The organism is Geobacillus sp. PLS 41 (assembly GCF_056494105.1).
Genome location: NZ_CM151395.1, coordinates 2,642,432 through 2,700,102 on the forward strand (window position 1 = coordinate 2,642,432; position 57,671 = coordinate 2,700,102).

The window sequence follows — 57,671 nt, forward strand, 5'->3', positions numbered from 1 at the left end:
GCCACCTCTTTGACCCAATATGTTTGTCGTTCGACCAATTCTGGCACTTGACCTGATGCCGATCCCATCCCCCGTTCCGCCATTCCATGCGGACAGCCAAAATTGAGTTCCAACCCATCCACGCCCACATCTTCTACTCGCTTCACAATCTCATGCCATTTTTCGCGCTTGGGCTCGACCATCAAAGAAGCAACGACAGCCCGGTCAGGAAAACGTTTTTTCGTCTCATAAATTTCCTTTAAATTTTCCTCAAGAGGACGATCCGTGATTAATTCAATATTGTTAAAGCCCATGACTCGCTGTCCGTTAAAACTGATTGCCGCAAATCGGGACGATACATTCAAAATAGGTTCCCCTAATGTTTTCCATACCGCTCCTCCCCAACCCGCCTCAAATGCCCTTTGCACTTGATACCCCGAATTGGTGGGAGGGGCGGAAGCGAGCCAAAATGGATTGGGGGACTTGATTCCCGCTAAGTTAATGCTTAAATCAGCCATTGCCGTTCCCTCCTCTCATTTAGGCCGTTTCGCTTACTGCCTTTGTCAAATATCGATGAATCCCGTAAGCTGCTTCCTTCCCTTGCTGCGCTGCCACCACCACCATCGCTTCGCCTTTTCCTCTTTCAAAAATCACATCCCCACAAGCAAACACCTTCGGATTCGACGTTTGATAAGTTTCAGGATTCACCTTGACTACGCCATGATCATGCTCTAATCCAAAAGCTTCAATCAATTCGATATGGCGCTCTTGCCCAATGGCTTTAATGACAACATCAACCGGCATAATAAATTCCGATCCCTCAACCGGAAGAGGGCGGCGGCGGCCATCAGCGTCTGGTTCTCCCAATTCCATCCGAACGCATTCAACATGAGTAACCTTGCCCTTACTGTCGCCAATAATCCTTTTGGGTGCTGTTAGCCAGCGAAATTCGACACCATCCTGTTTGGCAAACTCATACTCAAATTCATAAGCTGTCATTTCTTCTTTCGTCCGGCGATATAAAATTTTTACATTTTCCGCTCCTAGACGCACCGAACAGGTAGCTGCATCAATCGCGGTATTTCCCGCACCTATCACAACTACCCTTTTCCCCACCAGCCGATCAGTCAACGGTTTTGTTTTCGTCTCTTTAATCAACTCAATGGCATCATATACTCCGTCCAAATCTTCTCCCGGGATTCCTAACTTTGGCACTTTCCCCATGCCAACAGCTAAAACAACAGCATCATAATTTTCTAGGAGCTCGTTTACTTCAATATCCTTACCAACCCTTGTATTCGTGCGGATTTGCACGCCTAAGCTTTTGATTTGATTGACTTCCCACAACGAGATATTTTGAGGGAGGCGGAAAGAAACAATGCCATACGTGTTTAGCCCGCCTGCTTGGTTCTCCGCTTCAAAAATGGTCACTTCATACCCAAGACGAGCTAGTTCTCTGGCCGATGATAATCCAGCAGGGCCGCCGCCGACAACCGCCACTGTTTTTCCATTTTTTCGTCCCGCTTGGAATAATACTTCTTTATTTCGGATCGCCCAATCGGTCGCATATCGCTGCAATTTTCCAATCATAATGGGTTTTGTAGAATGATTTAAAACACAAGCCCCTTCACATAATTCCTCTGTCGGACACACTCTTGCACAACTGGCGCCAACCGGGTTTGACAACATAATGGTTTTCGCTGACCCTTTTACATTCCCAGAAGCAATTTTTTTGATAAAAGCGGGGATATCAATCCCTGTCGGACAAGCTCGAATACAAGGAGCGTCATAACAGTACAAACATCGATTCGCTTCTTCCATTGCTTCTCGATCTGTCAAGCCAGGCTCTACTTCTTCAAAGTTCTTTTCCAAACGTGATTGCTCCATCTCCATCCCCCTCCACGCGTCATTTTTAAAGAAAGGGAATAGAGTCATTCCCTCCTCCCCTTTCTCGCTGCTTTCTATGGAAGTAAAGCCGTCATTTCACTATAGGTTTCCGGACGACGATCACGGTAAAATTGCCAAATATCGCGCACTTCCCGAATCATCTTCTTATTCATAACGCCAATCACCACTTCATCTTGATCACGGCTGCCCATGGCCACAAAGTTCCCTCTAGGATCAACCAAGTAAGACTGCCCGTAAAACTCTCCCATGTTCCACGGTGCTTCATATCCAACCCGATTGATGGCAGCCACGTAATAGCCATTGGCAACGGCATGAGCCGGTTGTTCCAGTTTCCATAAATATTCGGAGAGACCTGCTACCGTAGCGGATGGATTGAACACAATTTCAGCGCCTTTTAGTCCTAAAATTCGCGCTCCCTCTGGGAAATGACGGTCATAACAAATATAAACGCCGATCTTGGCAAATGCGGTATCAAATACCGAATAGCCTAAATTTCCAGGCTTAAAATAAAATTTTTCCCAAAATCCACAGCCCTCGTTTCCTACCCCGACATGCGGAATATGCTGTTTGCGATACTTTCCTAAGTAGGTTCCATCGGCATCAATGACAGCTGCCGTATTATAGTAAGTAGCAATTCCTTCCCTTTCATAAATCGGTAGAACGATCACTACCCCCAGCTGTTTTGCTATTTCCTGAAACATTTTGGTCGTCGGACCATTTGGAATTTCTTCCGCCGCCTCATACCATTTTGTATTTTGCTCGGCGCAGAAATACGGGCCATAGAAAATCTCTTGCAAACAGATGATTTGTGCTCCCCGATCTTTTGCCTCCTTGACAAGCTTGACGTGCTTTTCAATCGCCTTTTCCTTATGAACCTCGACCGGCTCGTCCCCATGCACATTATGAGAAGCTTGGATCAAACCAATGGTCACTTGATCAGCCATGCTCCAATCACTCCTTCTTCATTTTATCTAGTTTCACAATTAGGCTGAACTTTAAGAATATTCTACATAGTAAATCACCAGCTTTTCATTATACACTTTGTTAAATAATAGAAAACATTGATTGTTCACTATGTAAATTTCAGCGAAATAAATATACAGCTAGACGAAGTTGCTCCCTAGGATTGAGAACATCAAAATGTGAGGAATAGTTACACATTTTACATAATGAATAGATTTCTCTTTTTCTTATTTGACAAATCGTATAATGAAAAATTTACATAGTATAGATAGAATTTTCTTAAATTTCTCTTTTATACACTGGATTTTTAAAAAAAGGGGGATATGAATGAAAACACAAATTGAACACAATGGGATTGTGGTCTTGACGGAGGAAGCCGCACAAGAAGTCAGTGGAAGTCCTTTATGGAATGATGACTTGCGTCCGACAACAAGGCAAGAACATTCATGGAAAGGAATCAATTTTGCTACATTGTGGATTGGAATGTGTTTATGCATTCCTTCATACACCATGGCCAGCGGCATGATTGCTTTAGGAATGAACTGGTGGCAAGCTGTTGGTACCATTTTTCTGGGGAACGTGATCGTCCTTATTCCGATTTTATTAAACTCTCATGCAGGAACAAAATTCGGGATTCCTTATCCTGTGTTTGCCCGGCTTTGGTTTGGAGATAAAGGCGCCCATATTCCCACTTTAGCCCGGGCCCTTGTAGCAGCCGGATGGTTTGGAATCAATACGTGGATCGGAACAAAAGCCATTGACACATTACTCATGGCATCATTCTCTTCGTGGGGAAATTTACCGGGACATACAGCCATTGTATTTGCATTATTTTGGATCTTAAATATCAGCGTTGCTTATAGAGGCCCAGAAGGCATCAAAAAGCTAAGCGCAGTGGCTGCACCTGTTGTCGGGATTTCTTCCATCATTTTGCTCATTTGGGCATTTACGAACGCCGGAGGATGGGGACCGATTTTAGAGACTCCTTCTAAGTTCGAAACAACCGGTGAATTTTTGAAAGTCTTTTTCCCTTCTTTAACTGGCGTCATCGGCTTTTGGGCCACATTGGCATTAAACATCCCTGATTTTTGCCGATACGCACAGAGTCAGAAATCACAAATGGTCGCCCAAAGTTTATCCTTGCCTATTACAATGACTGTTTTTTCATTTATCGGAATTGCCGTAACCTCAGCAACCATTGTGATTTTTGGTCAAGCCATTTGGGATCCCGTGCAGCTGTTAGCTAAATTTCCCCCATTTGTCATTCTATTAGGGACTATTATTATTGTCATCTCTTCTGTAACTATTAATGTGGGTGCCAACGTGGTTGCCCCTGCCCGAGCGATCGAAAATTTATATCCGAAGCGAATTACATTTGGAATTGGCGCGATTATCACAGGACTATTCGCTATTTTATTGCAGCCATGGTATATTATGTCCAACTTTGGGAATTATATATTCGGCTGGCTTGGCACATACGCCGCTTTGCTTGGACCCATTGACGGCATTGCTATTGCGGACTATTGGCTCGTTCGCCGAAGACAGTTGCACCTAAAGGAACTGTACAAACCGAATGGCCGTTACAATTATGCAAATGGGTTCAACAAAAACGGAGTGTACGCACTGATTGTGGGAGTCGTTATTCCTGTACTTGGTTTATTCATACCGCCACTTCGTTTTCTTTGGGACAACGCGTGGACATTTGGATTGTTCATTGCAATTGGTGTCTACACCTACTTAATGAAAAACGACCAAAGCGTATTAAAGGAAGGCGAGTATGAACAAATCACCCTTTTCGATTCAAAACATAACAGTCCGACAGAAATCGCAAAATAATGAATCATTTACACCTAAACAGCCTATCGATGACAGAAGGCAAGCAGTGTCACTGGTTAAACGTTGACATCGCCCTCCCACGAGGGCGCTTTCTTTTTGCAGGAAGCTGCTATTTTCCCTTATCAATCCTGCACCCAACCTTATCTACGCTTGGCATGCAAACATGACAACTTTTCGAACTTTCCACGGCATCTATTATATCGACAGCGACTACGTTATATACTGACATTGAGAATGATTTCACAAGTTAGGAGGACTTAAATAATGATTGTCCACGAACTGACGGACATCGAACATCTATTCACTGAACAATTGCAGGAAGGCTACTACGTGATTCGCGAAACATACCAAAACGTACTCGTTGAGCCGGAAGACGGCGACACCATCCGGCAAGTGGACGCCGGAACAGAAGAAGTCGTCACCATCGTATTTGATCCCGGCGACGAATACTCCCTCATTTGCCTTGACACCTACACTTTCGCCGACGGCATCCCGTCTTTAGCGGAGCTCAAAGAAACGATTGCCGCGGAGTACGACGTCTTTGTCGACCACCGCTGGGCTGCGCCGTCATTGTAAAAAGCGCCTGAAACAACGGACATCAGGGACTCGGAACATAGACGCAACGCCTGCTTTACCAAAGCGCTTTTCATCAGCCGAATCGAAAAGCAGCCCGTCCGCCTAGCGAGCGGGCTGCTTCGATTTCTTCTCGAGCCGAAATACACGAAAGCCGATATCAAGCTCTGTCTTCCCCGTTTCACGGACGATTTTCTCTCCCGCGCGGCGAATGCGCTCGCGGCCGATGTCGCAAATCGTTCGAAACCCCGCCCGATACGCCGCTGACGTTTCCGCAAGCGGCTCGGGAAGCTGCACCATGAGAAACGACCGCCGGCCGCCGTCTTCGGCGTTTTGCTGCATGACGGCATGGGCTGTTGTCGCCGAGCCGGAAAAAAAGTCGAGGATGAGGTCGTCATCTCTCGTTGTCAGCGCCACCATGCGCTGAATGAGCTTCACCGGCTTCGGGTAATCCATCACCGCCAGCCCGCCGAACAGCTCCTTCAGCTCCTTTTTCGCCTCCTGCGAATGGGACACCTCGTCATGCGTCCAAATCGTAAGCGGCGTCACCGTCGACTTCACTTCGCTTAAAAACCGCTTCAGGCGCGGCACCCCGTTTCCGTCTTTGCCAAACCAAATGCGGTTATCCGCCGCCAGCTCGGCGAAGCGCTCCTTCGTCACCCGCCAGCAATACCCATTCGGCGGGGAAACGACCCGACCGCTTGGCGTCACAATCTCATAAATCTTTTCCGGAATCGGCGGACCCACCGACAAATCGCCTGACGTCCATGGACCGCGTGGGTCATTGTCTGGGTTGGCATACCGCCCATCCGCTTCCGGATGGCGCGGCAAGCCGTACCAAGCCAGGCGATCGATGTTTTTCGCATAGCATAAAATGAAATCATGGTTGCGCGAGGCGAACTTGTTCATATTCACGGGCGAAAACGCCCGCTGCCAAATGAACGTGGCGACAAAATTCCGCTCGCCAAAAATTTCATCGCACATTTTTCTCAAATTCGCCTGCTCCGTATCATCAATGGAGATAAAGATGGCCCCCGTCTCGGCTAACAGCTCCCTCGCCACCCAAAGGCGCGGGTACATCATGTTGAGCCAGCCGGCATGGGCACGCGCTTCTTCCTGGATTCCGCTAGGAACAACGGCTTTCCCCTTGCGCCAATTGTCTTTGTACGTGAGCACTTTTCCTGTATTGTACGGCGGATCGATGTAAATCATTTGAATGGTTCCCGCATGCGACGTTCTCAGCAGCTTTAACGCCTCTAAATTGTCTCCTTCAATATACCAATTGTTCGTCGTCTCCCACTGTTTGCTCGCTGCCTGATCCGGCCGCAATACTCCGGACGCAGGCAGCTCAGCGAGCCGCCTCGCCTCCGCCTTCCCCGGCCACGTGAACTCATATGCTTCTTGCCGTTCGTGACCGCCAAACACTTTCTTCAGCAACTCCCAATCGATGCCCCCATCCACAACCGCTTCCGGAAAGAGCTTTTTGATCGCCTCAAGCCTTGCATCCGCTGCCGGTTTCCTTCTCCCGCCGACGTTTGCCATGGCACGCCCCCTCTCTTGTCGCGTATTCCTAGCACAGTGCTTCTTATCGACAAATCTTATTTCCATTATTTCTCCATGGCTCGGCGGTTTCCTCCCTTAATTTTCTTATCAACTATTCACCGTTCGTACATCAATCCCCATTCCGTCCCCAAAAAAATCGCCATGCCCCCTCTTCCGAACCGTGCGCGGCTGCGCTCAGCATGGAAACAAAACGAGCCAACAAATGGAGAAGGCGGCATGGCGGATGGCGACCGCTCATACGGTTTTCAAAGAGAGGAATGGTCCACCTTTTCAAGCTTAGAACAGCCGACCCGGTACATGTACAGTTTGACGCCGTCGATCATGAATGCCCGGGCTTCCCCACGCCGTGAAGCGTAGTGCTCGAGCCCGAGCATAAAATTCACTCCTTCACGGTATTCCTCGTTGCCGATCACCTGAAGCGACGGCGACATGAGTTGGCGCGAGAGGAAGAGGATCGTCTTTTTCCGCGCCCGTGTAAGCGAAACGTTGAGGCGGTTCAAACTGTAGATGAACTCCCCTTCCATCACAGCCAGTTCAGGGTCGGCGACGCCGTAGCTAATGATCGCCGCATCCGCCTCTTGCCCTTGCATTTTATCAACCGTATCGACGAAAAACGGCGGGCGCAATTCTTGGCGTTCAAGCTCACGGCGAATGGCGCGGATTTGCGCCCGATGTGGCGAGATGATAAACAGCCCGTGGCGCCAAAACGCTTGATCGCCATCCGGCGTGTCATCATACCGTTTTCCATCACCATCAAGGAGCCGTTCCCGAAGCACCCTCGTTATGTTGGCCACCCAGCGCGCTTCGGCCTCATTTTCTTGCGTGCCGTGCGCACCATCATAAACGCAAACAACAAGCGGATAATCGGGGTCGATCGCCGCTTCCACCCATTCATCGGCAGTTGGAGCGTCGACGAGCGCCAATGTTTGCTCGGCAATTTGGCGGTTGAACGCCGTATAGTCACGTCCATAAATCCGATCGGCCGGGTAGCGGCAAAGCGCCTCATTCATACGGAAATTGTCCGTCAATTGGCGGGTATACCGCTTCTCGACATCGGCGTCAAACAACAGGCGGAAAATCGAGTCGAACAAGTGCGGCTCCCCTTCGCCGGCCGCATACGTCCCTTGAATGATCGGCGGCAGCTGGAAATGGTCGCCGACAATGAGCAGCCTGCCTGCTTTTTTGACATGGCGTAACGCCAACAGTGAATCGGCCACGCGGATTTGCGACGCCTCATCAAGGACGACGACGTCAAACCCTTCTATATAGCCTTTTTCGTATGCCCTTTGAATGCCGTACAGCGTGGCGCCAAGCACCCGATGGCCGCCGCTGCCAAGCCATCCGAGAAGGTCACGGTCCGCCACCTCGGCGATTCCTTTGGCGTTTTCCGTCTGAATCTCGCCGAGTTTCGCGATATGGACGCTGCGCCGCGGCGCAAGCTCCTGAATTTTGCGCAGGCAGTTTTCAATCGCCGCGTGAGTGAAGCCGGAGATGAGAATGGCAAGCCTCCGCCCCTGATGTTCGTAAATCGCCATAAGCAACTGAAGAGCGGCGGCGATAAAGTGCGTTTTTCCGGTGCCAGGCGGCCCCCAGACGAGTGTCAACGTATGACGAAGAAATTGAAGAAACGCCTGGCGCTGGCTTTTCGTCAGCCCGCTTTGGCGGAGGAGCGCCTTCACCTCCTCTACATCCCAGTTGGGACGAAACGTTTTCCGATAGCGAATCGGATCGCGAATCAAGTCCAAGATGCGATGATTTTCCTGATCCAACTGTTGCAACGCCTGCAAGACGCGCCGGGTGGTAAAATCGGCATGCCGGATCGACAGCCGATACTCCTCTCCTTCCACAAGCGGGAACCGGTCGATCCATTTGGGCAACTCGAGCTCGAGTTCAGCTGTCTTGCCATCATCTTCGATGGCGCGAATGCGGGTAAAGTACAAATTGGCCCATTGGGGCGGCTTCCATTCGCTGGAATACTTATAATCTGGAAACGCCTGTTGCGCCTTTTCCCCTTCCTCATTGCACTCCGTCAAAATCCAGCTCGCCTTTTGATCGATCGCTTCAAGCGCCTGCCGGTTGTTCAATCGGAACCGATCGCCGCCAAGGTACGTGACATGAAGCGTCACTCCGTTCTCAAGCCGCTCCGAAAGCGGGAGCAGGCGGCTTCGGCGAATTTCCAAGTAGTTTAATAGCGCCTCGTAGCGCGCCATAAACGCCAGCTTGGACACAAGCGGATCACGGTAATCAGCCAGATCGGGAAAAGCAAATTTTTCCGGCCAGACAATAAGCGGCGAAGGATGGACGCTCTCAGCCCAGACGCGGATGCCTTGGATAATGCTGCTTGCGGCCCAAAGACGCCGGCTTAGCTCCTTCTCGACCGCTTTTCGTTTTTCCTCGTCCCCCGTTTGCCAGGCGTCGTGCAGCACATCCAGTTTCATGGCGTTTGTCAAACGAAATGAAAAACGCTCACTCGCCGAGTACAGAAACGGCGAATCATTGTAGGCCGCAATATATCGCGACAAGTCTTCAAGACGGTACGCGACATGCGCCGGCAAGGCGAACAGCTGGCTCACGGCCGTTGTCAGGACAACGACAGGAAGCGGAACCATTTCGCTTGGGTGGTCGCTGGCACTTGCTAATGAGCTGCTATGAAAATAAGACAGCAACCGAACGGCTTTTTCTTGATATTCTGGATCGAACAAAAGCTCTTGAAGCAACTGTTGCACATTGTCCCATTCATAGTTGTCGACGACATACGCCTGCACGGACTTTTGCGCCCGCCACTCTCGCTCTCGGTTGTAATCGTGCACCGTATGAAGCAGGCGGTCCAGCGCATCGGCCAGCTTTCGGCCAACCTCGTCGCATTCCTCAAACGAACCGGCGATAACATGATGCATTTCCGATCCCGTTCCAAACACGTCTGTTCCACCAACACGGTACAGCGATGCCGCCGCGATCTTGCCCGTCAACGGGTCGCGTTGCGCGGTGAGAATAAGACGGATGTCTTCCCATATCGGCATATGCGTCACCGCACGGTCATACGGAACGACTTTTTCTTGCGTGATGGCCTCAAGCTGCGCTTCAAGCCGCCGAAGTTGGCGCGCCAGCCCGGCGTTTTGTTTCAGCACATGCCTGTTTTCTTGACGTTCAAGAAATTGGCGAAACTCACCGATCGTCTCAGGCAGCTGCCGCTCACGGATGAAGCGGGACGTGTAGTTCGATAAGTACGGAACGAGGGAAATGTGCTTCTGTTGCCGTGCTTTGTCGAAACAATAGTCATAAAACGGACACCATTCACACCGGTAATCTAAGTGCCAAAACAGCTCATCGGGTTGCTTCTCGGCCAGCGCCGTCAGTTCGCCAGCCAAAAACTGTTCGAGATACGGGAGCAACTGGCTGATATCCGCTGCTTGCGGCTGCTCGGTTTTGTACGTCCATACCCCCGCTTCGCGCCAATCCACATTGCCCCTAATGCCGTGCTCCTCTAAAACGGAAGACAAAATCAAGGCGTACAACGCCGTTTGCACGCGGTGGGAAAGCTTCAACACGTCTGATGATTTGATGTCGATGATGCGAAACACAAAGCCGTTTTGTCCCGGTATGCACTCAATCAAATCCGGGCGGCACGCCGCAAAATGGATGTCGTCCCGATCCAACCCGTACCGTTCGTAAAAGCGCGGCGGCGCGATCAATGTCGGCTGATACAAATATCGCTTGCTCGGCCGCTTCAACTCGCGGATCGTTTCCTCGCCATCCAAATAGCAGTGGGAAATCGGCACGCCAGGCTCTCGCTCTCCCATCTTCACTTGGCCGGCCAAATGGGTCGTGATCACTTCCTCTTCCCACTCAACTCCTCGGCGCAGCACTCCCTCATGAACCGCGGGCCGCTCAAACAGCTCTTCCGGCACATCGAGCTCGCCGCGCCGCTCTTTCGCCAACGACTGAAAATAAAAATTCCGCTCGCACTCATGATAAAAATAGCTTGCGATTTTGGCAGGAGAAACGTAAAGCATACATCGATCCCTTTCTAAAAACATACTAGCCGACATCCGCACTGGGACTTGTCAGTTTGTTTATTCATTGTATCATATGTTTGTACGCTTTCCTATATACACCATTCGTGCTTGTCCGACAAGAACATATGTGCTATAATGAAAGAAATTAGAATGAAAGAGGGGCCAACCATGAGCGAAGAGATCCTCTTGCAACTGTTCGACCGGCTCGGTCATATCGAAAACACGTTGCATCTCCTCGTCGAAAGCCACAAACGGCTGGAAGCGGAACAACAAGAAATGCGAAAAGAGCAGCAGGAGATCCGAAGAGAACAACAAGAAATACGGAAAGAGCAGCAGGAGATCCGAAGAGAACAACAAGAAATGCGAAAAGAACAGCAGGAGATCCGAAGAGAACAGCAAGAAATGCGGAAAGAGCAGCAGGAGATCCGAAGAGAACAACAAGAAATGCGAAAAGAACAGCAGGAGATCCGAAGAGAACAGCAAGAAATGCGAAAAGAACAGCAGGAGATCCGAAGAGAACAACAAGAAATGCGAAAAGAACAGCAGGAGATCCGAAGAGAACAGCAAGAAATGCGGAAAGAGCAGCAGGAGATCCGAAGAGAACAACAAGAAATGCGAAAAGAACAGGAAGAATTCCGACGGATCCAGCAAGCTCTCCTTGAAGGCCAAAAGCGGTTAGAAGAAGAACAAGCCCATATCAAAGCCGGCCAAAAAGAGCTGTATGATCTGATGTCTGCTCTTCTTCACCGCCAGGATGAAACCGACGCTGCACTCGACGCCCTCGCGATGGACGTGCATAAACTTCACGGCGAAGTCTCTTCCATCCACCAAAGACTCGACGCCTTAGAGAAAAAAGTCGATTCCCATGCCCAATCATTCACCGAACAGCTGAACAACATCAAGCTTGACATCACCTTCCTCTCGAACAAAGTCATCGAACACGAACGGGAAATCTACAAAATTAAGAATGTCATTTTATGACGATAAAGCAGGCGGGCCGCCTAAGCCCGCCTGTCCGTTATCTAAGCTCTTGTTCAACTTATTTAACCATTTCCCCCGTCCGCCAGTTCAAACAGCCCGATTTTTCCTCCTTTTTTCGCATGTGTAAACGATCCCTCCACATAGCCGAACAATTCGCTTTCCAGCAAAGCGTCAGGAATGGCCGCACAGTTTACAGGAACGAATGGGCGGTCAGCCCGCGGGCTTTCCTGATGAATCGCCTAGGCGAACAGCTCCTTGCCGGTTCCGCTTTCCCCCATAATGAACACTGGCAAGTCCGACTCTGCTGCCCGTTTCGCGATACGGATCATTTCTTTGAGTCGGCCGTTATGCTTGTTGTTATTTTGTATGTGCCTGTGCCGCTCTTTACGACGACAAAAACGCAAAAATCTCCTTCACGGAAAAACGCACCTCGGGAAACATGGTCGATGCAGCCGCCCCGTTGGCTGCATCGTACACGTCTTCTAGCTGAAACGTCCCCGATTGCCAAACATATTTTTCCATCACCTGGTGCTGATAATCGACAAGCCAGTACTCGCGGACTCCTGCTTTCTCATAATAATGACGCTTAAGCAGCCGATCGTTGCGGGCCGTGCTTGGCGACAACACTTCCACCACCAGGTCGGGAGCGCCGTAACACCGCCCTTGGCGCAGTTTCGTTCGATCGCAAATAATGGATAGGTCAGGCAACACCGTTACATTTTTCGTTCCTTTTTGTTCATCTTCAAACAAAAGAACGACTTGGAGATTGCTGCCGAACACAAGGCAAGGACTTCCTTTTAACGCCATGCGAAACTCGGCAATCAAATTGGCGACCACCCCTTCATGCTCATAAGGAGCTGGGGACATCAACACAATCGTTCCTTCGTACAGCTCCATCCGCTCGTCTCCAGCTAAAGAAAAGAACTCGCCGAGCGTATACCGGCGTTGCTCGCCTGATTGGCTCATGCCGCTCTCCCTCCCGCACATGCTATTTCCTCTATATGTAAGCAAACCGTTTGCTCGCCGACAATCGCCTTTGCCAATTCCCTCACGCTAAAAAAGCGCCCTGCCCAAACGGCAGCGCACTTTCCTCAACTTCTTATCCTTTTACAAACACCGTTTTAATCGCCGTGAAAAACTCGATGGCCGCCCGTCCTTGTTCCCGCGAGTGGGAGCTGGACTGCTTCATCCCGCCAAACGGCGCTTGCAGTTCGACGCCGGCGCTTTCTTCATTAATCCGGACGAGTCCGGCCTCGATGTCTTGGATGAACGCGAGCATCTTGCCGATATTTTGCGTGAAAATCGAGGCGCTAAGGCCAAACGGTGTGTCATTGGCTAAGGTTAACGCTTCTTCAAACGTGTCCACTTTAATTAAGGCGAGCACCGGCCCGAAAATTTCCTCGCGAGCGATCGTCATGTTCGGGGATACGTTCTCAAACACCGTCGGCTCTATATAAAACCCGTTTCCGAGCTCTCCATCGACCAAGCGGCGGCCGCCGCAAAGCAATGTCGCCCCTTCTTCGATCCCTTTTTCGATATAAGAAAGAATCGTCTCCAACTGCTTCCGGCTGGCGCACGGGCCCATCCAGACGCCTTCTTTCAGTCCGTCGCCAATTTTCAACTGTTTAATCTTCGCTAATAATTGTTCTTTAAACGATTCATAGATGGAACTCTGAACGAAGACACGGCTTGTCGCCGTACATTTTTGCCCCGTCGAACGCAGTCCTCCGCTAATCGTCGCTTCGACGGCGCGATCAAGGTCAGCGTCCTCGAGCACGATCACCGGATTCTTTCCGCCCATTTCCAGCTGGTATTTCGCCCCTCGGGCCACCGCTTTTTGGGCGATCGTTTTGCCGACTTCATTGGAGCCGGTGAAGGTGATGCCGTGAATATGGGGGTGTTCGGCGATCGCATTGCCGATGACCGATCCTTTGCCCGTCACCAAATTCACAACGCCGGCCGGCAGCCCCGCTTGATCAAAGCACTCCACGATTTTCGCGGCGGTGACAGCTGTTTCTTGCGCCGGCTTAAACACAACGGTGTTTCCATAGACGATGGCGGGTGCGATTTTCCAAATCGGAATCGCGACTGGAAAGTTCCACGGCGTGATGACCCCAACCACGCCAAGAGGCACGCGCGTGGTAAACATCAACGCTTCGCCGTCCATGGATGGAATGACCTCGCCGATGGACCGCATCCCCTCCCCAGCATAGTAGCGCAAAATATTGACTCCCCGCTGCACTTCCCCTTTTGCTTCCGGGAGCGTTTTTCCCATTTCTCTTGTCATCGTTTCGGCGATCTCGTCAAGCCGTTTCTCAAGAACGTCAGCCGCGCGGAACAAATACTCTCCGCGTTTCGGGCCGGACAGCTTCCGCCATGCCGCCTGCGCCCTTCGCGCCGCCTCCACCGCGGCGTTCACATCTTCCGCGCCGGACTCTTGAACGTAGCCGACGATATCATCGATGTTGGCTGGGTTAAGGCTGGCTTCGATTTTTCCAGTGGAGGAATGAATCCATTCGCCATTGATGTAATTCAAGTATGTTTGTTTTTCTGTTCCCATCTTCATAATATCTTCTCCCCCTTTCCATTCACGTGATCGCTGCATACGATCTTGGAAAAAATGTTTGCCCCTGGTCATGATCTGAAAAATACAAGTTCATAACACTACTATAATATAGTTGAAATATTTTGTGAATTATATAAGTTGCAACTTTTTTACATAGCATTGTTCGCTCTTTTTGTCACCGTGCCAGCTTTTCAAGTGATAAAGATAGGACATGGAGATCGGAAATCCTTTATTACAACCTAATATAGATTGAATGCGGCTACAATGAACAAAACACCGAAGCCATTGCATGAAAGCAACAAAAAACCAACCTCCCCTAAACAAGGAGAGGCTGGTTTCCATTTCACCCTGACCACTTTAATCATGGAAATTCGTCCCATCCGTCACTTCTTTGACGATGCCGGCGCGGATGACGAAGTCGCCGAAGTGTTCACCGTCAAGCCGCTCTTTCGCATAGCGGGATAGGAGCATGCGCAGTTCGCGCAAAATTTCCTCCTCGCCGATGTTTTCGCGGTACAGTTTGCCTAAGCGCGTGCCGTTGAACGCGGCTCCAAGGTACATGTTGTATTTGCCGACCGCTTTGCCGACGAAGGCGATTTCCGCGAGCACGTGGCGGGCGCAGCCGTTCGGACAGCCCGTCATGCGGATCGTGATTTCTTCGTCGCGCAAACCGTTTTCATCGATAATTTCCTCGATTTTATCGAGCAGTTTCGGCAAGTACCGCTCCGCTTCCGCCATCGCCAAACCGCACGTCGGCAAGGCGACACAGGCGAGCGCGTTGCGGCGCAAGGCGGTGTACCGGCGGCCGTCGGTCAAGCCGTATTTGGCGATGAGCGCCTCGATTTCCGGCTTTTTCTCGCTCGTGACATTGGCGATGATCAAGTTTTGGTTTGGCGTCAACCGGAAATCGCCGGTATGGACTTTCGCGATTTCGCGCAGGCCGGTCATCAGCTTGTAATCGTCGTAGTCTTTGACGCGGCCGCCTTCGACAAAGAGCGTGAAATGCCATGTCCCATTGACGCCTTCGACCCAGCCGTAGCGGTCGCCGCTATGCTCGAAATGGTACGGGCGCGCTTCGCCGAGCCTCCAGCCGAGGCGGCGCTCAATTTCTTCTTTCACCGCTTCCAGCCCAAGCCGATCGATCGTGTATTTGAAGCGGGCGTGTTTGCGCGATGAGCGGTTGCCGTAGTCGCGCTGAACGGTCATAATTTTCTCCGCCACTTCCACGACTTGATCCGGCTTGCAGAAGCCGATCACTTTCGCCAGTTGCGGATACGTCGTTTTGTCCCCATGGGTCATCCCCATGCCGCCGCCGATGGCGACATTAAACCCGGCGAGCTTGCCGTCCTCGACAATGGCGATGAACCCAATGTCTTGCGAGAACACATCCACGTCGTTGGACGGCGGAACGGCGATGCCGATTTTAAACTTCCGCGGCAAATACGTCGGACCGTAAATCGGTTCTTCTTCACCGTCGACCGGCGGCGTGCCGGCGACTTTTTCATCATCAAGCCAAATTTCGTAATACGCCCTCGTCCGCGGCAGCAAATGGTCGCTGATCAGCTTCGCCCATTCATACACTTCCGCATGCACTTCCGACTGGTACGGGTTCGGGTTGCACATGACGTTTCGGTTGACGTCGCCACAGGCGGCGAGTGTCGTCATCAAGGCGCCATTGATGGCTTGCATCGTTTTTTTCACGTTCCATTTCAAGACGCCGTGCAGTTGGAACGCCTGGCGCGTCGTTAATTTTAACGTGCCGTTCGCGTATTTGCGGGCAAGTTCATCCATGACAAGCCACTGTTCGGGCGTCGCCACCCCGCCCGGCGTGCGCACGCGGATCATAAATTGATAGGCCGGTTCAAGCTTTTGTTTTTGCCGTTCGGTGCGCACGTCGCGGTCGTCTTGCAAGTAGCTGCCGTGAAACTTCATCAGCCGGTTGTCATCATCTGGGATGCCCGCGCTGAGCGGGTCTTCCATCGTTTCGGCAAGCGTGCCGCGCAAGTAACGGCTTTCCTGTTTAATGCGCTCGACATCGCTTGGCGGTCCGTCCGGCGCTTTTAACACGACTTTCGCCATTTCCGATTCCACTCCTTCTTTAGAGATTAATAGACGTCGCGTTGGTACCGTTTTTGCTTTTGCATTTCCGTCAAATACGCTTCCGCCTGTTCGCGGCTCATGCCGCCCTCTTTTTCGATAATCTCGATCAACGTCTGATGAACGTCGCGCGCCATGTGTTGCTTGTCGCCGCAAACGTAGACGACAGCACCTTCCTCAAGCCAACCGAACAGCTCTTTGCTTCGTTCAATCATCCGGTGCTGCACATACACTTTCTTCTCCGTATCGCGAGAGAAGGCGACATCCATTTTGGTCAGCACACCGCTTTTCAACCATGCGAGCCATTCGGTTTGATACAGGAAGTCGGTCATAAAGTGTTGGTCCCCGAAAAAGAGCCACGATTTTCCTTTCGCCCCGATGGCCTCGCGCTCTTGCATAAAGGCGCGGAACGGCGCCACTCCGGTGCCTGGACCGATCATAATGATCGGCGTGTCGGGATCCTTCGGCAACTTAAAGTTCGGGTTCGGCTGCACAAAGACCGGCAACGTATCGCCGATTTGGACGCGTTCGGCGCAGAACGTCGAGCACACCCCTTTGCGCAGGCGGCCGTGCGACTCATAACGGACCGCACCGATCGTCAAGTGCACTTCATCTGGATAGGCCGCTAAGCTGCTCGCGATCGAGTACAGGCGCGGCGGCATTTTCCGCAAGATGGAGATGAGTTGCTGCAAAGTGGCGTCCCATGGGCCGAAATCGCGGAGCGCATCCAACAAATCACGGCCTTTGGCGTATTCTTTCAATTTGGCTTCATTGCCGGGCGCCACAAGCGCTTGAAGCTCGCTGTTTTTCGACAGCGGCGCAAGCTTTTGCAACAGCGCTTTCGTCAGCACCGTAATTTCAAAATGTGAGGTGAGCGCTTCACGCAGCGACCGCACTTCCCCATCTTTGTCGATCGTCACCGTTTCTTCCGGGTTCCATTTCATTTCTTGGATGATGAGGTCGACAAGCTCGGGATCATTTTTCGGGAAAATGCCAAGCGCATCGCCCGGTTCGTACTTCAACCCCGATCCCTCGAGCGACAATTCCAAATGGCGCGTTTCCTTGTTCGATCCGCGGCCGTTTAAGTTGATGTTTTCAAGCACCTCGGCCGGGAACGGGTTTTTCCGCGAATAGACGACAGCTGGTTCCATTTTTGGCGCCGTGGCCGCAGCGGACAAAAGCGGCGTGGCCCCAACATGGGCATTCGCTTCTTTGCTTAACTCGCCAAGCACGCCATCAAGCCATTTCGCCGCCGCTTCTTCATAGTCGACATCGCAATCGAAGCGCGGATAAAACCGTGTTCCGCCCAGCTCCTCAAGACGTTTGTCGAAATCTTTCCCCGTCTGGCAAAAATGCTCGTACGACGTATCGCCGAGCGCCAAGACAGAGAAACGAAGATGGTTGAGCTTTGGCGCCCGTTTGCTGTGGAGAAATTCGTAAAACGATACCGCATTGTCCGGCGGATCGCCTTCCCCATGCGTGCTCACGACGATGAGCAGCGTCTCGACTTTCTTCAATTCATTCGGCTTAAAGTCAAGCATGGACGACACTTTCGCCTCGAATCCGCGCTCCTTAAGCGCCTTGCCGGCTTTTTCAGCCAACTTTTGCGCATTGCCGGTTTGCGAGCCGTACAATACCGTCACTTCTTTCGAAACCGGTTTGCTGCTTCCAGCAAACAGCGCCGGCGCTTCGGCATCCAAAACGGCGACCGCCGCCTCGGCAGCAGCCAAATACCCGCTCAGCCAAAGCTTTTGCGACGGCGTCAACGTCGGCAACAAACGATTCAAAAGCTCAATCTGCTCCTGGGTAAACGGACTGTTGGTTACTTGCAGCTGCAACGGTGTCCACCTCACAATATAAAATAAAATGGAACGATTGGCGCCGTTTCGGTCTCAACGACAGGACGAACGCCAAATTCCATTATTCCTATAAGCCAAGTATACTTTAATGAGGGTATCATATTTACACTTTACCGCAAAACAAAACATTAGTAAAATAAATATAAATTATTAAAACTATTAACATCACTAATAATGATCCGCAACAAAACAGTCAGGCTGCATGCGAGGGGTTGGCCAATGTATTACGACGAGTTGAAGACGTTCATTACGTTAGCAGAAGTGAAAAATTTCACAAAGACGGCGGAAATTCTCCATTTATCCCAGCCAAGTGTCAGCTTGCACATTAAAAATTTAGAGAAGGAGTTCCAGACGAAACTGTTCATCCGCTCCCCGAAGCGGCTGCGCATGACGCCGACGGGCGAGCTGTTGTACGACCGCGCCAAACAAATGGTGGCGCTCTATGAACAAACAAAGCAAGACATTTTGGAGCACCATCATTCGGTGAAAGGCAAATTGACCATCGGCGCCAGCTTTACGATTGGGGAGTATATTTTGCCGCCGCTTTTGCCCGATTTCCAAAAACGTTACCCAGAGTTGGAGCTTGAGGTCATGATCGGCAACACAAAAGAAATTGTCGAACTCGTCAAATCATATCAAGTCGACATCGGCTTGATCGAAGGGCAAACGAACGAAAAAGAACTGTCCGTTCATCCGTTCATGCAGGACGAGCTTGTCATCGTCGCCTCCAACCGCCACGAACTGGCGCAAAAAGAGGAGGTCACGATCGCCGAGCTGCAAAACGAAGCATGGGTGGCGCGCGAAGTCGGGTCGGGAACAAGGGAATATTTCAACCATTTCATCCGCTCGAACGGGCTGAAAGTCAAATCGCTCATGATCATCAGCAGCAACCAAGGCATTAAAGAAACGTTGATCAACGGCAACGCCCTGTCCTTGCTGTCGCGCAGCGTCGTCGCCCGCGACATCGAGCACGGCCACCTGTCCATCGTTCGCCTGAACCATCCACCGTTTTACCGAATGTTTTCCTACATCTATGCACCGATTATGGAAAACAAACAAAACGTGCGCATTTTCCTTGAAGCCTTGCAAACCAATTGGACTGGCGTCAGCCAATAACAGAAGGGCGTGGTCATGGATGACCCGCCCTCACACTTCCATCTCCCCATGGCGGATGTGCGGCATTTCAATTTGAATCGTCGCATGGCGAATGTGAAAGCGCGTTTCGACCAAATCAATCGCCCGCTGCAAAACCGCCTGTCCATCGCATCCTTCCTCAATGAGCAAATGGCAGCTTAACGAATCAAGCCCCGAGGTGATCGTCCAAATATGCAAATCGTGGACATCGATCACCCCATCAATGCCCGAGAGCGCCGCCTTCACTTCCGCATGGTCAATCGCCGCCGGCGTTCCTTCCATTAAAATATGCACTGTCTGCTTGACTACGGCAAATGCTCCTTTTAGAATCAAAACCGCCACCGCGATGGAAATGAGCGGATCGGCCGCGTACCAATCGAACAGCCAGATGACAAGCCCTGCCGCCATCGCCCCGACCGAGCCTAACGCATCGCCGATCACGTGCAAATACGCACTGCGGACATTGACGTTCTCTTTGACATCCCCTTTGCGCATTAACACCCAAGCGCTCACGAGATTTGCCAACAACCCGACGGCGGCCACCGCCATCATCGGCCCGCTCGCGACAGCAGGTGGATTCACAAACCTCCCGACCGCTTCCCAAATAATCCAAGCGGCAATCACCACCAACGTGACCCCGTTTACGAGCGCCGCTAAAATCTCGAACCGGTAAAATCCATACGTTCTCTTCGGCGACGCGGGCTTCGCCGCCAGCCAAACCGCCGCCAGGCTTAACAGAAGCGAAATGGCATCACTCAGCATATGCCCCGAATCCGAAAGAAGAGCAAGGCTGTTCGTCACAAGCCCGCCGACAAACTCGAGCACCATGATCCCGATCGTTACACCGAGGGCAATCGCCAGCCCTTTTTGATTTCCTTCTCTGCCGTGATGATGCCCGTGATGGTGATCACAATGGCCGTGCGCGTGATGATGCATCCATCTTCTCTCCTTATTTATTGGTGTTGTGCGTGATCAATCGCCTGCTTTAGCAACGATATGACATGTTCGTCATCACATGAGTAAACCAACATCTTCCCCTCACGGCGATATTTCACAAGCCGCAACGTCCGAAGCAGCGCCAACTGATGGGAAACCGCCGATTGCGACATGCCGAGCACTTCCGCAATATGGCCTACATGGCATTCTTCCTGCGACAACAAATACAACATCTTCATCCGAGTCGGATCCGCTAGGGCTTTAAAGATCCGTGACACTTCCTCAATCACACTTTCATCTAAAAACGAATGATCCTCTGCGTTCATGGCTGTTCCCTCACATTTTAATATATGAGCATTTGTTCATATATGCGAACCATAAACCGCTTTTTTTTCTTCTGTCAATCCTATTTCAAGCTGCAAAACCCCATCAGCATCAACAGCCGATGCACTGACACCCCCACAACGGCAGCCGACAAAGCAAAAAAAAGCAGGGGCCGATAGACCCGCTGCTTTCCCATTACGATTTCAGCCGCACCGCCGTCCCCGTCGCAATGCACATCATCATGCCGTCGCGCAGCGTTTCAAAATCGAGATCCACCCCGATGACGGCGTTGGCGCCAAGGCTTCTCGCCTTATTGACCATCTCCTTGATCGCCATCTCCCGCCCTTCGGCCAGCTTGCTTTCATACGTTCCGCTCCGCCCGCCGATGATGTCGGTGATGCTGGCGAGAAAATCACGGACGACATTGGCGCCCAAAATGACCTCTCCCGCTACGATGCCCAAATACTCTTCAATTTCTTTTCCCTCAATGGTATTGGTGGTCGTGACAATCACAGCTATGTCCCCCTCGTGGCTCATCATAATAGGTGGAAGCACCCCATTCGATTATACTACGGCACATCATATGACGTCACCGATGGATTGGTCCGCAGTGCAGCCAATGCCGAATGAGTACCGTACAGCAACAACTGCGCGATGCCGACAAAATACTCCGATTCGCGAATGATGTGATCGAGCACCACCTTGGCGGTCGGGTTTTGGCTGACGGCTTTGCTGCGGGTTTTGATTTGCCGGCATAATTCGATGAACTGAAGGCTCTGCTCTAGGCAGTACGACACAAAATGGAGCACTTGTTGATGCAGTTGTTCAGGAACATAATGGCCGGCCCGAACCACCGATTCGATATAACGGACCGCGTGCTGATGCGCAGCCGAAAGCGCCTCCTCCCATTTTTTCAACGCTTCTACATATGGCGCTTCCAATCCAGACGCAAGCTCGCGAATGACGACCGTATGCTCCTCTTCTTGATGCTTCCAGAATTCAATCTCATCCAAAACGCGCAGCGGCATGTGTGGGCCGTAGTAAAATTGCACGCTCTTCCCTCCCTGTTTCTCCTCTTCTTTCAGTGTATGGGCAAAACAACGCGGATATGCACCATGATCGAAATGATCACAGCCTTCGTCCTTGTTTTACCTTGAAGATCGGCATAGCGACATGCATAGAAAACCGTTATCCAACCGATGGACACAGCCATCGATCAAAAAAACTTCCATGGCCGTAACGTTTTAAGCAGCTTCATCGTTTTTATTAGCGTAAATGACCCGATCGGGAAAAAGGAGTTACGATGTATGGTTCATGCGAATGAAGACAGCCGCGTCAACTGGATCGAACATTTATGCCTTTCCACTTGGGAGCCGGTCTACCGATTGATCTATTTTAAGGTCCAAAACCGTGAAGAAGCGGAAGACATCACACAAGAAACGTATGTAAGGGCCATCCCCTATTTGCAAAAAAACCACGTCCCCCCTGATAAACAGATGGCCTTTCTAAAAACAGTGGCCTTGAATATCATCCGGGATCGCTGGCGGCAGCACCAACGCCGAGGAACGACAGCCGATTTGGAAGCCATTGCCCCCAAAGAGGCTGCCTTTGAGGATCCTGCGGAATGGAGTGTACAGCGCATGACGATCGAAAAAGCGTTAAATGAACTCAATGAAGAGCAACGCACGGTGATCGAACTAAGAATTATAAAAGGGTATTCCGTCGCTGAAACCGCCCAAATCATGAACAAAAAAGAAACAACCATTCGCGTAATGCAGCATCGGGCATTGCAGTCTCTTACCCGCATTTTACATGACGGGATGAAATGAAGGAGGAGTCCATCGATGCATGACAACGAACGCCGATTATCCGATTATATCGATCAATTGAACGCCGAGAAAAAACCAAAAGACCATGAACATTTAGGGGCAGATCCCGAATTGCAAAAGCTGTTTCATACAGTCAGGCTCGTCCGCAACCTCAGGGAGCCTGCCATGCCGGAGCGGGATTTTCCAGCCAAACTGGTCCGTGCGGTCACCGATCAACTAGTGCAAACAAAACAGAAAAAGAAAAAACGGGCCTGGATGGCCAGCATCGCCGGCATCGCGGCTATGTTGGCCCTATCGTTGCTGATCCATTTCGCTTCACTCTTTGACCATCCCAACATTGTCAAGGCGATGGAAAAAGCCTTTCAAGACGTCAACGCCTACCATGGATTTTTGGAAATTGTCGAAACGAATGCCCAAGGCAAGACGACCACACAAGCCAAATTGGAAATTTGGGCCGACAAACACGGACGCTATTATATACAAGAACTGGAAGGTTCAAACAAAGGGCTGATTACCGTCAATAACGGGCAAACGAAATGGCAGATCCGGCCTTCCGAAAAACAAGTTCATCGATTTCCTGCCTTCCCTGATCCGTATCGTTTTGCCTTTGAACTCGGAAACGAAATCAAAGGGATCAAACAGGCCATATCAACGAACATCATCGGGGAAGAGAAGGCAGCCAACCGTCCATCTTGGATTGTCGAAGTCACCCCACAAGGAGGGGAGCCTTATCGGATATGGATTGATAAGGAAACCCGTCTTCCGTTGCAAAAACAATATGCAATGCAGCATGGGATCCAATACAAAATGACGTACACGAAAATCGAATGGAACCACGCTATCCCTGAAAAACTGCTGACCTACCATGTGCCAAAAGGGTTTCAAGAAGTCAACCAAAACCCGGAACAAATCGTCACCAACATCGATGAAGCAAAGGAGGCTGTCGGATTTCTGCCTGATACGGTCAGCCAAATCCCGTCTGGATATGTCCAAGACCGCATCGCGATCATACCGGACAAAAAACTGGTCAAACTCTATTACCGGGCACTGGACAAAGAGATTGTCATCATCCAAGGAAAAGCCATCGGCGAATGGAAACTTGCCCCAACCGCGATGGTCGGGAAAATTCATCACCAAACTGCTGAAATTCAGTCGCCGGTTGTAGAAGAATCAGGCGTGATCGGAGCAGGAGGACCATATGCCGGCCTGACGGACCTCCATTCGATTCGCTGGCGGCAAAACGGGTTTGAATACGCCGTTATCGGCCATGCCTCTTTGGGGGACTTGATCGCATTCACCAAAGAGCTGACAAACGGAGCCTTTGAAATGCCGACACATAAAGATCCATTCCCATTCAAGCCGAAGGTGGAAGTTCCTGTTGACTTGGAACGGGAGAAAAATGATCAAAAAAACGTCGATGCTGGAAGTTCGCCTTGGAAATTGGATCCTTTGTTTGTGGCTCAAGTATTTGTCAGCCTGCAAATGTCCCCTGGAGGCATTACTGGAGATTACCCGATTCACTATGAAGACTTGCGCATTATCCAAAACAACGGGAAGGAGGCCATCGTAGAAGTGGACGCCCACAACACTCCAATCAAGCGAGTATATTTGAAACGGCTGATCCGGCAAGACGCGACGGGAATATGGACGGTGGTGGGATATGATCCTGCTCCATAATGTTCACAGAGATGAATACTGATCTCCACTATCTGCGTCATGAAAAAGGAGAACGGCCATCCCCTTGTTCTCCTTTTTCTTCGTTATTCCCATAGAGTAGTGAAATCCTCGTCAATGGCACGGTCATTGTAGCTGATGCCGGATGGACGGCTATTAACGTCTAAAATCGGAAAAGCCGCCCCAACAGGCTTCGTTCCCCTTCGGGACCGGCTTTTTCCTTTTCCTTTTTGTTAGCCGCGAACCATTTGGTACACATGCATCACCAAGGCGCTGACCGCCGCCACTCCTACAAACGAAACCAAATACACCATCGGCGACCCCGTTTGGCCAAACACAACCTCATTTTGCAGCATGGCCGCTTTCTCCCAAGCATTCCCCACATCAGGCTTATAAAGCTTCGTTTTCCAATACCCTATGCCGATTGTTGATGCCAAATACACCACATGAACGATGATCGAAATGGCGAAAGCATGAATAACGGTTTTCATGAACATTCCCCTTCCACACTTGTTAGGAATACGTCAGGCGCTTCATGGAATGCACGTCCGCAAAAGTCCATCCATTGTGTTTGGCCCACATTGTAGTATGATCCCTATCATTTTACCATATTGAACAAGCTGCGCGAAATTGCCCCCCTTCATATTTCCGAATCGTTCCTTTTGATCAAACGTTCAATCCCTCCAAAAGAGGGGATATTCACAGACACTGGATTGAAGTAAGCTTAACGATAGCATCGTTTTTCTCCATCCCATCAAGCACATGATGTGCGTGAAACGCCAATAAAAATGAATGATCATTCATTTTGTTATGGTATAATGGTAACAACATCCTCACACCAATAAGGAGGCCCGTTCGCCATGCTGCTCGATAAAGTGATCAAAAAGCGGTTTGAAACGGAGACCGTGCAAAACGTGCGCATCGCCAAAGGAACGGCGATGTTTCAAGGCGTCCGTCTTACCGTCCGCTGCTTTGTCATCGATGGGGTGCTGATTGACACCGGCGCAAAATCGATGGAAAACGAATTTACTTCGTTTTTCCAACAACAAGACATCGACCAAGTCGTCATCACCCATTATCACGAAGACCATACCGGCTGCGCAGCGTTTTTGCAGCGGAAGATGGGCCTGCCCATCTATATGAACGAACTGATGATCCATTATTGCCAGCAAAAGGCGGACTATCCGCTCTATCGAAAAGTGTTTTGGGGCAAGCGCGATCCATTCACCGCCAAGCCCATCGGCACGACGTTTTCCTCGCGAAGCGCAACGTGGGACGTCATCCCGACGCCAGGTCATTCCATCGATCATGTGGCGTTTTTGAACCGCGAAACGGGGCAATTGTTCAGCGGCGACTTGTACTGTCAGGAGAAAACGAAAGTCATCTTGCGCGAGGAAAACATCCCGGCGATCATCGCCTCCTTGCAACGCACGTTGACATACGATTTCGGCGACGTCTTCTGCGCCCATGCCAGCTATCTCCCAAACGGGCGCGAGGCCTTGCAGCGAAAACTCGATTACTTGCTTGAACTTCAAGGCAACATCATCGATTTATACGAAAAAGGCATGCCGCCGAAACAAATTCAAGAAACGCTTTTCCCGAAAAAATATCCGATCGTCTTTTTTTCGGCGAAGGAGTGGGACTCCCTTCACATTGTCCGGTCGGTCATTCAAGAATATCAAGCGAAACGGGCAAGCTGAAGCGGACGCTTCCCGGAAATGGCCATAGACCATTAGGGCAAGCCCATATTCCGTTTTCTTCCATTTCAAATGAAAAATTACTATCTTCGCCAGCAACGGGACAAATTAAGAAAAAACGAAAGGATGGGTCCCGTCGATGAACGAAACACCGCGCGTCAAGCTGCACGGGTTCAACAACTTGACGAAATCGCTCAGCTTCAATATGTACGATATTTGCTATACGAAAACGGCGAAGGAGCGGGAGGCGTATATCGAATACATTGACGACGTGTACAATGCCGAACGGCTGACGAATATTTTAAAACGTGTCGCCGACATGATCGGCGCCCATGTGTTAAACATCGCCAAACAAGATTACGTTCCGCAGGGCGCGAGCGTGGCGATGCTCGTTTCCGAGGGGCCGGTCGTCGAGGTGCCCGAAGATGACGGCCCTTTGCCGGAGGCGGTGGTGCTTTCCCTTGACAAAAGCCATATCACCGTCCATACATACCCAGAATACCACCCGAATGACGGAATCAGCACGTTCCGCGCCGATATTGATGTCGTCACATGCGGGGAAATTTCGCCGCTCAAAGCGCTCGACTATTTGATTCATTCATTTGACGCCGACATTATGATCATCGACTACCGCGTGCGCGGATTTACGCGCGACATTCACGGATACAAGCTGTTTATCGACCATGACATTACGTCGATTCAAGATTATATCCCGGAGCACATTCGCGAAAAGTACGATATGATCGACGTAAACATTTACCAAGAGAATATTTTTCACACAAAATGCAAGTTGAAACAGTTTGACTTGGACAACTACTTGTTTGGCTATGCAAAAGAGGATTTGAGCGAACAAGAAGCGAATGAAACAACCGCCAAGCTGAGAAGGGAAATGGATGAAATCTTTTACGGAAAAAATATGCCGAACACCGTTTGACGCGGGCGCCTTTTTGACGCCTGCCGGCTTTCGGGCCGGCCCACACCGGTTCCCGATTGGCGCCGTCTATGGTATGCTAGTAGAAAAAAGGAAAAGGTGTTCATGAATGAAGTACATCATCGTCGGAGCCGGCATTTTAGGGGCCTCGACCGCTTACCATTTGGCCAAGGAAGGCGCAAACGTGATCATCATCGACCGCGGCGACAAAGGGCAGGCGACCGGTGCGGCGGCGGGGATTGTCTGCCCTTGGCTGTCGCAGCGCCGCAACCAAAAATGGTACCGATTGGCCAAAAACGGAGCGAAGTTTTACCCCTCCCTCATCGAAGAACTGCAAGCGCTCGGGGAAACGGACACCGGTTATGCGCGCGTCGGGGCGCTTTGCCTGCATACAGACGAACAGAAACTGGAACAAATGGAGGAGCGCGCTCGCAAACGGCGCGAAGACGCGCCGGAAATGGGAGAGATCGTGCGGCTTCATCCCCATGAGGCGAAGGAGCTGTTTCCGCCGCTTGGCGGTGAGCATCATGCCCTATATGTGAGCGGCGCCGCCCGAGTGAACGGCCGGGCGGTGCGGGACGCCCTCACAAACGCGGCCCAAAAGCTTGGCGCCGCCTACATCCGCGGAAACGCCCAGATCCTGTTTGAAGGCTCCCGCGTCATCGGCGTGGAAGTCAATGGAGCGAAATACACGGCCGAAGCGGTCATCGTCACAGCCGGCGCATGGGCTGGCGAACTGCTTGAGCCGCTGGGCGTTCGGTTTGCCGTCACTCCGCAAAAAGGACAAATCGTTCATCTCGAATGGTTGGCAGGCGAGACTGGCCGATGGCCGGTCGTCATGCCGCCGAACAATCAGTATATGCTCGCCTTCCCTAGAGGGCGAATCATCATCGGAACGACCCATGAAGATGAAGCGGGGATGGATGTCCGCGCCACCGCCGGCGGCATCCACGAAATACTGGACAAAGCGCTCGCCGTCGCGCCAGGGCTGTCGGCGTGCACCTACGTGGAAACACGGGTCGGGTTTCGCCCGCGCACGCCTGGGTTTCTCCCGATCTTCGGACCGCTTCCGGGCTTTTCTGGGGTGTATATCGCCAATGGGCTCGGCTCCTCAGGTCTCACCGTCGGCCCGTATTTAGGAAAGGAGTTGGCGAAACTCGTCATCGGCCTGCCGACGGAACTCGACCCAAGCGATTATGACGCAGCAAGCGCCGTCGCACCGATCGTTCAATGAGGGGGATCAGAAAAAGCAACAACGGAGCTTCCACGATATGGACAATAGCCAACGCAGCGACTGATATCCCTTTCTCACCGTCAGGGCAAAGCTGACCGTGTTTTGTCAGCTTTGTCCTTCATATTTTTTCAACTGCTCCGTCAGCTTGTGAAACAGCTCCATATCTTTGCGGTCAAGCGCTTGATCGATTTGCATCTTCAAAATCGACACTTCATGGCGTTTCAACGCTTCATCGAGCACTTGCTCGGCCGCTTTCGCCATTTTCTCATGGCGCTCATGCCGACGGACGTTTTCAAACGCTTGGTGATCAATGAGCCGAAGGTACGAAAAATTCCTTGCCTTTCCTGGAAAATGAAGCGTCAAATAGAGCGGTTCATTTGGATGCAGCGCCAAATCGCCCATAATGGCGGCCAAACTCGTGCTTTTTTGACCGCGTCGATAAAACACAAGCCCCTCTTCTTCCGCCATCGCGGTTGAGATGATGAGCCACCGCGCTTGCTTTTGCTCGGTTTCCGTAAACTGGACGTTCTCAAGCAAATGGGGGTGCTGAAGCAAATACTTAAGCACAAATCGGGCATCCGGATGCTTTAAGCGATGATTGTGCAAAAACGATGTTAAAAAATTGCGCTTTTCCAAAGCCGACACCCACCTCATCATTGCGTCACCCCCTTCACCCTAGCCTATTCGCCTGCCACCGCGGAGTTGTCTGACCATCTCCTCATTGTTCAAAAACCAAGGGACGAACCGCGACACAGGTTTATTCAACGTGAAGCAAATGATAGCGTAAAAACGTCTATTCCCATTCCATCCATTTACTTACTTTCAGTATAACCGATTTTGCCCCATCACGCAGCCGCGAGCGGTGTTCAAGGCTTCCGCCGCACATCTTTGATCCCATCAACAGAACAACAATCAAAATAGGAAAACAGCTGCCCTTCGTCTTCAGGCAGCTGTTTCTCACAGACGGCCAAGCTATCCCCAGCAGGCCGCAATTGGCATGGGCCTACGCAAGCTGCAGCGCAAAGTGGCCATTTAACCCGAGCGCTTCCGCTGTAGACGCTTGCACTTGCCGCAAAAGCGATTCGTTTTTCATCAATGATTCACCGTAGGACGGAATCATTTCTTTCACTTTCGGTCGCCATTGTTTCATCTGCTCTGGGAAACATTTCTCAATCACTTCCAACATCACATGAACCGCCGTCGATGCGCCTGGCGAAGCGCCGAGCAACGCCGCGATCGAGCCATCGGCCGCATGAACGACCTCCGTGCCGAACTGCAGCGTTCCTTTGCCGCCAGCTTCCGTGTCTTTAATCACTTGCACGCGCTGACCAGCGACGATGATGTCCCATTCGTCGCTTTTCGCCGTCGGGACAAATTCACGCAGCTCCTGCATGCGCTGTTCTTTGGACAACAGCACTTGCTGGATCAAATAGTTGGTCAAGGCCATATTTTTCACGCCCGCCGCCAAGATCGTCAATACGTTATGCGGCTTGATTGAAGTGAACAAGTCGAGCATCGATCCGTTTTTCAAAAATTTCGGCGAAAAACCAGCAAACGGCCCAAACAGCAGCATCTTTTGATTGTCGATGAACCGCGTGTCCAAATGCGGCACCGACATCGGCGGCGCCCCGACTTTCGCTTTGCCGTACACTTTCGCATGGTGCTTTTCCACCACTTCCGGATTGTTGCACACCATAAACAACCCGCTCACCGGGAAACCGCCAATCCCCTTTCCTTCGGGAATGCCGGATTTTTGCAACAAATGGAGGCTGCCTCCCCCGGCGCCGATGAAGACGAACTTGGCCGCATGGCGCTCAACGGCGCCCGTGTCCAAATTCCGCACCTTCAACTCCCATAAGCCATCGCTTGTCCGTTGGATATCCTCGACATGATGGCGGTAGTGAATGTTGACATTTTTCCGTTTCAAATGTTCAAACAGTTGGCGCGTCAACGCCCCGAAGTTCACGTCCGTCCCCGATTCGATGCGGGTCGCCGCAATCGGTTCGGTCACAACCCGATCTTCCATCATGAGCGGCACCCATTCGGCCAACTTTTTCGGGTCATCGGAAAATCCCATCCCTTTAAACAGCGGATTGGCCGCCATCATTTCATGCCGCTTTTTCAAAAACGCCACATTGTCTTCCCCTTGCACGAAGCTCATATGCGGCAGCGGGCGGATGAACTCTTTTGGATTCGCGAGCACTCCGCTGTTCACTAAATGAGCCCAAAACTGCAAGGAGACGTAAAACTGTTCATTGATTTTGATCGCTTTGCTGATGTCGATCGACCCATCGGACTTCTCAACGGTATAGTTCAGCTCGCAAAGCGCCGCATGCCCCGTCCCGGCGTTGTTCCACTCGTTGGAGCTTTCCGCTCCTGCCTCTTCCAGTCTTTCAAAGACGACAATGTCCCACTCGGGCGCCAATTCCTTCAAGAGCGTCCCCAACGTCGCGCTCATAATGCCAGCGCCGATTAAAATGACATCCATTTTTCCTTGTTTGTTGCCCATGTTTACCATCCCTATCCATGAATAGTTGTAAAAGAGCATCGAGCGATCGCTCGAAATGATTCCACCGATACCCCTTTTGTTTTTGAGGGCGATTACAAAATTTATTATAACACAATTGATTAATAGTATGTCACTATTATCGATTTTAACAAAAATATATTAATATAATTCAATGCACCGTTGCATATTCATGACATCAACACGACCATCCGCAATCGCCCTTCACAATAATTTTACAAAATCGTTGAATATTTCGCCACCATCTCGAGAAAAAACGCAGAGATTTTTCAAGAAGACTGATGAAAAACAAACGAAATCATTTCATAGCAGCAAAAAAGACGGCTCCATGCCGCCAAAGCGTCATATAAGCCATCTACACCCGAAACATTCCAAGGTGACATCCATCGTATTAGGCAATCGTTTTTTCAATTTCTCTAACAAATGGCTCGTGCGAAGTATTCTCTAAAAAATCTTCGAATATTTCATCAAGTTGCAAGTTGAGATCTTCATTGACCTCATTCCCGTCCTCGTCATAAATCTCAAAGTGGCTGTACTTCCATTGATCAAATGTTTCCCTAAGCAAGTCACAGTATGTCACCCAACGCTTTCCATAGTTAGACATATACGTCGGCACCCATTGATCAATGTAAACGTTGTTTAACAACTCATCTAACGGAGAACAATAAAATCGCGAGCCCTTACTTCTCCCCAGCGACCGGACAAGCTCGGCGAACTCTTCCTTCTTCATTTTCCTCACTTCACCGGAATAGTCATAGCTGATCTTGCCGTTGTATGGGTTGATGAATGGTTCAGCGGTGTATATCCATTGGTGCGGTATATGCGTTTGAATCACTTCCATGAGCATTCGGGCAATGAGTTGCGGGATATCACGGAAATCCAATTTTTCTCTTCCTCCCTCACAAGAAGATGCGAAACAACACCGTCTTTCATCCCGCAATGGAAACCGTAGGATGAAAGGCGGCCAAATTTCGTAATCAAGCAAGGCGCTTCCGCGGTCACGGTCTTCACAAACGCTGCGGCCCTTCGGCATCCTTAGGCCATGCCGTCCATACGACGATCAATTGGTCGCTTGTCGTCACCAACCTTCTTATTCCCCATGGCCATCCCCTTGTTTTTTATTTCCCTACTCTTCAAGCAATCCCCGAACATCTTCCTCTAGAAGATCCACCAACCGAGCAATGTCTTCCACCGTCATTCCTTTGCGCTCCATGTTACGAATCAGCTGTTTCATTTCTTGTTGAATTCCACGTTCCATCCCTTCTTCCAACCCCTCCTTCCCTTTTGCTCATAGGAAATGATCAGCCCCAACACGTTCTCTTTTTCTTTCGTTTCCATCGCCTTCACTTCTCTTTGCAGTTGTTGCTCTTCCTCCTCCGACAACTTCACATACGTTTCAAAAAAGCCCAAGAGCAGCCGCTGCCTCGCTTCATCCAGCTCCAATCGCACCAACATGCGCAAAAACTCTTTTTTCAACTCGACTTTCTCACTTTCAGTATACCCCATTTTGCCAAGCAGCGCAGCCGCAATCGGATTGTCATGCCGAATAGAATCCCGCCAATGTTTCTTGCGCAGCTCCACCGGGAAAAAGCGGAACTGCAGCACCTCGCCAAAGGGAAACTCAATCGAAAACACGGACGGTTCATCACGGAGGGCATCATGGCTGAAGACGGCAATGGGAACAATGCGGATGCGGTATTTTTCAAACAAACGGCTGAAATAGACAAACATGCGCTCCGGAAAGGACGACTGCACGCAGCTTTGATTCTCCACATGAACGATGATCAGTCCATCTTCCCCTTTCAGCTTCGTCTCGACCGACAGATCAACGCGGTATTTTTCTCCTGCGGTCACATCAGTGAACAGTTCTTCGGACAAAAAGGACAAATGGCGGAAATCGATATGCTCGTGCATGTCGGGGAAAAAGAGGAGGAAAAACTCTTCGAAGAACGTCTGGATCAGCTCTTTGAACAACCGGTCATGGTCAATGGCCATCCGATCACCTCACGATGAAGATGTTCACCAACTATCATTCGTGAGCACGAGGCGAAAATCCTGCATGGAAGACATAAAAAATGGAGAGCCAGGAAAAAAGCTCTCCGTTTTGTGCTTGCTCCCCGTCATACAAACAGCAGCGAACGCGAGTGAAAAACACTCAGTTGAAAAAGGCTGCTTCAAAAAGTTATGTCATCATCACCTTTTGAGACCGCCCTTCAGTAAGTACATCGCCACGACCAGCGTTTGCTTTTACTTTCTTAGAACGGCCGGCGGGTATTTCAGCTCAGGATGCAACGTTTCAAACACATCAGCAACATTTAATATCGTTCCTTCCCCAAAGGCTGGGCCGATGATTTGCATCCCTACAGGAAGTCCTTGAACAAAACCACATGGCACCGTTACAACAGGCAAGCCCGTCAAGTTAAACGGTCCTGTAAAACGGATGATATGGTCAAGAAAGTTTACTTCCTCTCCATTGATCCATACCGTATCCTGCCCGATTTTGGGAGGGAGAAACGGAATGGTTGGGGTGATCAAAACATCTACCTTATTGAATATTTCCATGAACTCGTGATCCAATTTCAAACGAATTTGTTGCGCTTCCAAGTAGTCTACAGCGGAAGGGAGTTCTCCAAGCTTTAAAAGGAAACGGACATCATCGCCAAAATCTTCTTCCCTTTCTACTAAATGATTGTGATGAATAGCGCTGGCTTCTGAAAGAATCGTGATCATTTCCGCATACTGCGCATATTGCAATGTTGGAATTCGCACGGTTTCTACAACAGCACCTTCGCGTTCCAAAGAAGCAATCGCCTGTTTAACCGCTCTTTCGACTCCTTCATCCACATGATCAAAGAAGTACGGTTCTATGCCAATTTTTACACCTTTAACAGACTCCATGAATTGTGTGGAATAACTCGTTGCAGGGGCATCGGTGGAAGTAGGATCTTTTGGGTCGTATCCTGCCATGGCTTCTAAAATATAGGCAGCGTCCCTCGCCGTTTTCGCCATCGGACCGATATGGTCCAACGACCATGCAAGCGGGAAACAACCATATTTGCTTACTAGTCCATAGGTGGGCTTTAAACCGACAATGCCGCAAAACGAAGAAGGAATTCGAATCGAACCACCGGTATCTGTTCCTAGGGAAGCAATCGTCATATGCGCCGCCGTTGCGACCCCCGATCCTCCGCTTGAGCCTCCGGGAATGCGTTCAGGATCCCAAGGATTTCGGGCAGGTCCGAAATGAGGATTATTGTTCGTTGCTCCCCAAGCATACTCATGCAAGTTTGTTTTTCCAGGAAACACTGCTCCCGCTTCCGTCAACTTCTCGATTACTGTCGCACTGTAAGTTGGCCGGAAGTTTCGGTGAATTTTTGACCCCATCGTTGTTGTTTCATTAGCTACGTAAAGAATATCTTTGATTGCTATAGGGATGCCATGTAGCGGGCCGCGGTAATTTCCAGATCGGATTTCCGATTCCGCCAACTCAGCTTGCTTGCGTGCTTTCTCTGCTGTCACCTCTATATAGGCATTCAGCTTATTGTTTAATGTTTCAATTTGTTCGAGTACATCGTCAACGAGTTCAACAGGTGAAACTTCTTTGTTTTTTAGAAGAGGGGAAAGTTCAGAGATTGTTTTCGTATTTAGCCGTTTTTCCACGATACACACCTCCCGGTTGGTGGACGACTCCAATATCTGCCTCATTCAAACCAAGTTTTTCGACTCCCTGTTTTAGTTGCTGAATGGCTTTCCACTGATGCTCAAGCATCATCAATTCCTGTTCTGAACACTTAATCCCTTTTTCTCTTAATTTCTTTTCTATGCTATTGCTCATTTCGTTTCCTCCCTTCTAAAATTATTATACATTACAAGAATTAAATTCCAAAATATTTTGACTTAACAAAATATAATAAATATACACCCGATTATTTTGACAATACTCTACTGAATTTCCTAAAATGTAGTTAGACATCACCCGTCGAAGGTTCGTTGTCAGCGATCCAAGGTTCCTATGTAACCAATCCTAAAATCTAAAAGTAAAGAGGGGAACGCCATGGAAGCGAAACAAACCGTGTTTGTCAATGAGTTCACTAACGGCATCTTAGACCCTCATGGAAACATGCTTGGCCCCGTGCAGGATGGGGGATACATTGTCGCCAATACTACTCCTGGCTGCTGGGGACCGATGATCACTCCTTGCATCCGCGGTGGCCATGAAGTGACAAAGCCCGTTTTTGTCGAAGGCGCTGAAGTAGGAGACGCCATTGCGATTAAGATCAAATCGATTCGCGTCACCTCTATCGCCACATCCTCAGGAAATGATAAACCAATGGAAGGTCGGTTTGTCGGCGATCCGTTCGTTGCTGTCAAATGCCCACAGTGCGGAACGATGTACCCGGAAACGAAAATCGAGGGGATCGGCCCGGAAGCCATTCGGTGTGCGAATTGTGGCGCGGACGTGACTCCATTTGTATTTACGAACGGCTATACGATGACGTTTGATCCAAACCGACAAATCGGCGTGACCGTGCATAAAGAAGCGGCAGAACACATCGCTCGACAAGGACGGTACTACATGGCGACACCCGACAACTCCGTCCAAAACCCGATCGTCACGTTTGCGCCCCATGACTTAGTCGGAACGGTGGCCAGACTCCGCCCGTTCCTCGGACAGCTCGGCACCACCCCGGCGCGTCCGCTACCGGATTCACATAACGCTGGCGACTTTGGCCAATTTCTGATCAACGCCCCACATGAATACGGGATTACGAAAGAACAGCTGGAAGATCGCACGGACGGACATATGGACATTAACCGTGTACGCGAAGGCGCCGTGTTGATCTGCCCTGTGAAAGTGCGGGGCGGAGGTGTTTATCTCGGTGATATGCATGCCATGCAGGGCGACGGGGAAATTGCTGGGCATACGACCGACGTATCTGGCATCGTCACCCTTCAAGTGAAAGTGATCAAAGGGTTGACCATTGACGGACCGATTCTTCTTCCTGTTGCTGAGGACCTCCCCTACTTGGCAAAGCCATTGACAAAAAAAGAAAAAGAGATCGCCCTCGATTTGGCACAATCATGGGGGGTAAACAAATTGGAAGAATCGTTGCCGATTTCCTTTGTCGGGACAGGTGCCAACCTAAATGAGGCAACAGAAAACGGGTTGCAGCGGGCAGCGAAAACGTTAGGCATCTCTGTCCCTGAGGTGATGAACCGTGCCACGATTACCGGCGCCATCGAAATTGGCCGACATCCTGGGGTCATCACCGTGACCTTCTTGTGCCCTGTTCGTTATTTAGACAAGATTAGTTTGACCTCGCTAGTGTACGATCAATATCGCAGCGTTTTGGAGTAAAAACATGTCGATCATCACTAAAGGCTTCATCCTCTCGCACTTGCCAAGCAGGGATGAAGCCTTATGTTTGTCAAGATTCGGGCACATACATTTTCTGCAGCGGAAGCAGCGCTCTCGCATCGCTAGGCATGTTCTCATACCAATGGACAATCAAGTTGACCAGCTCTTCCAAATCAATCAGTTTCACGGAATTATGTTTGGCGACTGCCTCTGCTTGGGAAGTAAATCCTCCAGTCGAAACGAACAAACAATTGGCATCAATCGGGTTGGCCCCGAGAAGCTGCTGGATTTCCGGAGCCGAAGCGGCACTTTTGCGATGCTTAACTTGCACTTTAATAATTGGTTTTTCAAAACCGAATGCATCCTTATAGGCCAACACATCCACCCCACCGTCAGGGCCTTTCGGGCTGACTTGCACATTGTACCCCATAGCCCGAAGCAAGCCCGCCACTAAATCTTGCATTTGCCACGGATCAAGCTTGTCCACTTTGTCTTGGATCATCATCAACGCTTTTCCAACAAGGTCTTCAACGATTTCTTCCGTTTCCCCCTCTTCATGTTGAGGTTTTGAGAATGGTTCACTGTGTAAACGCTGCTCGATTTCATCGCCCCATTCGTCCACTCGAAACACCGTCAGCGTCGAACCTAAACTGTTCTTCGCTCCGTCTGACAGCGAATCCCTTGGAACTGTCGCATTTTCCCATTTTACCCGGATGATGTTCGGATAATAGGGATGCCCGATGGAGGGATCGTAACGATGCTCTTCTGTCACGGTTCCAACAATGTACTCCCTTTTCTCTTTTGAATATGTGATCACTCGATCGCCCTTTTTGATTTCATGGGCAAACCGCCATACTTGATTCACCCAACTCGTTCTCGATTTTGGTTTTGACTCGGCAAACACTTCATCCGCCTTTCGCTGCAGCTGTTCTTTCGACCGAAAGCGCTTCGGATCGCCCAATCTCGCCCAACCGATCGATGCGATGCCCTTTTCCAGCCAAAGCGGAATCAGTTCATTGCGATCGCCCGCGCGGATCATCCACCATTTTGACATCCAGGTTCCTCCAAATCCTTTTGTTCTGGAAGGCCGGTGATTTAGTGAAAAATCGCGGAAAAACGGACTTTTTTCTCAAATAGAGAAGTCTTGCAAAATCAACGCTTCTCTTTCGACCGAAAACAATGGGTTCGGCGAAATCAGTCGTTTTTCACCAGCCTTCTAGACGGTTTTCTTCAATAAAAAATCTTTACCGTTTTTTCTTTCCCCCGTTTCTCCATTTGTCCAACTCTGCTAGACGGAATATTACCATCCGAAGAGACATTTCTATTTTGATCCCTACGCACCGCCCTCCTCAGTCTGTCAACTGTTTTAATTTCCCTAATTCCAGTTTATCTGTCACAAACGATGCAACTCATCAAACACCCTATCCTTAATGTTCGTTGATGTAATGGATAATAAATCAATTTTCTTTGAAATAACTTCTTGAATTTTACCATATTTTTCTGAAGTTTTTTCGTCATTTGGAACGCGTTTAAACACTCCATTTTCAGATTCATGATTAGTAAAGTTATTGCCATCATATAAAGGCCAGTAGAAAAACCAATGCTCAGAAACGATCGGTGGTTTATCCCAATGTTCAAGTGTTGAATACACGTATTTACACAACGTCATTCGTGGTTCTTCTTTGAATGAGATTTCAACCGCATAGATTGGGTCGTTTTTCAACCCATTCCCCAACTGGCAAGGAGGCGCAGAATCTCTCTGATATAGCTTGATAAAAGATTGAATGAACCAGCCTTGATACTCGCGGTCAGATTTCTGACGTAAAAATTGTGGGATCACCGGAACAAATCCACATTCAACCGATTGACGGTCCAATTCCGCCAACAGTTTATCGACACTCTCGTACGTTTTTCGCACAACCTCAAAAGCGTTTTTTATGTTCTCTCGTATACTAACGGAATTCATAATACCACTCCTTTTCAATACGATTGGCACTTAAATGAAAAAATTGTTCATCTGTATAAAAATGAAAGTAGGAGCAGTGGTCAACTAAAGGACAAGCAAGGCTTTGAAAGTTTTGAAAACGATCAAATCCCTTTTTTCTCAATAAAGCAATCAAATCTTTCAGCATTAACCTTTCAAACTCATTCAATGTTTCATTTTTTTGCACGTACACCAATTGATGGAACACTTCTTGCCACGATAAATACCCGAAATGAACACCGCTTGGCAGTTTTCTGTTTTCCATCACCTTTTTAGCCATCATATTCACTTCTGGTTCCGTTCCTAATAAGAGCAAAAACTTTGGCGTCTGCCCTTTACCCTTTAGTAAATCACTCGCTTCTCGCTCCAATTGATCGTCTGATGATAAAGGACTATGGTATTTCACTTCGATTCCTATGATCAAATGATCCAATTCAAGTAAAACATCGATTTCACTTCTTTCTCCCTTGACCCAAAACTTAACCTTATCCCCTATAAACTCGTCTTTTTGCATCTCCAAACCATTTATGAACACCGTTTGATCAGTTTGAGAAAAAAATACAGCCTTGCTTAAAATCGGCTTAATCCCTTTGTGAAAAGGGAGATAACGCGACGTACCAAATACGTTCGCTGTCAGCTGATCTTCAAGCCGCTCGCTTAAATTCGAACCGTCTGATGATATTTTTCCATGTATTTCAGCTAACAAACTTTCTCCCCCCTGTCTGTGCCCATACATTCGACAAGTGACAGGATCCGCGTGCAACGAAGCTTCTCCTGTCGCACTCTAATTTTTTAATTGCTTCTCATAACACTTCTTCATCACAACAGATAAATCCGGGTTAATCAAGTCTTGCCCGAGACGTTTTCGTTCCTGACACAGCTTTTCTTCGATAGGTGACAACAGACACTAAAACTATTTCTCTCAACTATATACGTCCCCAACATGAACGGCTACATATCGGAACTCGCCATGTTTATCTTGGTTGATAGTAGAATAATGATGCCATTTCAATTGATATCTCCCTTTAATAAAGATCGGCGCATCACGGTTTTCTTTCGTCCCTGCTGATGCACGTTCCTGCCATTTTAACTCCCCGGTGATGATCCGGTTTTCATGAATGCGAAACTCGCAGTCCACCGTATTTGGTCGCATCGGCTCGGTCCAATACAAATGGTCATTCGTTAGCAGCACAACGATCCCGTATACATTCCTTCTCCCCATTGTTATTCGTTCTAACTTTTCCACTTGCGCCAAAAAATCATAACGACCCTGATCCTGAGCACCGTGGTGCTTCAATTCAATCGTTTGCCCGTTTTGCTTTATCGTGACCCGAGCGAGCTTGTTCATTAAACAAATCGCGTATTGGCGCCCACTTTCCGGTTCTTCCACCCACAAATCGATCAGATAATCATGAAAGCGTTTGTTCTCCTCGACGCGGAATTTTTCTTGAAGCTGAAATTTTAATGACTGTTTAAACGCTTCTTTTGAAGCAAAAAATCGATACTTTTGCGATAGGCGTTCCAATTCCTCGTGAATAGAAAACATCATTTTCCTCCTTCCCTTATCTATAGTTGCTGCCCAAACGGCCGTGTTGCAAGTTCAGCCAATCGACTGCGTAAACTTGCATTTCGGATAATTATTGCAACCTTTAAATGTTCCGTATTTCCCTTTCCGAACGATTAGAACACCGCCACATTTTGGACAACGGTTTTGCTGTATATGTTGTTCCGTCTGCTTTTGCTTCGTTCGAATCGTTTGCACGTGCCGCTTTTTCATTTCTTTTTCTTGTGTCTTATCTTTGGCAAGCACTGTTTCTAATTTTTGAGCTAAACGTTCCTTTGTTTCCCTATCGATCACTTTTGTTTGATGTTGCTCGAGCACTTGTTTCAATTGTTTCGGATAAACCACATAAGCATGGGCAAAATGAGCATTTGATTTAAACTTTGCCCGCGTCAAAAACACGACAACCGAGTGAATCGGAATATGCGCAAACTCCTCCCCAAGCCAGCCTCTTAACGCCTTGATATGCCCTTTGTTCTGCAAAATAGGATTAAGAAATTTTTCTTTTCGTTTATAAATGACTTGCGTCCAATATTTTGACGTTTCATCTCCGAAAATCCAGCCGCTGTAATTTTTCGTTTCGATGACAAACAGTCCTTGATCGGAAAGGATAACATGATCAATTTGCGAAGTTGAACCGTCTTGTTTTGGAATATACAGGTTATGAAAAGCTTTGTATTTTCCGGATGATGTTGCTTCTATATTTTTAATTGCTTTACGGACTTTATATTCTCCATACGATCCAATCCATTCCGCTTCTTTTGACTTGATCCATCTTGCCAATAAGGCAAGCAAACATAAAAGAAGCAGTGTATAGAAAAGATTCACGTTCGTCTGCCCCCCTCCCTTTTCACATCCCCCATACCACTTTACAGATTACCTAGGCGATTTCGTTCAATTTTGATCGTGTTATCTTTCCCATCGAGCCTGTCAGCGCGCTTGCTGCCGTAAATGCGCAGCCATGGGGAGCCTTTGACTGCTTTCACGGACAGCCGCGCCGTTCCGCGAACTTGTTCTTTTTCGATATCCACGCATTCGAGAAATTCGTCCCAGTAGACGATGGCAATGACTTGATTGTAGTCGCTTAATTGCTTCTGGCCGCAAATAAAGGCAAAGATAAATTCTTTTTCTTTGTTGTTTTCCTGATGAATCTTAGTAATTTCTTCGATCTCATTGTCGCTAAACGAAAAGGACCAAGTGAAATCCTTGGAACCTGATGGAGTGGTATTGTACTTCGTATAAATGATATAACTCGCTTTATTCGTCGTGACTTCGTATATTTGCCGGTTATCGTTTTCTTTTTCAAACAGTGCAGGCGCCAGCCCCCCATTAACCAGCGCAGAAAGCAACGCCCCGTAATAGTAATCGGCTTTGCAAATCGTTGTCATCATGATCCCCTTCCTTATTCCTAAACCAAAAATCTCATTTAATTCGATTGTACCAATATTTGTAGAAAAACGTTGTCGAATATTGTAAAATCATTTGCAAATTTCCTATGCATAATTAACCTAATATACCGTCTGAAAACTCAGGCAATCGAAACAAAAAAGCTACCCCATCATCTTAGGGTAGCTTTCTCCTTTAGCGGGTAACAACAGGTACCAGGCCAATACATATTCGGGAAAAAGCGAAGAATAAAACCATTAAAAAACGCTGTGCCATCTTTTTATTTAAACAAGCGGTCGTGGTCAATCGTTATACATTTCACTCCACATGCAAAATATCGTTTGAAATCTCTTTATTTCCTCCCATAATGTATACGTTCTCGCTCCCGGTTAAATTCTTCATGCAACTTCCCTTGTTCGTATTCCATCAAATAATTTAATGTCTGCTCAATGGTTGCTATTTTCATTGTTATTAATATATCGGAAGAAGTATCCTCGTCATCTAATAATGTTCTCTTGTATCTCTCCAGTTCCAAAAGGCGCTCCATTATTTCTTTAAATCCTCTAATCGTCTTTTCATCCTTATAAATAAAATCACGTTCGAGCAGATGCCAAGTACTGCCCCTTCCTACTCATCTTTTACCCTTTTATGAACTTCTTCTTCCGTTAGGTCAAATATATGTGCAATATCGGCAATGCTCATTCCTTTTGCAATCATTTTTCGCATCATTTCTCGCTCTTTTTGCTTAGCTCCTTCACGTTTTCCCTTTTGTTCATACGAAATCAACAATTCCAACACTTGCTCTTTTTCTTTCGTTTCCATTTGATTCACCTCGTTTCGTAATTGTTGTTCTTCTTCATCCGACAATTTCACATATGTTTCAAAAAAGCCATTAACAGCCTCTGCTTTGCTTCATCCAGCTCTAAACGAACTAACATGCGCAAAAACTGTTTTTTCAATTCGATTCGTTCACTTTCAGTATACCCCATTTTGCTAAGCAGCGCAGCGGTGATCGGGTTGTCAATGCGAATGTAGTTGCGCCAATTTTGTTTGCGTAGTTTGATGGTGAAAAAGCGGAAGTGAAGGATGCTGCCAAACGGAAGTTGAAGCGTAAACGAAGAGGGTTCGTCGCGGATGGCATCATAGCTGAAGACGGCAATCGGAACGATGTTCGTGCGGTATTTTTCAAACAAGCGGCTGAAGTAAATGAACATCCGTTCAGGAAACGACGGCTGCACATAGCTTTGGTTTTCGATATGGACGATGATCAGCCCATCTTCCCCTTTTAATTTCGTTTCGACTAACAGATCGACGCGATACTTTTCCCCTGCCGTTACATCGGTGAACAGTTCTTCAGATAAAAAGGACAAATGCTGAAAATCAATATACTCGTACATTTCGGGGAAAAAGAGAAGAATAAACTCTTCAAAAAATGCTTGGATCAACTCTTTGAACAAGCGGTCATGGTCAACAGCCATACATTCACCTCACATGTGAAAATTCACATACGTTATTCGACAACATGTGCGAAATTCCTGCATGGGATAAAACAAAAACAGAGAGCCAAGCAATGACTCTCTGCTTCTACAAATCCCAGCAACCCTTAGAGAGTGGCGGGCAAGCAACCCTTTCATATCACACAAACGGCAATGCCCGTTCATGCTGCGAACGCGGGTGAATCAACCCGCGGTTATGGAAAGTAGAGCTCAAATCGGAGTAATGGATCGTAATCGGCAAGCGTGTCTTCAGCATGGAATGAATATGCATAAACGATAGCTTATATACATCAGAAACAATCTCATGAACAGACAGACCATTCGTTTTTTGCACAATTTTTACAAGTTGAGCCATGCCTACAGACTCTCTCGGATCTGTCGCACATAAATACGCCGTGTTTCCTTTTGAATAGTATATTCCTTGCTTTGTCACCCATTTTTTATTTGAATAAATAGCCATTCTTCTTCGCGGTTTTTTTATGATTTCTACAAAATCAAAAGGAATTTGAAATGATCGCAAATAAGCTTGCAAAAAATCTAGATCCTCCCGACAAATACCATCGCGGTGAAAAGTAATATGCCGCGGCTTCGCTCCATATATTTGTTCGTAGCTGTATATGCTTTCATTCACAATCTCTTCCATTGTAGAATTGGCGATGGTTTCCCCCGCTTCCGCTGTAGCCACTGATTTTTGTTTAATGATTTTCCCATCGCGTCCAATAACTTGAATGATCCCAGAGGCATGCTTTCCGTGTTCATGGCTGACATCCAAGCCAATGAAGCAATCTGAATGCATCGGGCTGGCCAAGATCCAAGGCTGAACTCCTGCCTTGGCATAAATCCCCAGCAAAATATTATAGTAGTGAAAGATATTATTTTCCGTAACTAAAGAAGAAGTGAACCCAACAAATTGCGTCATCAAGTCTTCTTTTCCGCCAAATTCTTTTTTAATCGTAACGTAGGCGCGATCAATATTTTCTTCTGTTCCAATGACCACTACTACTGTTCCGCGGAACTGGTCAGTAATGGATTTCAAATGATACGACAGGTTATCTTGCTTAAAAAAGTCTTTTGGCAATTGACCGTATAGTTGGCGAGGCTGATCGGAAATATTAAGCTTTACACCAAGCGCTTCAGACATTGATTCTAGCTTTTTTACAAAACATCCTACTTCTTTTCGCTTTTGTGGGTCATAGTTCAGCTCTGGATCGACGAAAAAACTGACGGCTACACTGCTCGGTTCATACACTCCCGACTGCTTAAGCCCTCTATAAATCTCATTTGTTTTATATCCTTGTCCAAACTCCATTATCGGGGAATCCAACTCATTAACATCATAGCCTAGGTTAACCGCCCGCACATTTTCTTTTTTGAACGTCAACACTTGTTGTTGCCTAAGCAAGCGGAACATTTCTGTATAAAGCTTAGACATTTTTTCATTTGGTGACAGCTTAATCAGGCGATTCACTTCCTTCGTCATCGATGGCAGCAATTGCTCATATGAACAAGTTAATTTTAGCAAATGGGGCAAATAAGGAAGAAGATGACCGTCTCTGCTTTTTACATGTACGACCGGTGTTTTTTCATGAACTCCTTTTAGCTTCCACAGTTCATTTTTTTCTAAGTAATAATCAATGACACTTTGTTGTAAAAACGGACTTTTTTGCCCGGCTGTATAGTCAGCCATCCCCACAAAAGTGTAATAGTATGCCCGCCTATTAAATGGATCGACAACCTCCATTCCTTCTTTGAGAAGCGATGGATCATTATTGATCACATCTTGCAATGTTTTTCGATATTCAAAACGGTGCTGATAATCAAAACCGACGAAAATATCTCCATTTTCTTCAACTGAAAAGGAAATATAGATCGCCGGATGAATGCTAATTTCACCGACATGCATAGACTGTTCATTGGCTAAACGGAATAAGTCGTTATCCATCTTATAGCTGCTTTTACAACGATTCTCTAATTCTTTCTTTAATAATCTTTCCAAAATTGTTCTTTCCATAGGTAAAGAACATTGAATGGGCCGATGTTCGTGCTGAATATAACGATGATCTCCCCAATGACAAATCTCTTCAAACGATGCTATATACTGTCCATGCGCCGCCACCGTTATGTACGAATTTAGCTTTCTCAGTTCATAAGCGATCGAATGGGCATAAGAATATTTTTCGTGCGGATTAGATAAAGGAACCGTATAAAGATGAATGGCAATATCCGACGCTTTTTCATCCGCTTTACATTCAGAAAAATAATAATGGTTCACAATCTCACCGCCTTTCCAAATTGATCCATTCTATATTATATCATCATCTCTTGAAATTATAGTGGAAATAGAACGACTTGAAAAAAAATCTGAATTATGTTCACAAAAACACATCTCCTTAGGAATAAGATACAAAAAAGAATAGGCTAAAAGATTATCCAGGTTTTAATAAAAATTTCAACAATTATTTAAATTGTTGTAAAATAACAGGGGGGGATAATACTAAGAAAAGAGAAGGGGGTTCTTTCATGAGTTCTGGTCAAATCGATATTTCAAAGATGATTGAAGAGGGACAAGAAATAGCAAGCAATCAAAATGAACTTCACACATTTCGCCAATATAAAGATTTATTTATCTCCACTAAACAAGACGAAATAGATGGTTGGAGAGATCCGTTTCAAAGAGATTATGCTCGTGTTCTTCATTCTTCTTCATTTCGAAGATTACAAGGAAAGATGCAACTTCTCGGCACTCAAATAAGTGATTACTATCGCACCCGTCTTACTCATTCGCTTGAAGTGAGCCAAATCGGAACAACCATTTCTAGAAAAATAGAACATGAAGGTGTTAAAGTAAACTCGGCATTGGTTGCGATGGCATGTTTGGCACATGACATTGGCAATCCACCATTCGGTCATTATGCAGAAAAAGAGTTAAATAAATTAATGAAAGACGATGGAGGATTTGAAGGAAATGCACAGACACTCCGCATTCTTTGCAAATTAGAAAAGAAAAGCTCTCATTATGATGGTCTGAACTTAACAAAAGCAGCTTTATATTCCGTTGTCAAATATGGCGTTTATAACACATCTCCAAAACAAATCGAAAAACAAAAATTTCTTTATAAAGAAAATAAGCAGAATTTAGAAGATAACGGAACAATGAAAATCCAAACGATAGAGGCACAAATTATGGAACTTGCAGATGACATCGCCTACTCCACTCATGACCTTGAAGATGGATTAAAATCAGGAATTTTATCGATAGACGCTGTATTAGGGCAACTTAAAGAAGAATTAAGAAAAGAGTTTCAAGAACTATTACAACAAGCATATAAAAATTGTGGTGAGACGTTTGGTGACGTTGCATTTAAATCACTCACCTCTACATTAATCGATACGTTTATTAAAGACATCGGTGTAGTGGAATTAACTGAAGAACAACGTCAACGGAAAGGCACCTCCTTTAAATACGGCTTAGGATTGCGAACAAAAGCAAAGTTAATGGACGGATTAAAAAATGCTGTAAGGGAGATTCTCATCGAAAAACCAACTGTAGCGTTGTATGAAATCAGAGGAGCCCAGATAGTCAATCGCTTGTTTGAGCTCTTAAATGATGACAAATATGAAAGACTACTTCCTCCTGAGTATCGAGCCTTAATTCAAAACGGGGAACCAAAAAAGCGTGTTGTATGCGATTATATAGCTGGAATGACAGATCATTACGCTGAACAACTTTACAAACAATACTTTGGAGATCCAAATACATTGAAAATATAAAAATAACAGATAGGCAAGCCTGCTGCTTGGCTTGCTTATCTGTTTAGATAATAAAATTAATTCTTTCTATACACTGCCTCTAATCCCTTAATCGTCTTATTCGAATCTACATCATCATGTGGAATTAATAAATATACCCATTCTTTTCCGTTGTTTTGACGAGCATGATCGGATGCATATTTGCACCAGGTGATAGCCGCTTGTGCTTTCTGCGCTACTTCTCGATCTTCTTCGATTCTGTTTGTTGCTTTGATTTCACATAAATACATTTTCTCTTCTGTTTCTACAATAAAATCCGGGATATATGCTTGTGTTTGATTATAATAAATTTTAATATGGTTTTTCGTTGGCTTCAGCCATTTTAAAACGGATGGATCATTTTCGCAAATGACCGCAAATCTTCGCTCCGCATCAGATTCAAATTTTTGTGTTCGATATAAACATTTTTTAAATCCGCCAAAACACATGTTTCGAATCGCCGCTTTATTTGCTACTGGTTGGCGAAAATCGCGCACTTCTTCATTGACATCTACAGTGACACTGGTATCTTTTAACGTATCAAACCCTATTCGAACAGTCACTTCATAATTCGTTTGCTCTTCATAATAATGTTCTTTCATTTGCTTATAAATCAATTCTGCCAAACGTTTTTGATTGTAAATTACTACATTTTTGACATCATCTTCCGTTTTTAAATAACTTCGAAGATAATTAATTAACTGTCCTGATAACTTATACAACAATTCAGCATGTTCTTCATAGGAAACATCTGGATAATCCATTAGATGAAAGACAAGATAATCTTCTAAACGTTCTTCCGTCATATTCGTATCTTTTTGAATCCGCAACACTTCTCTTTGATGTGTACGCAAATGTTCAATTAGAATATTTTCAGCAACAGGCTGAAATTTTGGAATTAAATCGCAGTTTAAATCAAAATCGCGGTACCCCCACGAGATTTCTCCTGTAGGTTGCACGATAATTCTCGGAATTTCCATAGTCAAATTAGGAAGTACATCAACTGCTCTTGCAACCATGCTCTCAATCATTTTTTCAGGTTCTTCCTCAAATATAGACAACTGTGATACTGTGTATGTTCCTTTCACATCGCTAACAATTTGCTGTTGTACTTCAGGATCTTTTAATTGTTTAGAACTATATAATGTGCGCTGCTTAGAAATGGCTTTTACTATTGTTTCCGCAATGTTTCTTTTCATTTCTATTTTCTTTTCGTCTTCTGGAGAAGTGGATTCCGTCGTTCCAACTAGTTCATCAATTAATGAACGTTCTACGTTTGACTCAACAGTAACTATTTTTTTCTCTGTCTGTGCCACATCACGACCGATGACAACCCCACGACGAATAATAGAAGTAGGATTATTCGCCTCATCAATAATTTCTTGGAATTTATCATGCGCAATAATCGTTAAACGATCGACTGCTGGAACTCCCGTCCGTTTTCCGTATGGGAGACGAAGTCCTCGACCGATGGACTGTTCCACTAATGTTTTGGAGTTTGCCGCACGAAGTGGGATAATCGTATATAAATTCGTTACGTCCCATCCTTCTTTTAACATGTTCACATGAATGACAATCTCCACTTTTGAATTCGGATCCTCAAGAGCAAGCAATTGCTTAATTGTTTCGTCCTTTTCTTCGCCACGCTGGTTGGAATGAACAGTAATGACTTTACCTTTATAGCGTCCTTCAAAAAAATCATCACTTTCAATGATGTTCATTAACTCTTCCGCATGATTCGTATCTTGAGCGACGATAAGAATAAACGGCTTTACTAATTTTTCGTTGTTTTCCCGAGCGTACAACTCTAGCTCTAATTTCGTTTCTTCATGGACACGGATACCGTCTTCTAATTTTAAACGTTCTAACTCTCGTTCGTTGTCGAATTTTGCTGGATTAAAATTTTCTCTCGTCGCTACAGCTGGCTCTTTCACATATCCGTCTTCCATCGCTTTATACAAAGGATAGCTATAGATTATATTTTTAAATGGTATCGTTCTGTTTCCGCTTTCCACTTGCGGCGTAGCCGTTAACTCCAGACCAAGAATCGGGTTCAGTTCATTGATCGCTTTCACCCCAGCTGATGCTCGATACCGATGCGATTCATCCATTAATAAAACAAGATCAGGAAGGGATTTTAAATAATCATAATAACTCTGTCCTAAATATTCACTTAACCGTTTAATTCTTGGCGCTTTTCCTCCTCTAACTTCGCTGTTAATCTTAGATATGTTGAAGATGTTAATGTTTACAGCTAACGGATCAGCTAAAAAGAGGGCTTGCTGATCATAGTTATCCCCTGTAATAATGTTCGGTTGTTTATTAGCAAACTCTGAAAGCCCCTTAAACACATATTTCGGTGTATTAGGCGTAAAATCTTGGATTAATTTTTCATAAATTGTTAAGTTAGGTGCTAAAACAAAGAAATTACGAATTCCTTTTGCCATATGTAAGTAAGCAATAAACGCTCCCATCAGACGTGTTTTACCGACGCCAGTGGCTAACGCAAAACAGAGCGACGGAAATTCTCGTTCAAAATCAGTAACACTAGGAAATAATGCATTAACAGCCGCTAACTTCTCTTTTAACGATTGTGGATCATTTTGTTTATCTAAGCCGAAGTGTTCAATCACTTCGGCAAGAATTTCCAATGATTCTTTTTGTGGTTTACGGAGACTAAGCCGAGATGAGATAACGTTAACGATACGATTCATGACCTCTTCCCCCTAAAATAACTCTAATTGTTCTGGTTCTTTTTCTTTCATTGGTAAGTTGTTGACATTTAAACTGTAATCGTCGCGACCAAACTCACATTTGTTTAAAATGGCTTGCGGAATTTTCTTAATCGTCACTTGCGGGAAATCCTCAACGTTAACGTTATATGCTTTACAGCAAATGAGCAATGTTTCATTTTCTTTCATTTGCTCGACGATACTTTCCACCATTTGTTGCGTGACAAGCTGTGTGGTTGTAAAGATAAAATCGTTCTCCGTAGACTGACCTTGCTTCCAAAACACTTCCGGATCCGGGTTGTACGTAAATCCTTCATGTTTACACATCGCTTCCGCCAGCATTTCGGCGTTATATTCCGGATTAATGATCCAATTTCCAAACTTATCTTTCTTCAACAAACTTGGCGCCAATTTATAATAGCGGAAACCGCCTCCGCCTTTCCAATTCACTGCTTTACTAATTCCGCCTTGATCCGTTCCATCGATGACTTTTTTCATTCGAGGAATAATATGCGTATGGCAATGCTCGCCAAGCTCAATCATAATCCATCGCCGTCCCATTTTATGCGCCACTGCACCAGTCGTTCCCGAACCGGCAAACGAATCGAGAACCCAGTCTCCTTTCTTTGTCGACATCTCAATACATCTTCTTATCAATTTTTCAGGTTTTTTACCGTTTTTAAATTTAACGCCTCCCTCATTCGCAATCCCATTCCATGGTATATCAGTCCAAAGATTAGTTAAAGGCTTAGCAGGTACTTTTTTATTATCGATTTCTTTAATTTTGGAACTATAAAAATAAATTTGTCTTCCATTAAGAACATAGATATCCTCATAACCTTCGCGTGGAATATGGTAGATTACTCCTCTATTTTTCTTAGACTCATCTCTAATCTTAACAATATTTTTTCCTGCTGCATCACTAATTGCAGTCAATTGAAATACGCTATCCGCATTATGAAGAGCAAATTCTGCTATTTTCTCGAGAAAATCCAATTTACCATATTTTAGTTTTGCTTCTTGTGCATCATTAAACCCTAGCTCTTTTGCCACAATATCTTCTAAATTTACGATTTTCCACTTTTCAAAACTTTCATTGCGATTTACTATATATTTATTATAAGAAGGATCATACTCCGATTCCACATACTGAATTTCGTAGTTATATTGGCTTCTCTCCTTTGCATACATTAATATATATTCGGTTTGCGAATATGGAGATGGATTAACTGTTTTGTGACCAGAAGGGTCAGAGGTTTTTACAACTATCATATTCAGAAAATTTCTTCTACCAAAGATCTCATCCATTAAAATACGTAAATACGCCATCTCTTTATCATCAATTTGAACAAAAATAACCCCATCTTTCGATAATAGTTTCTTTAATATTTCTAATCTTTGTTTCATTAAAGTCAACCAAATTGAATGTTCTAAACTGTCATCATAATACTCAAAAGCCGCTCCTGTATTATACGGCGGGTCAATGTAAATACACTTAATCTTTCCCGTAAACTCTTGTTCCAATGCTTTCAGCGCTAACAAATTGTCCCCATAAATAAGGCGGTTATCAAATATATCATTTTCCGACACCCGTTCTTTTGCATGATACGAAAGTTCCGGGTCTTCGAGAAGAATGCGCGGTTCGAGTTTTGGTTGTTCGTCTTTGCCAATCCATGTTAATTCTAGTTTTTGTTTTTGTGCCAATGTAATCCCTCCTGTTGCTACACGATTCTCCATTTGATTGTAAAAAGGTGCTCAGTTGCCGTTCGTTGTTCTAGTTTTTTCTCTACTTCCTCGAATAAGCGATCTTTTTGTTCATCAATTTCATCTTGCTGATCATAGAGATTTCTCCGCATCTCGTTGCGCTTCTTTTCCAATTCCTTAATTTGCTTGTTTTTTTCCAGCTTTTCAGCTAAGTTACGTGTAAGTTTTGCTTCTCGCTTCAAATGTTCAATTTCTACCGTCATTTCATCTATATCTTTTTCAAGTTTATTTTTCAAGTCTTGCGACCACTTTTCCAGCTTTTCTAATTCAGAATCAAGATAAGCTGATGCTCTCTCCATAATCTCATTTAAAATTGCTTCTTGTTGCCCTTCGCTAATCCGGCGAAGCGTATTTCGAATCGAATCAGAAATTTCCACCTCTTCTCCTTCAACAGCAGGCAGTTCAAACATTTTTTCGCACATTTCCTGATCGAGCTGTCCACCTTCTGTATCAATTGCTGAAAAAATAAGGTGCTGTTCGCTTTCTAATGACTGTACATGAAGCAAATCAAGCGATAACCAACCTTCTTTTCCAATCAATCGCTCTAAAATACTGACTTTCCCTTTATAATCCGAATAACGGAACGTAATTTCCTTCGGCAACAGTTCCCGGCTTTTTGCCTGCTCGATCCACTTTTGTGCAAGCGGATGAGAAAAACGAAAATGATGAACGTTTGGGCTGTTTTGCTTCTTTGCTTGTGATATCATTTGATATGTTTCATAATCTTTGACAAAACTTAATGTTTCATCATCAAATATTGCCTCTCTTGCTCCTTCATATTTTGATAGATTCCAAAGGTAACGTTCCATACGATTGAGGTGTAAACTTGTTTGATGATAATGATCTCTTAGTTTCTCTCTTACCTCATCATCGAAGTTTTCTAATAGATGCATACGTGTTTCTTTCATTTTTAATTGAATTTGCTCATCTAACTCGGCTTGCAAGTTTTTAAACGCTTGTTCAATTTCTTCCGCCGTGCGACACGTCTGATAAATTTGTTGAATCCGTTTTTCAAAATCGACACCGGACTCTAGCGAACCTAGCACCTCATCCGAAGAACCAAAAACCCCTTCAAACAGCCTAAATTTTTCGGAGAGAATTTCATCCACTTTTTTATCGGCTTCATTTTTACAATTTAAAAAGTTAATCACAACGACATCATGCTTTTGACCGTAACGATGACAACGTCCGATTCGCTGCTCAATCCGCTGTGGATTCCAAGGTAAATCGTAGTTAACGACTAGGCTGCAAAACTGTAAGTTAATCCCTTCTGATGCTGATTCCGTTGCAATCATAATCGACGCTTGTTCTTTAAAATATTCAACAAGCGCCGCGCGCATATCTGCTGTTTTTGATCCAGTAATTTTATCATCATGCCGATGCTTTTCTAACCATTGCTCATAAATTTGTTTTGCCTGTTCATCTTGGTTTTCGCCATTAAATAAAACAATTTTGCCAGCGTAGCCATTACGTTCAAGAAATTCACGTAAATACATCTGTGTTCGACGTGACTCTGTGAAAATAACCGCTTTTTCATTTGCGCCTAGCATTCTTAATTTTTCAAATCCTTTTTCAAGCGCAATAAGCAATGCTTCCGCTTTTGAATTTTCTTTAATTGATTTTGCTAGAGAATAATATTGTTCTAATTCTTCTTTTTCCTCTTGAATAAGACGCTTCATTTCATCTGGCGATAATTTGTCTATGTATGATGGCTGATCGTCTTCTTCCCACTCTTCCACCGTATCATCAAATTCGTCAACATCAGCGTAAACATCAGAGTGTTCTACAGTTATCTCTGTTTTTCCGCTATCTAATTGTTCTAACAATTGCTCAAGCCTTTTGATGAGAGAAAGCAATGTATCGGAAATAGCAAACGAAGAAGAAGCTAACAATTTGCGAACAACAAGCGTCATTAATGCCCGTTGGCTTGCCGGTAACGCAAAAAGATGTTCTCTTTGTAAATATGCCGATACTTTTTCATACAGTTCCCATTCCTCATTCGTTGGCATAAACTCTTGAGTGATAGGAATACGCTGTGTATAATTCACGTACTCAGTCACTTGCCGTCTTAATGTACGATGGCAAACAGGCTTAATTCGTTGTTTCAAATCAATAAAATCCATTTCCGACATTTCTTTCGTTCCTCGGGAAAACTGGCGTCTAAACGTCGTTTCATCACCAAAAATATGCGGATCAATAAAACTGATAAGTCCATATAATTCCATTAACGAGTTTTGCAACGGCGTAGCCGTCAATAAAATTTTGGGATAACCAGCTGTAGCTTCTCTTAACGTGCGAGCAATTTTATTTGATTTTTTGTATACATTTCGCATGCGATGTGCTTCATCAAAAACGATTAGATTCCAGTTGACCTTTCGTATCATATCCGCTTTATTTCGAGCGTACGGATAAGAAGTAATCACAATTTGATCTTGTTGCAAAAAAGGATTACGGTGACCGGAACGTACCATTTCGTTGAAGTTCTTGCTTTCTAATATAATGGATGGGATATAAAACTTTTCCCATAGTTCCTGATGCCATTGTTTTCTTAGCGGAGGCGGTACGATAATAAGGATATTTCGCTTTCGTTCTGCCCACAATTGACTAATAATCAATCCCGCTTCAATCGTTTTTCCTAGTCCTACTTCATCCGCTAAAATCGCTCCTCTCTCCAATGGAGCACGAAAGGCAAATAATGCTGCTTCCACTTGATGTGGGTTTAAATCGACCGTAGCATTAATGAGAGATTGGCTTAACCGTCCTATCGAATTTGAAGCGTTTTGTTTTGTCAGTTCGTAAGCAAAGTATTTGCTTTGATATGACGTTATCATTAACTAGCCCCCCAAATATAAAGTCCCAACGTTACTCGCATGCCGGACGTTATCTATATTTCTATTATATTCGACGTTATCTTACAATAACAGACATTTGACAACATATGACAATGTTCTCCTAAGGTCCCATGGCTCTCTCACTGTTATCTTCAATTTATTAAAAAATGTTGGTTCATCACCAAATTTTGTGATTTAGTGACAAAAAAGAGAAAGCACTGACGAGATCCTGGCAATAATGTTAGCGGTGAAATCAACATTAAGGAGGTCTCGTAAGTGCTTTCGATACCACTAGGATTGCCAGAATTTAAAGTGATTAAACAAGAACTTCTTTCCTATGGTTATGCGATTCATGTAGAGAAAACAGAGACACAGGAACGCTGCCCTCATTGTGGGTTTGCCACTTCCTCTGTCCACGACAGACGGACAAGAAAAGTACGGGATTTGGCGATTTTCCATCAACCGGTGTACTTGTTCGTAAAGGTAAAGCGCTATCGGTGCTGGAATTGTTCCCAAGTGTTTTCCGCCTCTTTGGAATCGATTCAACCCAATCAACACTACACCAATCGATTTTGTGAGTACTTGTATGAACTTTGTGAAGGCTCCACCATTCAAGAGGTTAGCCGAAAGCACCGCATCCCATATACGACATTGGAGCGCATCTATTACTTCATTGCATCGAAAAAAGCAAAAGAGCGTCAAACAGCGATAGAAGCATCTTCTCAAGAAGAGATGGTGCTTAGCTTAGATGAAATCGCGGTAAAAAAGGGACATCAGTATGAAACCGTATTGATGGATGCCAAAGCCGGATCGGTCATGGGAATGCATGCCGATCGCCAATGTGACTCCGCCCTCCACTTGTTGAGCCAAAATGTCCTGTCGAAAGAAAGGGTCCAAACGGTGATTCTTGACATGTGGGAACCTTATCATAAGGCGGTTCGCGCCCTGTTTCCATCTGCTTCGATTGTCATCGATAAGTACCATGTGATTCAAAAAGTGACACAAGCCTTGGATCAAGCAAGAAAGGAATTTCCTCCATTGAAAAAGGCTCGATATCTTCTCTTAAAAGGCTGTGAAAAGCTTCGTAAGGACCAACGGCTTCGATTGGACGATATCTTGGAGGAGTATCCGGTACTTTCCATTGCTTATTATCTGAAAGAGTTGTTTCGGGATTTTTACCGAACCGATGGATATAACGAAGCAAAGGAACGCTTGGAAGAATGGATTCAGTTAGCCAAACAGAGCCCTTTTGCTTCTTTTCAGGAAGCAGCCAACACGCTTGAAAGGTGGAAGGAGCCGATTCTTTCCTACTTTTTGTGCCCATATACCAATGCCCGAATCGAGGGGACGAATCACAAGATCAAAAACATCAAACGCCGGGCATATGGCTATCGAAATCGAGAACGGTTTCGTTTGCGTGTATTTCTGGAGTGTACAGGGAACACTACAGGTAGTCAGGCTGCTTAAGCGCTCTCTTCTTCCGCTATCGGTATGATAGTTGGTAGAATGGAACCCGTCAAGGAAAGCACTTGACTGTTTCCATTCTACCAACTTCGTGGTCTGTATGCGGAAGAAGGATCCTGACTGATGAACCGATTTCATCCAGCTAACATATTTCTGGGGTTGAGTGGAAATCACAGAAAATGGTGAAGACCCAAAATGTTTATCCGCTTCTTTCATTTCTCCTAATAATTTTTTGTTCTTGATTTACTCAATGATAGTATAACGATTGACATCTATAGTTTAAAGTAATACTGAACGTGTTGCAAAACGCATAACCAATGCATAATGTACATAAAAAATCCACCACCTTGGAAGGTCATATACAGTGACCAAAAAAACAAGGGGTGAACACGATCATGATTCCAATTGGAACAGCGAACATGAATCTAACAAATCACCAAAACTTTTTCAACTTTATAATTCAGTATATTTCTTTTTTGACCCAAACGACTTCTCAATCGGATACTTTTGTTCATTTTTCTTTATTTTATCAACAACAGCTTTTTCCAGGTCAATTCCTAATTCGTGTGATAATAGGAGCGCATAAATGACTACATCGGCAATTTCGTCTTTTATATTTTCCAAGTTTGTTTTTACAGCTTCTTCGCTGCTTTTCCATTGAAAATTTTCCAGCAACTCTCCTGCTTCCAGGCATAATGAAATCGCTAAGTCTTTTGGGGTATGAAACTGTTTCCAATTACGCGCATCGCGAAATTCAATGATTTTTTGCTGCAAGTGTTTCATGATTATTACCTCCGTTAGTGCTATTTTTCTTTAAATGGTGTCGCTATCCATCAATCTTACCATTTCCTTAAACACCATCGACGGCTGTTTAAGCAAAGCGTCAATCGAAAGTGTTTTGCGTTTAGTTCCTCTTGTGATGACTAGTTGCTCTCCTTCGAGCTTTATGACAATATCTTTGATGCGGTACGCTGTAATTTTAGACGCTTTATCTAAGTATCGGTCATCTAGGTCAAAGCGAATGCGGTCGGACAGTCTCCGCAGCATTCTCCATAAAGTGATTTCTTCTTTCGATTTCATAAACAATTCAGGGAGTTCTTTCGCTTCTTTTAACGTATTTAAGGTAGTCATTGTGTAGACAGATATTCCGTAGCCGACCGGTCGGATAATGTCCTTTAAAAAATGCCAGCTTTCGATCTCGAATCTCACGTACTCCTCTGAACTGTTTTTTGGCAGTTCATTGATTTCGTATCGTTTTACAAACTTTACATCGGTGATCTTTCCAAAGCAAGCAACTCCATTGACCGGCGCCGCTCCTTGTTTTGGATAAAGAGCGATGTATTTCGCTTCCTGCCATCCTTTTTTCAGACGTTTGACCGGAATATGATAAAACCGGTGCTTCAGATGGGTGTGATAGTTTTGCGCGCTTGGGACCATTCCAACAAGCACTTTTTCATCGAAAGAAGACCGCCATTCTTCCATAATTCCTTGCGGCAAAATTCCTTCCTGTTGCAGTTCCTCCGGGCTTTTTTCGATCAGACGCTCGATCAATTGTTCGACTAACCGGGTCGCGTTTGGCAAAAACGGCAGCCCGCCGATATTGACTTCATTAATGCTTTTGTATAGCTTATGGTCTTGATAGCTATCCTCATCGTACCAAGGAAATAACACATAAGCGCCAAAGGCGGTTCTTTCATAAGGGCCGTTGTGGCGGACAACGAGCGAATCGCGGTAACGATGCATTGTATTGATGTCTTCTTCCATTGGACCGGGAATGTGATAACGTTTTTGGTAGCTGCTTCCCTCCACCGCGAAATCAATGCGATATTTCGCGTCGAAAATGTAATTGAACGTATAATCTTTTCCTTTCTTCTCGATCGACAACATTGTATCCGGAATTTGCGGAATGGTCGGCAGCCTTCCTTCGTATTTTTGATACGTCAAAATAATTTTTTCGCCCGTGTGCGGATGTTCGTATATCCGCTTTGCGGAACGGTTTTTTTCCAAGTTGACGAACAGCCCCGTTCGATTCACTTGAATTATGTCCTGGCTGATCAATTTATACTTTTTGCCCAACAGTTGTCCCAGCTTCAGAAACGTCCAATACTCGTACAATGTCGCCACGTCTTTGACGGACATTTGATACAGTTTTCCTTGCAGTGCAAGGCCCCGCGTCACGATTAAAAATATTTGATACGCATCGCGATATCCCGGCGCCATTTGCAAGACGAGGCTCATGATCGAACGGTCCAGTTTCCCGATCGTCCGCCAAAACGCATTGTTTGTTTTCGCTTCGAGCGCGCGTTTCATATTCATGATTTTCGCAAGCAAGTCCGGATCTGCTTCTACTTCGTATCGTTTGTTTTTCGATTGCACTTTTTCCCATAAATCGTGCAATTTATCGATTAAACGTGCCATCATCCATTTTACAAACCGGTTTTCTAGCGTATCATACGTCAATTCTTTTTTCGCTTTTAAGCCGGATACCGGCATTAGTGAACGGTGTTGAATCTTTATTCCGTTATGGACTTCACAAAATAATTGCGGTCTTTTCCGCAAATAGTTTCTTCCTTTTTGGTCCAAGCGGCCAAGCTGGTCTCCCCTCGCTTTCACATGGGTCGTCACGTGCTGATGGTGCGGCTGCCGCTCGATTTGCCGAATGGCTTGGAGGAAGTCGT

Annotated in this window: 43 protein-coding genes and 3 pseudogenes (2 of these 46 running past the window's edge); 12 read left to right on the forward strand and 34 right to left on the reverse strand. The window is 46.4% G+C overall.

Going from position 1 to position 57,671, the window contains the following annotated elements:
- The 3 genes from preA to ACVX3G_RS13270 form a co-directional block, all read right to left on the reverse strand.
- On the reverse strand, positions 1-497 hold the 5' end (the start) of the coding sequence (preA, locus tag ACVX3G_RS13260; protein WP_011230918.1) for an NAD-dependent dihydropyrimidine dehydrogenase subunit PreA. The gene continues 793 nt to the left of window position 1, outside the view; the window shows 497 of its 1,290 coding nt (coding positions 1-497); it begins with the start codon at positions 495-497; its stop codon lies off the left edge, out of view.
- 19 nt (positions 498-516) lie between these two features.
- Complete coding sequence (locus tag ACVX3G_RS13265) at positions 517-1,866, reverse strand: NAD(P)-dependent oxidoreductase (RefSeq protein WP_011230917.1); 1,350 nt, start codon at positions 1,864-1,866, stop codon at positions 517-519.
- Positions 1,867-1,940: 74 nt separating this feature from the next.
- Complete coding sequence (locus tag ACVX3G_RS13270; RefSeq protein ID WP_011230916.1) at positions 1,941-2,831, reverse strand: nitrilase-related carbon-nitrogen hydrolase; 891 nt, start codon at positions 2,829-2,831, stop codon at positions 1,941-1,943.
- 346 nt (positions 2,832-3,177) lie between these two features.
- On the opposite strand from ACVX3G_RS13270, the gene ACVX3G_RS13275 reads away from it, so the two are divergent.
- Entirely contained in the window at positions 3,178-4,686 is a 1,509-nt protein-coding gene (locus ACVX3G_RS13275; protein ID WP_011230915.1) for an NCS1 family nucleobase:cation symporter-1, read from the forward strand.
- Positions 4,687-4,950: 264 nt separating this feature from the next.
- A complete protein-coding gene (locus ACVX3G_RS13280; RefSeq protein WP_011230913.1) occupies positions 4,951-5,262 on the forward strand; it encodes a hypothetical protein in 312 nt (103 codons plus the stop codon).
- Between the two features lie 102 nt (positions 5,263-5,364).
- Here ACVX3G_RS13280 and ACVX3G_RS13285 read toward each other — a convergent pair whose 3' ends face one another.
- Positions 5,365-6,801 carry a site-specific DNA-methyltransferase gene (locus ACVX3G_RS13285; protein WP_011230912.1) on the reverse strand — a complete coding sequence of 479 codons (1,437 nt, stop codon included), beginning with the start codon at positions 6,799-6,801 and terminating at the stop codon, positions 5,365-5,367.
- A gap of 266 nt (positions 6,802-7,067) precedes the next feature.
- A complete protein-coding gene (locus ACVX3G_RS13290) occupies positions 7,068-10,835 on the reverse strand; it encodes a bifunctional RecB family nuclease/DEAD/DEAH box helicase (protein ID WP_479454551.1) in 3,768 nt (1,255 codons plus the stop codon).
- A 171-nt stretch (positions 10,836-11,006) separates the two neighbouring features.
- Here ACVX3G_RS13290 and ACVX3G_RS13295 point away from each other — a divergent pair, with 171 nt between their 5' ends.
- Positions 11,007-11,819: a coiled-coil domain-containing protein gene (locus ACVX3G_RS13295; protein ID WP_110107774.1), complete on the forward strand. Its 813-nt coding sequence runs from the start codon at positions 11,007-11,009 to the stop codon at positions 11,817-11,819.
- A gap of 71 nt (positions 11,820-11,890) precedes the next feature.
- On the opposite strand, the pseudogene ACVX3G_RS13300 reads toward ACVX3G_RS13295, so the two are convergent.
- From ACVX3G_RS13300 to ACVX3G_RS13320, 5 genes and pseudogenes are all read right to left on the reverse strand, one after another.
- A pseudogene (locus ACVX3G_RS13300) lies at positions 11,891-12,157 on the reverse strand (sigma 54-interacting transcriptional regulator); the annotation flags it as partial.
- A gap of 46 nt (positions 12,158-12,203) precedes the next feature.
- A complete protein-coding gene (locus tag ACVX3G_RS13305; RefSeq protein ID WP_011230908.1) occupies positions 12,204-12,785 on the reverse strand; it encodes a Uma2 family endonuclease in 582 nt (193 codons plus the stop codon).
- A 133-nt stretch (positions 12,786-12,918) separates the two neighbouring features.
- Positions 12,919-14,385, reverse strand: a complete 1,467-nt coding sequence (gucD, locus tag ACVX3G_RS13310) for an alpha-ketoglutaric semialdehyde dehydrogenase GucD (RefSeq protein WP_033845447.1) — start codon at positions 14,383-14,385, stop codon at positions 12,919-12,921.
- Positions 14,386-14,742: 357 nt separating this feature from the next.
- A complete protein-coding gene (cysI, locus tag ACVX3G_RS13315) occupies positions 14,743-16,464 on the reverse strand; it encodes an assimilatory sulfite reductase (NADPH) hemoprotein subunit (RefSeq protein WP_020278761.1) in 1,722 nt (573 codons plus the stop codon).
- 26 nt (positions 16,465-16,490) lie between these two features.
- Positions 16,491-18,320 carry an assimilatory sulfite reductase (NADPH) flavoprotein subunit gene (locus tag ACVX3G_RS13320; protein WP_033845449.1) on the reverse strand — a complete coding sequence of 610 codons (1,830 nt, stop codon included), beginning with the start codon at positions 18,318-18,320 and terminating at the stop codon, positions 16,491-16,493.
- A gap of 240 nt (positions 18,321-18,560) precedes the next feature.
- On the opposite strand from ACVX3G_RS13320, the gene ACVX3G_RS13325 reads away from it, so the two are divergent.
- Positions 18,561-19,457, forward strand: coding sequence for a LysR family transcriptional regulator (locus tag ACVX3G_RS13325; protein WP_023633969.1), 897 nt, complete (start codon positions 18,561-18,563; stop codon positions 19,455-19,457).
- A 30-nt stretch (positions 19,458-19,487) separates the two neighbouring features.
- Here ACVX3G_RS13325 and ACVX3G_RS13330 read toward each other — a convergent pair whose 3' ends face one another.
- The 4 genes from ACVX3G_RS13330 to ACVX3G_RS13345 all read right to left on the reverse strand — a co-directional run bounded on the left by ACVX3G_RS13330 (position 19,488) and on the right by ACVX3G_RS13345 (position 21,787).
- Positions 19,488-20,411: a cation diffusion facilitator family transporter gene (locus ACVX3G_RS13330; RefSeq protein WP_011230903.1), complete on the reverse strand. Its 924-nt coding sequence runs from the start codon at positions 20,409-20,411 to the stop codon at positions 19,488-19,490.
- Between the two features lie 17 nt (positions 20,412-20,428).
- Positions 20,429-20,737 carry an ArsR/SmtB family transcription factor gene (locus tag ACVX3G_RS13335; protein ID WP_011230902.1) on the reverse strand — a complete coding sequence of 103 codons (309 nt, stop codon included), beginning with the start codon at positions 20,735-20,737 and terminating at the stop codon, positions 20,429-20,431.
- Between the two features lie 193 nt (positions 20,738-20,930).
- A complete protein-coding gene (locus tag ACVX3G_RS13340; RefSeq protein WP_011230901.1) occupies positions 20,931-21,248 on the reverse strand; it encodes a YbjQ family protein in 318 nt (105 codons plus the stop codon).
- A 56-nt stretch (positions 21,249-21,304) separates the two neighbouring features.
- A complete protein-coding gene (locus ACVX3G_RS13345) occupies positions 21,305-21,787 on the reverse strand; it encodes a DUF2935 domain-containing protein (protein WP_025039160.1) in 483 nt (160 codons plus the stop codon).
- A gap of 147 nt (positions 21,788-21,934) precedes the next feature.
- Here ACVX3G_RS13345 and ACVX3G_RS13350 point away from each other — a divergent pair, with 147 nt between their 5' ends.
- Positions 21,935-22,564 carry an RNA polymerase sigma factor gene (locus ACVX3G_RS13350; protein WP_231926020.1) on the forward strand — a complete coding sequence of 210 codons (630 nt, stop codon included), beginning with the start codon at positions 21,935-21,937 and terminating at the stop codon, positions 22,562-22,564.
- A gap of 15 nt (positions 22,565-22,579) precedes the next feature.
- Positions 22,580-24,241 (forward strand): LolA-like protein, encoded by a 1,662-nt coding sequence (locus ACVX3G_RS13355; RefSeq protein WP_025039161.1) that lies wholly within the window; start codon positions 22,580-22,582, stop codon positions 24,239-24,241.
- Positions 24,242-24,471: 230 nt separating this feature from the next.
- On the opposite strand, the gene ACVX3G_RS13360 is transcribed toward ACVX3G_RS13355, so the two are convergent.
- Complete coding sequence (locus tag ACVX3G_RS13360; RefSeq protein ID WP_011230898.1) at positions 24,472-24,729, reverse strand: membrane protein; 258 nt, start codon at positions 24,727-24,729, stop codon at positions 24,472-24,474.
- 369 nt (positions 24,730-25,098) lie between these two features.
- Here ACVX3G_RS13360 and ACVX3G_RS13365 point away from each other — a divergent pair, with 369 nt between their 5' ends.
- The 3 genes from ACVX3G_RS13365 to ACVX3G_RS13375 all read left to right on the forward strand — a co-directional run bounded on the left by ACVX3G_RS13365 (position 25,099) and on the right by ACVX3G_RS13375 (position 28,100).
- Positions 25,099-25,938: an MBL fold metallo-hydrolase gene (locus tag ACVX3G_RS13365; RefSeq protein WP_021322749.1), complete on the forward strand. Its 840-nt coding sequence runs from the start codon at positions 25,099-25,101 to the stop codon at positions 25,936-25,938.
- Between the two features lie 136 nt (positions 25,939-26,074).
- Positions 26,075-26,869: an adenosylmethionine decarboxylase gene (speD, locus tag ACVX3G_RS13370; RefSeq protein ID WP_011230896.1), complete on the forward strand. Its 795-nt coding sequence runs from the start codon at positions 26,075-26,077 to the stop codon at positions 26,867-26,869.
- A 106-nt stretch (positions 26,870-26,975) separates the two neighbouring features.
- Positions 26,976-28,100, forward strand: a complete 1,125-nt coding sequence (locus tag ACVX3G_RS13375) for an NAD(P)/FAD-dependent oxidoreductase (RefSeq protein ID WP_011230895.1) — start codon at positions 26,976-26,978, stop codon at positions 28,098-28,100.
- Between the two features lie 105 nt (positions 28,101-28,205).
- On the opposite strand, the gene ACVX3G_RS13380 is transcribed toward ACVX3G_RS13375, so the two are convergent.
- The 6 genes and pseudogenes from ACVX3G_RS13380 to ACVX3G_RS13405 all read right to left on the reverse strand — a co-directional run bounded on the left by ACVX3G_RS13380 (position 28,206) and on the right by ACVX3G_RS13405 (position 34,462).
- Positions 28,206-28,754: a YpiB family protein gene (locus tag ACVX3G_RS13380; RefSeq protein ID WP_025039163.1), complete on the reverse strand. Its 549-nt coding sequence runs from the start codon at positions 28,752-28,754 to the stop codon at positions 28,206-28,208.
- Between the two features lie 349 nt (positions 28,755-29,103).
- The gene (locus ACVX3G_RS13385) at positions 29,104-30,609 is read right to left on the reverse strand and encodes a malate:quinone oxidoreductase (protein ID WP_025039164.1); all 1,506 of its coding nucleotides are present in this window, start codon (positions 30,607-30,609) and stop codon (positions 29,104-29,106) included.
- Positions 30,610-31,018: 409 nt separating this feature from the next.
- Positions 31,019-31,510: a hypothetical protein gene (locus ACVX3G_RS13390; protein WP_011230891.1), complete on the reverse strand. Its 492-nt coding sequence runs from the start codon at positions 31,508-31,510 to the stop codon at positions 31,019-31,021.
- Positions 31,511-31,753: 243 nt separating this feature from the next.
- Positions 31,754-32,622, reverse strand: a pseudogene (locus ACVX3G_RS13395) (Rpn family recombination-promoting nuclease/putative transposase).
- 252 nt (positions 32,623-32,874) lie between these two features.
- On the reverse strand, positions 32,875-34,287 hold the full coding sequence (locus ACVX3G_RS13400; RefSeq protein WP_011230888.1) for an amidase: 1,413 nt from the start codon (positions 34,285-34,287) through the stop codon (positions 32,875-32,877).
- On the reverse strand, positions 34,253-34,462 hold the full coding sequence (locus tag ACVX3G_RS13405) for a hypothetical protein (protein WP_014195569.1): 210 nt from the start codon (positions 34,460-34,462) through the stop codon (positions 34,253-34,255). Before ACVX3G_RS13405 ends, ACVX3G_RS13400 begins: the two co-directional genes overlap by 35 nt.
- Before the next feature lie 219 nt (positions 34,463-34,681).
- On the opposite strand from ACVX3G_RS13405, the gene ACVX3G_RS13410 reads away from it, so the two are divergent.
- Complete coding sequence (locus ACVX3G_RS13410; RefSeq protein ID WP_011230887.1) at positions 34,682-35,986, forward strand: acetamidase/formamidase family protein; 1,305 nt, start codon at positions 34,682-34,684, stop codon at positions 35,984-35,986.
- Between the two features lie 70 nt (positions 35,987-36,056).
- Here ACVX3G_RS13410 and ACVX3G_RS13415 read toward each other — a convergent pair whose 3' ends face one another.
- From ACVX3G_RS13415 to ACVX3G_RS13450, 8 genes and pseudogenes are all read right to left on the reverse strand, one after another.
- Complete coding sequence (locus ACVX3G_RS13415) at positions 36,057-37,040, reverse strand: restriction endonuclease (RefSeq protein WP_014195568.1); 984 nt, start codon at positions 37,038-37,040, stop codon at positions 36,057-36,059.
- 339 nt (positions 37,041-37,379) lie between these two features.
- Complete coding sequence (locus ACVX3G_RS13420) at positions 37,380-37,952, reverse strand: hypothetical protein (protein ID WP_021322742.1); 573 nt, start codon at positions 37,950-37,952, stop codon at positions 37,380-37,382.
- A complete protein-coding gene (locus ACVX3G_RS13425) occupies positions 37,939-38,733 on the reverse strand; it encodes a hypothetical protein (RefSeq protein WP_231293769.1) in 795 nt (264 codons plus the stop codon). Before ACVX3G_RS13425 ends, ACVX3G_RS13420 begins: the two co-directional genes overlap by 14 nt.
- A gap of 159 nt (positions 38,734-38,892) precedes the next feature.
- A complete protein-coding gene (locus ACVX3G_RS13430; RefSeq protein ID WP_081107419.1) occupies positions 38,893-39,516 on the reverse strand; it encodes a hypothetical protein in 624 nt (207 codons plus the stop codon).
- 54 nt (positions 39,517-39,570) lie between these two features.
- Complete coding sequence (locus ACVX3G_RS13435; protein ID WP_014195564.1) at positions 39,571-40,359, reverse strand: NERD domain-containing protein; 789 nt, start codon at positions 40,357-40,359, stop codon at positions 39,571-39,573.
- A gap of 41 nt (positions 40,360-40,400) precedes the next feature.
- Positions 40,401-40,919, reverse strand: coding sequence for a hypothetical protein (locus ACVX3G_RS13440; RefSeq protein WP_014195563.1), 519 nt, complete (start codon positions 40,917-40,919; stop codon positions 40,401-40,403).
- Positions 40,920-41,544: 625 nt separating this feature from the next.
- Positions 41,545-42,395, reverse strand: a pseudogene (locus ACVX3G_RS13445) (Rpn family recombination-promoting nuclease/putative transposase).
- A gap of 157 nt (positions 42,396-42,552) precedes the next feature.
- On the reverse strand, positions 42,553-44,685 hold the full coding sequence (locus tag ACVX3G_RS13450; RefSeq protein ID WP_020279644.1) for a Piwi domain-containing protein: 2,133 nt from the start codon (positions 44,683-44,685) through the stop codon (positions 42,553-42,555).
- Between the two features lie 248 nt (positions 44,686-44,933).
- Between ACVX3G_RS13450 and ACVX3G_RS13455 the strand changes: the two genes are divergently transcribed.
- Positions 44,934-46,184, forward strand: coding sequence for a deoxyguanosinetriphosphate triphosphohydrolase family protein (locus ACVX3G_RS13455; protein ID WP_014195558.1), 1,251 nt, complete (start codon positions 44,934-44,936; stop codon positions 46,182-46,184).
- 56 nt (positions 46,185-46,240) lie between these two features.
- On the opposite strand, the gene ACVX3G_RS13460 is transcribed toward ACVX3G_RS13455, so the two are convergent.
- The 3 genes from ACVX3G_RS13460 to ACVX3G_RS13470 are packed head-to-tail and all read right to left on the reverse strand — an operon-like array spanning position 46,241 to position 53,529.
- Entirely contained in the window at positions 46,241-48,916 is a 2,676-nt protein-coding gene (locus tag ACVX3G_RS13460; RefSeq protein WP_025039169.1) for a DEAD/DEAH box helicase, read from the reverse strand.
- 12 nt (positions 48,917-48,928) lie between these two features.
- Positions 48,929-50,638 (reverse strand): site-specific DNA-methyltransferase, encoded by a 1,710-nt coding sequence (locus ACVX3G_RS13465; protein ID WP_014195556.1) that lies wholly within the window; start codon positions 50,636-50,638, stop codon positions 48,929-48,931.
- A 17-nt stretch (positions 50,639-50,655) separates the two neighbouring features.
- On the reverse strand, positions 50,656-53,529 hold the full coding sequence (locus ACVX3G_RS13470) for an SNF2-related protein (protein WP_020279647.1): 2,874 nt from the start codon (positions 53,527-53,529) through the stop codon (positions 50,656-50,658).
- Positions 53,530-53,805: 276 nt separating this feature from the next.
- Here ACVX3G_RS13470 and ACVX3G_RS13475 point away from each other — a divergent pair, with 276 nt between their 5' ends.
- Positions 53,806-54,996, forward strand: a complete 1,191-nt coding sequence (locus ACVX3G_RS13475; RefSeq protein WP_011229816.1) for an ISL3 family transposase — start codon at positions 53,806-53,808, stop codon at positions 54,994-54,996.
- 450 nt (positions 54,997-55,446) lie between these two features.
- On the opposite strand, the gene ACVX3G_RS13480 is transcribed toward ACVX3G_RS13475, so the two are convergent.
- On the reverse strand, positions 55,447-55,776 hold the full coding sequence (locus tag ACVX3G_RS13480) for a nucleotide pyrophosphohydrolase (RefSeq protein ID WP_014195554.1): 330 nt from the start codon (positions 55,774-55,776) through the stop codon (positions 55,447-55,449).
- A gap of 30 nt (positions 55,777-55,806) precedes the next feature.
- Positions 55,807-57,671, reverse strand: partial view of a restriction endonuclease-like protein gene (locus ACVX3G_RS13485; protein WP_025039194.1) — the 3' portion only. Its footprint extends 646 nt past the window's final position; 1,865 of the gene's 2,511 nt are visible here — the last part of the coding sequence; its start codon lies off the right edge, out of view — the gene reads right to left on this strand; its stop codon occupies positions 55,807-55,809.

Excerpts from the sequence above, each read along its gene's own strand:
- ACVX3G_RS13410 (WP_011230887.1), top strand. The coding sequence starts at position 34,682 with ATGGAAGCGAAACAAACCGTGTTTGTCAATGAGTTCACTAACGGCATC.
- ACVX3G_RS13430 (WP_081107419.1), bottom strand. The coding sequence starts at position 39,516 with ATGTTTTCTATTCACGAGGAATTGGAACGCCTATCGCAAAAGTATCGA.
- ACVX3G_RS13365 (WP_021322749.1), top strand. The coding sequence starts at position 25,099 with ATGCTGCTCGATAAAGTGATCAAAAAGCGGTTTGAAACGGAGACCGTG.
- ACVX3G_RS13330 (WP_011230903.1), bottom strand. The coding sequence starts at position 20,411 with ATGCATCATCACGCGCACGGCCATTGTGATCACCATCACGGGCATCAT.
- ACVX3G_RS13290 (WP_479454551.1), bottom strand. The coding sequence starts at position 10,835 with ATGCTTTACGTTTCTCCTGCCAAAATCGCAAGCTATTTTTATCATGAG.
- ACVX3G_RS13380 (WP_025039163.1), bottom strand. The coding sequence starts at position 28,754 with ATGAGGTGGGTGTCGGCTTTGGAAAAGCGCAATTTTTTAACATCGTTT.
- ACVX3G_RS13415 (WP_014195568.1), bottom strand. The coding sequence starts at position 37,040 with ATGTCAAAATGGTGGATGATCCGCGCGGGCGATCGCAATGAACTGATT.
- ACVX3G_RS13470 (WP_020279647.1), bottom strand. The coding sequence starts at position 53,529 with ATGATAACGTCATATCAAAGCAAATACTTTGCTTACGAACTGACAAAA.
- ACVX3G_RS13385 (WP_025039164.1), bottom strand. The coding sequence starts at position 30,609 with ATGGGCAACAAACAAGGAAAAATGGATGTCATTTTAATCGGCGCTGGC.
- ACVX3G_RS13275 (WP_011230915.1), top strand. The coding sequence starts at position 3,178 with ATGAAAACACAAATTGAACACAATGGGATTGTGGTCTTGACGGAGGAA.
- ACVX3G_RS13295 (WP_110107774.1), top strand. The coding sequence starts at position 11,007 with ATGAGCGAAGAGATCCTCTTGCAACTGTTCGACCGGCTCGGTCATATC.
- ACVX3G_RS13265 (WP_011230917.1), bottom strand. The coding sequence starts at position 1,866 with ATGGAGCAATCACGTTTGGAAAAGAACTTTGAAGAAGTAGAGCCTGGC.
- ACVX3G_RS13280 (WP_011230913.1), top strand. The coding sequence starts at position 4,951 with ATGATTGTCCACGAACTGACGGACATCGAACATCTATTCACTGAACAA.
- ACVX3G_RS13305 (WP_011230908.1), bottom strand. The coding sequence starts at position 12,785 with ATGAGCCAATCAGGCGAGCAACGCCGGTATACGCTCGGCGAGTTCTTT.
- ACVX3G_RS13350 (WP_231926020.1), top strand. The coding sequence starts at position 21,935 with ATGGACACAGCCATCGATCAAAAAAACTTCCATGGCCGTAACGTTTTA.
- ACVX3G_RS13480 (WP_014195554.1), bottom strand. The coding sequence starts at position 55,776 with ATGAAACACTTGCAGCAAAAAATCATTGAATTTCGCGATGCGCGTAAT.
- ACVX3G_RS13460 (WP_025039169.1), bottom strand. The coding sequence starts at position 48,916 with ATGAATCGTATCGTTAACGTTATCTCATCTCGGCTTAGTCTCCGTAAA.
- ACVX3G_RS13420 (WP_021322742.1), bottom strand. The coding sequence starts at position 37,952 with ATGAATTCCGTTAGTATACGAGAGAACATAAAAAACGCTTTTGAGGTT.
- ACVX3G_RS13375 (WP_011230895.1), top strand. The coding sequence starts at position 26,976 with ATGAAGTACATCATCGTCGGAGCCGGCATTTTAGGGGCCTCGACCGCT.
- ACVX3G_RS13325 (WP_023633969.1), top strand. The coding sequence starts at position 18,561 with ATGTATTACGACGAGTTGAAGACGTTCATTACGTTAGCAGAAGTGAAA.
- ACVX3G_RS13360 (WP_011230898.1), bottom strand. The coding sequence starts at position 24,729 with ATGAAAACCGTTATTCATGCTTTCGCCATTTCGATCATCGTTCATGTG.
- ACVX3G_RS13335 (WP_011230902.1), bottom strand. The coding sequence starts at position 20,737 with ATGAACGCAGAGGATCATTCGTTTTTAGATGAAAGTGTGATTGAGGAA.
- cysI (WP_020278761.1), bottom strand. The coding sequence starts at position 16,464 with ATGGCGAAAGTCGTGTTAAAAGCGCCGGACGGACCGCCAAGCGATGTC.
- speD (WP_011230896.1), top strand. The coding sequence starts at position 26,075 with ATGAACGAAACACCGCGCGTCAAGCTGCACGGGTTCAACAACTTGACG.
- ACVX3G_RS13405 (WP_014195569.1), bottom strand. The coding sequence starts at position 34,462 with ATGAGCAATAGCATAGAAAAGAAATTAAGAGAAAAAGGGATTAAGTGT.
- ACVX3G_RS13455 (WP_014195558.1), top strand. The coding sequence starts at position 44,934 with ATGAGTTCTGGTCAAATCGATATTTCAAAGATGATTGAAGAGGGACAA.
- ACVX3G_RS13270 (WP_011230916.1), bottom strand. The coding sequence starts at position 2,831 with ATGGCTGATCAAGTGACCATTGGTTTGATCCAAGCTTCTCATAATGTG.
- ACVX3G_RS13355 (WP_025039161.1), top strand. The coding sequence starts at position 22,580 with ATGCATGACAACGAACGCCGATTATCCGATTATATCGATCAATTGAAC.
- ACVX3G_RS13285 (WP_011230912.1), bottom strand. The coding sequence starts at position 6,801 with ATGGCAAACGTCGGCGGGAGAAGGAAACCGGCAGCGGATGCAAGGCTT.
- ACVX3G_RS13440 (WP_014195563.1), bottom strand. The coding sequence starts at position 40,919 with ATGACAACGATTTGCAAAGCCGATTACTATTACGGGGCGTTGCTTTCT.
- gucD (WP_033845447.1), bottom strand. The coding sequence starts at position 14,385 with ATGAAGATGGGAACAGAAAAACAAACATACTTGAATTACATCAATGGC.